This is a genomic window from Mechercharimyces mesophilus (assembly GCF_059818345.1).
Map to the genome: position 1 here is coordinate 1 of NZ_JCBAPH010000004.1, position 57,671 is coordinate 57,671.

The following is a 57,671-nucleotide window of genomic DNA, read 5'->3' on the forward strand; positions in this document are numbered from 1 at the left end:
CGCAAATTTTTAGCGAAGGGTTATTTATATGATGCGGCTGAAAGAGCATTAGAGATAGGATATCACACATAATTCTCACATGGGTTTCCTTGAGATTAGAGAAAAGGGTTTAATTTTTGCAAACATAAACTTATTTCTACCAATCAAAATTAATTGTTTTACCTTTTTTGCGCGTTGACTAAAAAGCTGTATCGCAGTCATAGTAACGGATACAGCCGATATTATCGCTGAAAAGTCCAGATTTGTTCTTTTATAGTCGTTATGAAACGAAGAAAACGGGAGGGCCATCGCAAACAAAGTGAGTTGACGAAGAGGAGACGGATACACTTGTTCTATTTACGATTTTGATTCAGGGAGTTTTGTTCCGCACCAAGGGCAGAAAGAAATAATTACGTATGTAGGACCGCCGTCATGAATGATAATGCCGTATTAATCGGAATTTAGATCGTAATAAATCAAGTTATCTGGACAATCGAAAGGACTTTCGTGTTGGTCACAAACGTAATTAGCATGATAAGTCATTCAATGTGATTTACTCATGTATACCTCCTAGATTAAATTTCTACTACTACTACTATATTGAAGTACACCTTAATGATATAGGTTTAAAGATAGCGCAGTTTATAGCGCATAGATATCGAAATGAACAACGCGATAAACATCTATTACTAATAAATGATATTTATTTACAGTTCCTATACCCATATACTTATTCGCTAATAAGTAGTTAAGAGAAAGAAAAAGCACGACAGGAGGGGGTGCCAGGGACGCAGTAATAACGCTAATCATGGCGCAATAAATAACGTTATTACTGTCAAGTCCTTACCTGTCCTTGACTGCGAGTAAATAAGACCGAAAGGAAAACGGATAAGGAGGAGTATCCATTGGTAATTTTATTGCGAAGTCCATTACGCCAAGAATACTGTGACGTCCCTATTAACGCCACAGGCGTATTCAATCCGTTTATTCGCGCTGATACGTCTACTGCGTTATCCAGCGAAGACCTACAACGCACGATAAACGAGAACTTGGCGCTAAAACGATTGGAACATCGCCATTTAAAAGCAATCGAATTACTGGCGCAACCGAACCGCGGTAGTAAAGATCCGAAGCAAGCACGTTCCATGAAGCATGTTGCGGAAATCGTAGGAGTAACGCGGAAGACGATATATGACTGGTTAAAGGATGACTTGTTTCAATGGGAATTAAAACGGGAGATGCGTCGTTTAGTTGGTAACAACATTCCTGACGTGATTAAGTCGATGGTGGAACGAGCGAAAGAGGGAAGCGCAAAGCATGCGGAATTACTGTTAAAGACGTATGGCGACATGTTAACGGATGATGTGCGGATAGATGCGACAGTGAATAGTGCTAAGACGGTAGACCTTGACGAGATTAAAGCGAGGGCAGATTCGTTTAAGAAACGTAAACAGGAAGAAGATGATGGTGAGGAAGCGGAGTAGTGGTGAATTTTAAACGGGGAGGGCATCAAAATGATGGCGGGGTATAGCGTAATTAATGACAGGAGGGTTTCGTTTTAATAGCAGAGCACTTCGTTTTATTACGGGTGTCACTTTCGTTTGACGGGGATTACGTATAATAAGGTAGGTATCGTATTGATTGCGAGTGGGTGAAGGTGATTACGAGCTACGAGGTATCGTATACACCCGCTGTACGCCTTTTATGGACGTCCCCCTCGAAATTTTCCGTATTTCCCCTTTCTCCATACCGTATATTTACATTTGATATACGCGATTTCATTCATTACGGAGGAGCTACCTATTATAGGGATATGGGGGTATATTGCGTAAGACATACGGTATGGAGAGGAGGCGTAGTACCATACGTACCAACGGTTTCAGACGTTATGCACTACGTATGTGTACGCATGCTTCACAGTGAATACTGATGGTTACGTTCATATACCTCTTATAGGTATACGTGAGTGTAGTCGTAATAAGCGATAGACATTTCGCTTATTGTAACAAAATATGTTTTTGTTGCATTCGATATGAGTCGATATGAATAACGATACGTTGATGCAGGGAGACGAAAGGGTGACGATTCGCATACGCTATGAACCCCCCCAGGCGGGGGTAGCGAAGGGGTGGCGTCTGGCGTAAGTAGAATCCGCGTAATAAAAATAATGTTCGAGGGAATCGTTGGCATGCGGAAGAGTGACGAAGGGGTTAGGGTAAAGTGTCCTTCTTCGGTTCATCGCGTGTGTTGGCGATATATGAGATGCTCAACGCAATCAAAGCGGTTGTAATTATGTAGCCGAGAATATATTCGAATGCGGGAATAATCGTAATGATATTGTTGATATCTATGTTTTTAGTATCAGGGTAATTGAATAAAGGCTTCAATCCAATGGATATTATAGCCCAAACTGTTGTCCAATTTATTTCTGCGTTGTCTAGACTTTTGTATTGTTCGCAAGAAAAAATATGCAATTGTTGATGCTCATAATAGTATATTGATCCGAAAATGAATCCAATATTCACCAATAAACTGAAGAGTATGCCTAGAAAATACATCATCTTGATATCAGTAGGATGGGTACTTGTTAATGCATTCCTGAGGAAAAGGTATGTCAGTAAAAGGATGAATACAAGAGTAAAAGCTTTGAATCCTATAGATGCATCCATTGCTGTCGACACGAAAGTGGTTGAGTAAACGAATAGTATTAAAAAGGCAATAAGCGGGTTGTATTTCCTTACGTAAATCAATGTGCATACTAAATTCATTAGTAAGAAAAACGCGATTATCGAGTCGATAAATCTATTTCCTGCGAAGATTATTAGTCCGTTGAATCCGGTAAAAGAAATAACCACGCATAATAGGTAGAGAGGACTAATATCCGTGAACAAATTAAAGTAGGTTGTTCTTTTATTATTTCTGATTATAGATAGCGTATCTATAATTCTTTTAAAGGTGAGCATTCGGATAAATTTGTTGCGTTGTTCTTTTGATACGAGGTTAGTAATATCACTGTAAACATCTATAAGATACCTTTTCAGTGATCTATATATTCTCACGATCAGTATAGCAAATGAAATAATAAATACTACGAGAAAGAGTAGCGAAAAAAACATAAGTTCACCTCATCAGTTGGTATATTCCTAATATTAAACCAAATCCAACCTTATGTCATGCGAAATCAACACGAAAAAGAGACGGCATTCACCCGTCTCTAATCCGTATTCATATTGCCAACCAAACACTAACCTAACATTATCCTACGCCTACCTCACGAAGCCTTACGTTTGCGCCAGAAGAAGACGAATCCGATAATCGCTAATCCGATAACAACCGCAATCCCACCGTAAAGCATCATCATCGGTTTGTCAGATGTGGTTTTTGGCAGTCTTCCGCCTTTTCTTGTTTTCAACGGTATCCGTTTTCTCTTCAGTTTGTTTATCGTCATTGTTGTCGTTGCTTGGAGTTTCGTTATTGTCTTTCGGCTCTTCCTTGCCCGGTGTTTTGTTGTCGTCTTCCTTAGGTTCTTCATTTTTCGGGTTACCCTTTACGGGGGCTTCGAATTCGCAAGAAGGTTCATCGGCCCACAAACCGATTTCGGCTTGCATGGTTGTTTCTGCGTCCTCGTATTTTATGTAAACGTAGGCGAGAAGACTATTATACCTGTCGTGATGATCTTGGTCTAATTCCAATTCGATTACTTTACCTTCGAGCATCATTTTTGTTAATTCGGATGCTTCGGGTCCACAGTCGCTTTGATACGCTCACCGGAAGGTAGTTCTGGTTGAGGATCTGGCTCAGGTTCTGGATCGAGTTGGTTACCGTTAAACGATCCTGGTACATGCAAATCATCGAATCCAGGAAGGGACTCACATGCTAGACCATCGTTATCATATCCGTCTAAACGATGCGGATCAGAGTCCGGACCGCCCTGATCCTCGAAGAAACGTTGTGCTTCTTCCCATGTTGCAAAGTCGCTACAGTCCATACCGGGTGTTGCGTAGGCTGGCGCTGGTACTACGGTAAAAGACGAGTGCAAGTGCAAATAACAGAGGCAGGTACTTTCGCATGTAAGCATCCCCTTGTTATAAAATTTCTCTCATATTGTATATAATTATAATTGATTCGAATTTTGTGCCCACTTCTTGTTTAACTGATTGTAGTTACGACAATCATTAGTAGAATAATCTGATTTATACCTGACTTTACTGTATACTTATTATATTACTATCAAATAATTCTACGAAGTGGTGGAAGGGGAATGAGCAATGAATACAGTGCTGAACACAGTACTTGCAGAGATGATGCTTGAAGAATTGAACAAGTTAGGCCTAGATATAAATGAACTTAGTGAGGTTGAGTTTCAGGAGATCTATGACGAGGCTTTTTCTAAAAAAATTCAACGAGCTACAGAGAATATGTTAAGAGATCTAAAATCAAGATCCGCTGATATGCTAGAGGAACATAAACTGTTAGCAAGGGAGTTTGAATCGCGTCTTTATAGAAAATGGACGAAGCCTTTGAATTATCTTCATATGTTAATAGTAATATCAGTTGAAAGTGGGGACAAGTTTTGCAAAGAGAATCTAGATAATAATAATAAAAATAGTTTTTTGACAGAGGCATTAGTTAAAAATCACGCAAGAGCTTGTCAAACAGCATACGAGATTTTGTGTCTTCTAAAAGGAGGATTTCCTGAGGGGGCATTATCTCGATGGCGTACTCTGCATGAGGTTGCAGTGTTATCGTTCTTTTTGGTGAAACATGGAGAAAAGACGGCAGAAAAATATATGGAATATAAGTATATAGAGGCATATAGAGAGATGGAAGAATACCAAAAATACGCGGATAGTTTAGGACATGAGAGGTTTGATGAGAAAGAATTTAAATATTATAGAGATAAAAGAGATGAATTGATCTCCAAGTATGGTAGGGATTTTGCTAGATCTTATGGCTGGTGCTGCGGGATCTTGTCAAAAGAAAAACGCAATTTTAGAGGAATAGAAGAGGATATTGATTTAGATCATTTACGCCCCTATTACAAGTTAGCGTGTAATTACATTCATTCGGGTTCCAAGGCTCATCAATCATTGGGGGTAATTGAGAATTATGAGATGACGCTAGCTGGTGCTTCAAACTACGGTTTAGATTTACCGGGAATAAGCACTGCTATATCTTTACTTCAAGTAACTGCCAATCTATTGGGGCATAAAATATCCTATGAGAACGTAATTGTTATGAAGGTATTCTCGAAACTGGTAGACGACACAGAAGAGTTATTTAATGAGGTGCGGAAAATTATTGAAACTGAAGAAGAGCAAAAGGGATCTTAGATGTAAAGGAGGCGTCAAATGAATAACGAAACAGAACCTACTGCACCGCATCACTCCGAAATCGAAACAAAATGCCTACGTTTGGTAGGCGCTAAGGGAAGAGAGTTGTGTAGTCAGTACCGTAAGGCAATCGAGAAGTATAACGAAGAAAGAGGCTTCGGTAAGGAATTTGAACCTTATGGAGAAGGCGCGGAGGCGGTATGAGAGGCATATGAGGGATATCGTCAACAGTCGCCATGTTGATATTAATTTTGGAACGACAGGGAAAGGATTGCTTTAATTCGAAAAGGGGATCGATACGAATGCTAATGTTATCAGAAAGAGCCAGCCACCGGTGTTCGAGCGGTGACTGGCTGTTTTCTTAACGGAGTGATTCAATCTCTTTGCTCCTATATGGCCTTTTCTTCCTCTTGCTCTGAGAAAAAATGACGCAAAGCGTTATAAACTTGCCCTTTTTCACGAATAACATAGTGCAGGAATTTCGGGTTTTCCATGTGTTTATATGCATTCATTAGAGTGGAATGCCGGTTATACTGATTTACTTCTCCATAACCAAAAATATTGGACACCTTCATTATCTTTTCTACTAATTCCACGCATTTTTCATTATCCGAGGTAAGATTGTCTCCATCCGAGAAATGAACAGGGTACAAGTTATAACGCGAGGGTGAATACCGTTGTTGAATTAAATCCCAAGCGAGGCGGTAAGCCGAAGAGCAAATCGTTCCTCCGCTTTCTCCCTTTGTGAAGAAATCATCCTCACTCACTTCTTTTGCTTCTGTATGATGGGCGATGAAGGCAATTTCCACCTTCTCATATTTGGTTCGCAAAAAGCGTGTCATCCAGAAGAAGAAGCTACGCGCGATATACTTTTCATAAACCCCCATTGATCCACTCGTATCCATCATCGCCAATACTGCGGCGTTGGAATGAGGCTTTACAATCTCTTCCCATGTTTTAAAACGCAGGTCATCGACAGAGATTCTTCCTTTTTTTCTCTCTCCCTTTAAGGCATTCCGCTTAATTGCTGATAAGAGTGTGCGTTTCTTATCAATGTTCCCCATCATGCCTTTCTTGCGTACATCATTGAATCGTATATCCGTAATCTCCATCTTAGCTTCTTCTTTCTTCTTCAAGCGAGGCAATGCTAATTCAGCAAACAAAATCTCTTCGAGTTCATCCATGGATACTTCTGCTTCAAAATAGTCCTGTCCCGGTTGGTCACCCGCACTCTGTCCTTTGCCAGGCCTTTTTTGCGCAGGGGCCTCGCGGGCGATGACATCGCCCACTTGAGAATCCCCATCACCCTGGCCAACGTGCTTGCTTTTATTATAATTGTAACGAATGCGATACTCTTCCATCGAACGTACCGGGATCTTGATTACCCGGTTACCGTTCGACAAGATGATACTCTCATCACTGATCAAATCGGGTAGATTCTTTTTTACCGCTTCTCGTACCTTTTCTTGGTGACGCATTTGATCTTGATGACCTTTACGGTGCAAGGACCAATCTTCCCGGGACAGGATAAACATTTGCTCCGACATTTCCATCTCCTCCCGTCCCTCATGCTTATCGATTTAATAGACTACCCACATACCTCAGCAATTCGTTGGCGCAGACGGGACAGTAGTCATACTCATCAATCAGGCGAGCTGTCACCTCATTTACTTTCTTCAGCTGATTCTCGTCTGGAGTTTTTGTAGAAGTGGTGATTTTGACTACATCTTTGAGATCTGCGAACAATTTCTTCTGAATCGCTTCCCGCAGACGTTCGTGACTATTGTAGTCGAAGCGTTTTCCTTTGCGCGCGTAGGCAGAAATGCGAATCAAGATCTCTTCACGGAAGGCTTTCTTGGCATTCTCTGAAATTCCGATCTGTTCTTCAATCGAGCGCATCAACTTCTCATCAGGATCGAGCTCTTCTCCTGTGATGGGGTCGCGTAGTTTGTTGCGATTACAGTAAGACTCCACATTGTCCAAATAATTATCGAGTAAAGTTTTGGCTGATTCTTCATAGGAGTAGACAAATGCTTTCTGCACTTCTTTCTTCGCCAGATCATCATATTCTTTACGGGCAATGGAAATGAAGTTCAGGTAGCGTTCTCGCTGTTCATTTGTAATGGAAGGGTGCTGATCCAATCCATCTTTTAAAGCACGTAAGACATCCAGTGCATTGATACAGGTTGCATCACTACGGATGAGGGCACTGGAGATGCGATTGATCACGTAACGTGGATCAATGCCCGACATCCCTTCGTCCAAGTGTTCGTTTTGCAACTCTTCCAGATCGGCACCTTTGAACTCTTCCACACTTTCCCCATCATAGAGGCGCATTTTTTTCACCAAATCCATGCCTTGTTTCTTCGACTCTTTCAACCGAGTCAGAATGGAGAAAATCGAAGACGCTTTCAATGCATGGGGGGCAATGTGTACATGGTGCAGATCGCTTTCTTGGATGAGTTTGTGATAGATTTTCTCTTCATCTGAGACACGCAAATTGTAGGGAATTGGAAGAACGATCATCCGAGATTGCAATGCCTCATTCTTTTTGTTACTGATAAACGCTTTATACTCCGTTTCATTCGTATGAGCAACGATGAGTTCATCTGCACTAATAAGAGCGAATCTTCCAGCTTTGAAATTCCCTTCTTGCGTAAGGGAGAGCAGGTTCCACAAAAACTTCTCATCACACTTAAGCATCTCCTGAAACTCCATAATCCCACGGTTGGCTTTGTTCAACTCTCCATCGAAGCGATAGGCACGTGGATCTGATTCTGAGCCAAATTCCGTTATGGTCGAAAAGTCAATGCTTCCCGTCAAATCAGCAATATCTTGTGACTTGGGGTCGGATGGACTGAAGGTACCAATTCCCACTCGATTATCTTCAGATAGGAAGATACGTTCCACTGGTACATCTTCGACTCGACCGCCAAACTCCTCTTTTATACGAAGGCGACAAGAGGGGCAGAGATTCCCTTCGATGCGGACTCCCAATGCTTCCTCTGCTTCTTTGCGTAAGTGAGAGGGAATCAGATGAAGTGGCTCTTCGTGCATCGGGCAACCTTTTATCGCATAGACTGCTCCCTCTTCAGTGCGTGAATATTGTTCCATTCCCTCTTTGAGTAAATCTACTATTGTCGATTTACCGCCACTCACAGGGCCCATCAAGAGCAAAATTCGCTTGCGTACGTCTAGTCGTCGAGCCGCAGAATGAAAGTATTCCTCCACCAAACGCTCAATCGATTTTTCTAAGCCATAAATCTCTTTGCTAAAAAAGGCATACTGCTTATTTCCATTCTCATTCGTCTCCACGCCTTTGTCTGCGATCATCTGATATACGCGGGCATGAGCCGTCTTGACAATCTCAGGTTTCTCTTTTACAATCTGCAAGTATTCTGAAAAATTACCTTCCCAACGGAGTCTCTCTTCTTGCTCCCGCTGCTCTGCGATGCGTTTCAGGATGTCCATTCACACTCTCTCCTTTACGAACAGCTTCCTCCTGCTGCTTCTCTCGATGCCTTTCTTCTTAGAATCATCCACGCCCATCGAAAAGTTTGTCAGGTAGTAAAGGAAATTTATATATATTTATGCGCGTAGGCGGACAATGTTGCGACTAAATAAGGGAAGAAAAATTGGCCTTGCCACTTCAAAAGGGGAAAAGAGAGCGATAGAAAACACTTCCTGACATTTTTCTGTAACACTCGGTGGTGAAAAATGGGACTACCCTCTAATCCCGAGGCAAAAAATACCGGCATTCGTACATAGGAATCGGCTTTCTCTGTGCAAACACAAATTTCTTCCTTCGCGCTCTTTATTTCTCGCCTTGTGCACAGAGCGGAGATCAGCTTAGATGGTTTCATCATCCTGGGGAGGAGGTGGGCATCATTGCTTCATCCTATGATGGATTGACTAACCTGGTATAGGCAGTTAAATGAATAGAAGGAGATGCAGTAAATGATCTCCATGATCGGTTGTGGCAGAATGACTATGACTGATCCAACATGAGGATACAGATATGGAGTCGGTAGCAGAGAAGTAAGTGGCGATTAGGAAGCCTGTGCATCGACGGGAGCTAGAGGAGATCTTGAGGAACGGTCGGATTTTATGGATGGGTAAGCATTTTTGTCTTGTGCCCTGGACGGTGAAGACCGAAAAAGCCCGCATATGATGCATAGAAGGCGTGGCAGAGTCATATCGGATCAGGCGGACAAAGTTGAGAGAACGGAGAACGGCTTTTACGTGTGCATGAGTCGTGCCAATACGTCTTGCGCATAAGATCTACGCTTTCCTCTGAAGCACGCTTCTATTTCATTTTAAGCACTGATCGTAAAGTGACCTACACGAGTTATGGCTCCCGTTTAGCTTCTCGGAACGAGTACGATGTATCTTATTTGTGCAATGCTTCACTGACCTGTGAATGTATTGAAAGGGCGATAGTTGAAGTTTGGAATGTACTCTGTCCGTAGATAAGAGTTCCCATGCCATTCTGCTTAGCTTGAGTCAGGTTTAAGTATGATAGAATAATATGGTCACATCTGAATAAAGAATGTATTCTTTCTATTGATGATCTTTGCTATTTTTTGATTTCCAATTTGGTCAACATAGGAGGGCAAAACAAAATGAACAGGATTCTCATCACAGGTGCTGCAGGTAAAATCGGTCAAGATGTAGTACGTTTTCTTAGCAAAAAAGAAGGCTATAAATTAAGGCTCGCAGATATCAATTCCTCTGTTTTGCAGAAGTACCGAAACGTTTACGAAACGATTTACACAGATGTATCTGACCCGGATGCTTGTCAGGAAGCGTGTAAAGATATGGATACCGTTATTCATCTGGCTGGAAACCCTTCACCTGATGCTGATTTTTATGATTCCTTGCTAGAAGGTACGATTAAAGGGAGCTACAATATTTTCAGGGCATCTAAAGATCAGGGGGTAACACGTGTCATTGCTGCATCAAGTGCGCAGACGATCGAGAATTATCCTCTGGACTATCAAATACACGCTCATACTGCTGTTAGACCCAAGAATATGTATGGTGCCACGAAATGTTTCGTAGAAGCGATCGCATCCTACTTTGCTTATTCAGAAGGTCTGCAAAGTATCGCCATCCGGATAGGTGCCTACGATGACTACAAACCAGAGGGAAATCCGCTTACTGCAAGAGACATGAGTGCTTACATAAGTCCCGATGATTTTATGGACTTACTATGGAATTCGATGAATATGGACGATTTGCCCCCTTTCTGCATACTACATGGGATCTCCAATAACCGTTTCAAGCGACTGAATATAGAAGAAACAAAAAGATTAGTAGGATACAATCCACACTCCGATGCATTTAAGTTGAGTGGGTTCCGTTTTTCTGACAAATAAAATTCGGATGTTCTAACAGAATAAAGTCCCTTTGCAGTGTTCCTATGCTACAATGTATTACTGTATGTCAATTTAGTATAGGGGCGAAGAGATTGCGAAGAAGCTTGCTATTATTCATATGTATTTCTATATCTATCCTTGTTTCTGGCACCATACAAACCGATATTAATCCAAAAGAAATTGAGGCGAAAGAAGAGAAAGTGATAAAACCAATTTCGGAAGTTGTTCGTGCTACAGAGATTAGAGAAACAAAGGCATATTTCCGGAATTTGAAGAGTCAGGAGATAGAAGAGAAAGCGAGATTGTATTGCTACCCAGATGAATGCATTGTGATTGGCGATCAATATTTACAAAAGATTAATCAAAAGTACGGTACTTTCATCGGAGCAGAAGATAGCATTTATCTTGAAAATGTTGATTGGAAGGATTTATATGAGTACGATGTCAGAGGGAATAAGTTGAAAGAAACCATTCCTGGAGAAGATCCAAAGGGCATTGATGAGAAATCCAAAGAGATATGGGGGCATATTCTGTCCGTTATTCCACCAAACCATAGAGATGATATAGGTTCTTTTGTTCTATTTAAGGACAAAGAAACCTTCGGATATGTCGAGGTTGGCGGGGAGGGCTTTGGATTTGATGGGGAATGGTGGAGATTTGGAATTAACCATAAGATGTTAAAAAGTAAAAAAGGACTCACTGAGACTGTCATTCATGAATTGGGACACCTGCTAACATTAAGGGAGAGGCAATTCCAATTTGTAAGTTTTAAGGAAGACTGCGAGACTTATTATGCGTATGAGGGTTGCACTGCTTGGAACTCTTACATTGACCGATTCTATCAAGAATTTTGGACTGAAATAGAAAGTGACTGGGCCTCCCTCGATTTAGAAAACAATGATAGCCAATATTGGAATTTTTATTATGGTCATCAAGCGATGTTTGTCACTGATTATGCGATTACTAATCCAGGAGAGGATATTGCCGAGTCATTTACACACTTTGTTTTCAAAAAAAAGCCCAGTAACCCCAACACGATAGCAAATCAGAAGATAGCCTTTTTCTATGACTACCCAGAACTTGTGGAGTTAAGAGCAGTTCTGTTGATGCGAATTTACGAGGAGTTTGAGAAAAAGTAAGGACGTCCTAACCAAGCAAATCTTAGTGTCACTGAGATTTGCTTAGTGGTGGGTCCAACGCAAGGGAAATCCGTTAAGCAACGTTGCTAATTCTTCTGAGCATTTCTACAATGATGGTGGAGAAGATACAAATGGAGCAGCGAAGTTCATCCCGATCGGATGGAGGTTGCTCCATTTGTATGTGTATGGATGAATAATGGAGAATGAAGAAATGTATGATTCTTGACGATAGCTGATTGGGAGACTTCGAAGAGGTTACGAACGTATGCCCCTGGTTTCCTGTCCCTGGAATGCTGTGCGCAATGACAAGAAGGTTAGACGTTATCGTGTGTTGTCGAATCTCGTGAGAGAACATTCTAAAATGGAGATATAAAAAGAGACTGGAACTTTGTGGTGACCAGTCTCTTTTTATCCTTGGTTTTATTCGCTTTGTTGATCATCCAATGAATGTACGACAATTCCTAATAGACCAGGTCCAGCGTGTACCATGAGAGCAGGGCTGACGGTTTCGACGTAGAGATCTTGCACATTTCCATGTGCCAAGATCTTCTCTTTTATGGCGAGAGCTTCTTTCTCTGCACGTGTGTGCATGATGGCGATGTGGGCACGGGTGGTTTCTAATTGTTTCAATACCGGATTTAGCAACTTATTGAGAGCTTGTTTTTTACCGCGAGCGACGGTGTGTGGAAAGAGTTTTCCGTCTCGGTCAAACGTAATGATCGGCTTAATGTTTAAGAGGGACCCTAGAGAACTAGCTACTTTACCGATTCGGCCTCCGGCTCGCAAGTATTCCAGTGTATCTAGTACGAAATATCCTTTGATTTTTTGTTTGGTTTCTTCTATTATATTCAAAATTTCAGGGACACTCGTCTTTTCTCGGATGAGACGAGCCGCTTCCAGGACGAGAAACCCTAGGAGAAACGAAACTCCTTTGGAGTCGATTACTTCAATTTTCATTCCTTCGAACTCTTGGGCAACAAGATGAAAGGTATTATAGGTGCCACTGACCGCTGCAGCGACAGTAAAAGTGAGACAATGGGTGACACCACTTTGTTGGAGACGTTGGTAGGTAGCATAAATGTCTTCTGGTGTGGGCATCGATGTTTTGGGAATTTCTTCTTCTAAGTGGTTGGCCACTTCTTCCGAAGTGATGTCGATTCCATCACGATACTCATCATTTTCATAATTGATACGTAGCGGAACAACTTCAATCCCCCATTTTTGTACGAGTTCCTGTGGCAGATCACAGGAACTATCTGTGACAATAGCTAGTTTGTTCATTGAGGAGATCCCTTCTTTCTGTTACCAAATTTTATTAATAATAGATATGAAAGCGATAACAAAATGGAGATTTTATTATATAATACTTGAAGGCAATGGGTCTAGTGCCGATCCATGAACTAGACAGGGTTCTTTCTCTTCATCTACCCTTTATCACGAATCATTTCCTGAGGGGGCCGATGGATGTTTCTTTTATAGCTCGATCTCATGAAGAATACCGTACACGCTTTGTTGATGATTAGCAGAGCGAGGGTTTTTTTCACGCTTATTTTACGAAATATTATGATATTAGATCTTATTCGATAAGGACGGTATGAAATGCAACCGACGTATTTGTTTTTGCTGTGAAAAAGCGTGCTTTTCGCTCCACTAGTGGGAACAAAGAGCACGCTTCTGTTAATTCGTTACGTCCATGTTTATTGGTCTTCGTCACCTTTTTCAAAAGTACTGATGGCGACACCGAGAAGTTTGGGACCGGAATGAACCAAGAGTGTTGGGCTTACGGAGCCCATATAAATCTCACGTACGTTTTCAAACTCGCTAAATTTGCTCTTTAGCTTCTCAGCTTCTTCTTCCGCCCGATTGTGAAAGATCGCGATGGTTGCGCGGGTAGACTCCATTTGCTTCATAATGGGCTGGAGCATTTTACGAAGAGCTTGTTTTTGACCTCTTGCAATCGTATGAGGAACAAATTTCCCTTCCTCATTGGGGGTGATGATAGGCTTGATGTTGAGTAGCGAGCCAATTGAGCTGGTGACTGTACCAATGCGCCCGCCTTTCTTTAGATACTCTAGTGAGTCTAAGACGAAATAACCTTTCACCTTCTTCTTCACTTCATCGATCTTATCTACGATTTCTTGGAAATCGAGCTGCTGTTGAATGAGGCGAGCAATTTCCAATATGATGAGACCCAGCTCCCACGACAGTGAACTGGAATCAATGACTTTGATGTTCATATCATAACCCTCAGCGGCAAGGCGAAAAGTGTTGAACGTTCCACTCATTGCGGCAGAGATAGGAACGACAATACAGTGCGTAAATCCATTATCTTGTAGACGTTGAAAGGTAGCATGGATATCTTCTGGTGAAGGCATCGAAGTGGTCGGAATCTCTTTATCTAATTGGTCAGCTACCTCAGCCGACGTAATATCCACTCCATCGCGATATTCTCCATGGGAGAAGTTAATACGCAGAGGTATAATTTCGATATTCCATTTTTCTACTAAATCTTTAGGTAAATCACAGGAGCTGTCTGTGATCAAGGCGATACGAGCCACCCTATTCCCTCCTTGGATAAAACAATGTATTTGTGACGTAATGGTTGGGTGGTCGGGAGCGAGAGTAGGTCACCTTGTTTAATGGATGACAGACTCTTTTATCACGAACAGACATAGGTTGGGTTTCCTTCACACCCATATAACGTCAAGGAAAGCAGGGTACCTTGTTTTCATACAAGCAGTACCCTCCAATGTTCTATTAGTATAATCATAAGTGATTCGTTGTTTCAAGAAAGATTCTCAGTAGCAGGTAGTTGCCTATTGGATTGTCACTCTTTTCATCCTGATTGGCTGTGAAGAAGTGAAGATCCGGATGAATAGACAGGAAAGGGAGATGCACTTGAAAAGTGTAAATTAGGAGAAGTTTTCGTTTGGAGTTAGCGGTATAATCATATTACAGAGGAGTTCCAAGTATCTTATCTGTGATCACCATAGGTGTGGAGTCGTTCTAAACTAATGTAAAGAGGGCATGCAATGAGTATCTTCAAAGATTTAGCTTGGTTTTTCAAAAAAGAGAAAAAGATGTATTTCTTCGGAGTAGTGATTCTTTTTGTAGTCGCTTTGTTAGAGTTGTTTCCTCCTTATGTGATTGGTCGGGTAGTGGACGAGATTGCTGCGCAGAAAGTAACGGCATCATTCTTTTGGAAGTGGATGCTTCTCTTGGCTGGTGCTGGCGTATTGATGTACGTCCTCCGTTATCTCTGGCGGATTCTTATCTTTGGAGCCTCATTTCGGTTAGGAAAGATGTTACGTCAACAGTTATTGGCTCATTATGCGCGGATGTCCCCTGCTTTTTATAATAAACACCGTACGGGGGATCTCATGGCTCATGCGACCAACGATGTGCAGGCTGTACGGGTGACAGCAGGTGAAGGCGTGTTGATGTTCATGGACTCGCTGACCATGGGGGGACTTGTGGTTATAGCGATGGCGGTTTGGATAGATTGGCGCTTAACTTTGGTCTCCTTACTTCCGATGACGGTGATGGCGTTAGCCATAAGCCGCTTTGGGAAGATGACCCACAAACGTTTTCTAAAGGCACAAGCCGCTTTTTCGGACTTAAATGATAAAGTTCAGGAAAATACTTCTGGAGTACGTGTCATCAAAGCTTTTGGCAGTGAGGAAGCAGAGAAAACATCGTTTCGAGCTTTGTCAGAGAGAGTGGTTGCCAAAAATATGGCCGTGGCCCGGGTAGAAGCCTTGTTTACTCCTACGATTTCCATGATGGCGGGTTTGTCCATGTTTTTGGCGATTTCGTTTGGGTCGTATTTGGTTGTACAAGGGAGTATCACTCTTGGCAAGCTCTTTCAATTTTCTGGGTACTTAAGTTTACTGATCTGGCCGATGTTGGCTTTCGGGTTTTTAGTGAACATTTTGCAACGTGGGCGAGCCTCGTACGACCGAATTCGCTCTCTATTAGAGATCGAGGAGGATATTCAGGAGAGCAATCAAGCCGTAGATTTTCCTCCAACGGGAGAGATTCATCTGAATATCGAGAGCTATACGTATCCCCAAGCCGAAGAGCCAGCGTTATCCCAAGTGGACGTGACTGTGAGAGCAGGAGAGACATTGGGGATCGTGGGGAGAACGGGCAGTGGAAAAACGACACTTTTCCGCTTGTTGTTACGTGAGTTTGAATGTGATGAGGGCATAATCGAAATCGGGGGACGTTCGATTACAACCTACCGTTTGTTTGCATTGCGCTCCGCCTTCGGTTACGTTCCTCAGGATCATTTTCTTTTCTCTGCTACCATCGCCGATAATATCGCTTATGGAAAGCCAGGGGCGACGAAGAAAGAGATCGAAGAGGTTGCCCGTGTGGCACAGATTCATGAGGACATTCTCCTGTTTGAGCATGGTTACGAGACGATGGTGGGTGAAAGGGGAGTGACGCTGTCTGGTGGACAAAAACAACGGTTAGCCATTGCCCGGGCACTTTTGATTAATCCGGAAATTCTTATTCTGGATGATTCCTTATCGGCAGTGGATGCCAAGACGGAAGAAAATATTCTTCAGCAACTACGAATGTTTCGTCGCGGGAAGACCACGTTGATTGCAGCCCATCGATTAAGTGGAATTGAACATGCCCAGCAGATTATTGTACTGGACGGAGGGACAATTGTGGAAAGGGGCACACATCAGGAGCTACTAGCCCTGGATAGATGGTATAAGCGCATGTACAAACAGCAGCAATTGGAGTCGATGATTCAAGAAGGAGGGGAAGGATATGGCGATAAAGCGCATCCTGGCCTATCTTAATCCCCATCGCCGTTCACTGATGATTGCTTTCCTGCTTTTATTTTTTGCGACGGGAGCGGAAGTGACTGGTCCCATTCTGGTACAGGTTTTTATCGATGAGTACCTTACTCCGGGTTACTTTCCTTGGCTTCCCGTTGTTACACTGGCAGGCGGGTATCTATTTTTACGGATCATTTCCACCAGTATGCAATATTTTCAACAACTCCGCTTTTTCCAGATTGCTTTTTCCGTGATTCAACAGCTACGAATCGATGTGTTTAATCATGTGCAACACTTGGGTCTCTCTTATTTCGATCGCATACCTGGAGGGGCGTTGGTCTCGCGGATCACCAATGATACAGAGGCAATTAAGGAGCTTTTTGTCAGTGTGTTGTCCACGTTTGTGCAGAATATCGTTTTAATTATAGGGATTTTTGCTGCACTGTTCTTGCTTGATGCACGACTGGCCCTTTATTGCTTACTGTTGCTTCCTTTGATTTATGGATTGATGGCCACTTATCGGCGGTTAAGTTATCACGTTTATCGCGTGGTGAGACAAAAGCTAAGTGATTTAAACGCGATGTTAAGTGAGTCCATTCAAGGCATGAATATGATTCAAGCAATGCGACAGGAGGAACGCTTACAAAGGGAGTTTGAGGAAGTAAATGACCAACACTATGAAGCGAATATGAAAAATACACGCCTCAATGGTTTGCTCTTACGTCCGGCTGTTGATTCGCTTTATCTCTTAGCGGTCATTTTTACCCTGACCTACTTTGGAGTATGGCTGGAGGCGAGTAGTGTACAAATCGGGGTGATGTATGCGTTTGTCAGTTTACTGGATCGCATGTTTGAACCAGTCAATCGCATGATGATGCAACTTCCCTTTTTGCAACAATCGCTCGTTTCTGCCTCACGTGTGTTTCAGTTGTTGGATGAGGAGGAGAAAGCCCCACAGCAAGAGGGGGAAGCGAGTCCATCGATTGGAGAAGGGCGTATTGTATTTGATCGGGTTTCCTTTTCGTATGATGGGAAGCATGAGGTATTAAAAGAAATTTCCTTTACGGCAGAACCGGGTGAGACTGTGGCCATTGTGGGTCACACAGGAAGTGGGAAAACATCGATCATTAATCTATTGATGCGGTTTTATCTTGTGGAGAAAGGGAAAATTACGATAGACGGAGTGAATCTTTCTTCTTTCCCTGATCGGGAATTGCGTACCAAGATGGGGTTGGTGCTACAAGATCCTTTTTTGTTTGTCGGCACAGTGGAGGAAAATCTGCGTCTTGCACGTACGGAAATCACCGATGAACAGATCAAGGAAGCGGCCCAATTTGTTCAAGCAGAGCCGATCATTCAGAAACTACCTAATGGTTATCAAGCGTGGGTGGGGGAACGAGGAGCTTCGTTTTCCAGTGGAGAGCGGCAACTACTCTCCTTTGCTCGTACCATGGCTTCCTCCCCGAGCATTTTGATCTTGGATGAAGCCACAGCCAGTGTGGATACGGAAACCGAAGAGAAAATACAGACGGCACTAAATAAAATGCGTGCGGGTCGAACGACCATTGCGATTGCCCATCGCTTATCTACCATTAAAGATGCTGACCAAATCCTTGTGTTGCATCAAGGTGAGATCGTGGAAAGAGGGGCGCACCAAGAGCTACTCTCACATAAAGGGTTGTACTATAACATGTACCAATTGCAACAGGGGTTAGCGGAAAAGGCAGTAGAGTGAAAAAACCCTTCCTCGGTTGCTTTTCATTCAGGGAATGTGGATCAATTTATTGAGATCGACTATGTACTCTTTATAGTTTTGAAGTAGTAGGAGGAAACCACCATGAGTCAATATAAAAAACCAGATCAAGCCGAATTAAAAAAGAAATTAACACCGATGCAGTACAAAGTAACGCAGGAGAATGGAACCGAATCTCCATTTACAGGGGAGTATTGGAACAATGAACGTGAGGGGATCTATGTGGACATTGTCTCTGGAGAGCCTCTCTTTAGCAGCAAGGATCAATATGACGCTGGCTGTGGTTGGCCTAGCTTTACGAAGCCGATTACGAAGAAAGAGATCAAAGAAAAGGAAGATTTAAGTCATGGGATGGTGCGAACAGAGGTAAGAAGCGAGAAAGCAGATTCCCACTTAGGACATGTCTTTCCCGATGGACCGGGGCCAGAAGGGCTCAGGTATTGTATTAATGCGGCAGCACTTCGCTTTATACCGCGGGAAGATTTGCAGAAAGAAGGGTATGGAGAGTACGTAGGATTGTTTGAGGAAGAGTGAACGATCAGTTGAGATTGGTATAGGAGAGGCCTGAAGAAGCGATGTGAAATTGGTCTGTAGCTTCTTCAGGCCTCTGTATGAAGAACATGGTTCATCTTTATCTCTTCTCTCCCATCAAAATTTCACCAGCATGCTGTAGACGATCATCAATGGCGTTGATTTTATCTCGTGTTTCAAAAATCGCCTGCTTCATTGCGGGTAAGTCGGCGAGGATGGCTTTGATATCAACCAACTGATGATTCATCACATCCAGGCGTTGGTCATGTTTATCCAGACGTTGTTCAACATTCTCAAAGCGTAGGTCAATGGCATCGAAGCGTTGATCGTGCTTGTCCAGACGCTGATCAATGGCATCAAAGCGTTGATCGTGCTTGTCCAGACGCTGATCAATGGCATCGAAGCGTTGATCGTGCTTGTCCAGACGCTGATCAATGGCATCGAAGCGTTGATCGTGCTTGTCCAGACGCTGATCAATGGCATCGAATCGTTGATCATGCTTGTCCAGACGCTGATCAATGGCATCGAATCGTTGATCGTGCTTGTCGAGTCGCAGGTCAATCTTATCCAAGCGATGGATGATTTTTAGTAACAGTTCTTCACTCATGAATCTCCCTCCTCTCACGGTTTTTGCTCTTTATTCTCTCTATCTATTGTATCCCGCTTGCGAAAAATAGGGAAGTTTTCCGCAAAGATTTAGGGATGGTCTTCTCTTTTTCTATAAGGATTTATAGAAAGTGAAAATAGGATGTGGTATGATACAGACGGTTGGAATTCCTTTTTCTTGACTCGCAATAGCAAACGGTAATTTACCCCAAATTTGAAGAGGCGATCACGGATTTTAAAGAGCATAACACAACGATTGCAACGGATTTCTTCATTTGGAGGGCTTTCTGGTCTCAATTCTGTACGATTAATTTTATCGTTTACCTTTTGTGGGTTAAGGAAAAATAACTGATAAATGGAGTAGTTGGGGGTATCACGATGGCAACCGAGAAAAATGGAACAGGAACACCTTGGGAACAATTTTTTGGTCCGAATCTCGGCTACATAATCGAGCAATACGAGCAATATGCCGTAGATCCAGACTCGGTTGATGCGGATTTAAAAGAGTTGTTCCAGCAATGGGGTCCCCCTTCGGTTTCGCAGGACAGTCGTTCTGTCGCTGTGCCTTCCGCTCAATCAACCGTTGATTTGAGCAAGGTTGTACAAGCGGAGAAGATGGCACAAAACATCCGTACTTACGGACACTTGGCTGCTAAGATTGACCCGCTGGAAAATCGGAATGAGGGTAATTACCAAGTATTAGAGCCGGAGATGTATGGATTGACGGAACAAGACTTGAGTCAAATTCCTGCACATGTGATTTGGCCGGAGGCGCCAGCGCATGTTCATACCGGGTTGGATGTGATTCAAAGACTGAAGGAAGTCTATTCTCAGTCGCTCGCGTATGAATTTAATCACGTATATAACTTAGAAGAGCACCAATGGCTAACCAGTGTGGTAGAGTCAGGCGAGATTACACGTAAGCTATCCAAAGAAAAGCGTCTATCCGTATTGGAACGATTGTTACAAGTAGAAGGGTTTGAGCAGTTCTTGCACAAGACCTTTGTGGGTCAGAAGCGCTTTTCTGTAGAAGGGGTGGATATGCTCGTCCCTTCACTGGAAGAAGTGATTTATCAAAGCGTTCATTTCGGTGTACGCGATGTCATGATCGGGATGGCGCATCGCGGTCGTTTAAATGTGCTCGCTCATATATTGGGCAAGCCGTATGAAGCCATTTTTTCTGAGTTTCACCATGCGCCCAACAAAGAATTGGTTCCATCAGAAGGGTCGATGGGAATCAACTATGGTTGGACAGGAGATGTGAAATATCATTTGGGAGCCAACCGTGAGATAGATCATTCGAGTGATACGGTACAGGCGCGTGTCTCTCTTGCGAACAACCCCAGTCACTTGGAATTTGTTAATCCAGTGGTGGAAGGGTTTACCCGAGCTGCACAAGAAGACCGGAGTGAGCGCGGATATGCGAAGCAAGACGTCACCAAAGCATTGGCTATTCTCATTCATGGCGATGCAGCGTTCCCAGGAGAAGGAATCGTGGCAGAGACGCTTAATATGAGTCAGTTGGATGGGTACCAGACAGGGGGTACCATTCATATTATTGCCAACAACCGCATCGGATTTACAACGGAGAGTTCGGATGCACGCTCAACGAAGTATGCTAGTGATCTGGCGAAGGGATTTGAGATCCCGATTGTACACGTCAATGCAGATGATCCGGATGCTTGTTTAGCGGCGATGCACCTTGCTTGTGAATACCGGGTCCGTTTTAATAAGGATTTCGTCATCGACCTGATCGGTTATCGACGATACGGACATAATGAGATGGATGATCCTTCTGCGACACAACCGCAGATCTACACAAAGATTAATCAACATCCCACAGTCCGTCATCGGTATGCTGAGAAGTTAGAGGCGGAAGGGCTCATCACACCAGATACGATCAAACAGAAAGAACAAGAAACACAGAACAGACTTTCAGAAGCGTATCAAGCGATGAAAGAAGGCAAGACCGAAAAAGAGGAATGGAGTCCCAATAAGCTGAAGCCGCTATCGCGACGCTTACCCAAAGTGGAAACGGGCGTGAAAAAAGAAGCGCTTCAGTCCCTTAATGAGGAACTCCTGCAGTCGCCTGAGAACTTTAAAGTTTACCCTAAGGTGGAACGAGTTCTTAAGCGCAGAGCGGATGCGTTAACCAAAGAAGGCAAGGTAGACTGGGCATTAGCGGAGACATTAGCATTTGCCTCCGTTTTGGAAGATGGTACACCAATTCGACTGACGGGTCAGGATTGTGAACGGGCCACTTTTGCCCATCGTCATTTGGTCTTGCATGATGCTAACAATGGGGATACGTATTCTCCTCTTCATCAGATTCCACAAGCGAATGGGTCATTTACGATCTTTAATAGTCCATTATCCGAGGCTTCTGTATTGGGCTTTGAGTATGGTTACAATGTACTGGAGCCGAACACGCTGGTGTTGTGGGAAGCTCAATATGGGGACTTTGCAAATGCCGGACAGGTGATCTTTGATCAATTTATTTCCGCAGGGCGTGCAAAATGGGGAGAATCCTCCAGCTTGGTTATGCTCCTTCCTCACGGATATGAAGGACAAGGTCCGGAACACTCCAGTGCTCGCTTGGAAAGGTATTTGCAATCCGCAGCGGAAAACAACTGGATTGTTGCTAACATGACGAAATCGTCACAGTACTTCCATATTCTTCGTAGACAAGCGGCGATTACGGGCACAGATGAAGCACGACCGTTGGTGATTATGTCACCGAAGAGCCTTATCCGTAACAAACGGGTAATCTCTGATTTAGCTGATTTTGAAACGGGATCTTTCAAACCGGTGCTGGAACAACCCGGTCTAGGAGAAAAACGGAGTAAAGTGAAGCGACTCGTCCTATGCAGTGGGAAGATTGCTGTCGATCTGGAGACAGAGCTGGAATCGATGGACGAAAAACCGGAGTGGCTACACATTGCACGTTTAGAACAACTTTATCCCTTCCCGGCTGAAGAATTGCAAGGGATATTGGAGCGCTTTAAGCAGTTAAAAGAGATTGTGTGGGTACAAGAGGAACCCGCCAATATGGGCGCCTGGTCGTACGTAGAACCACGGATTCGCGATATTGCGCCTCGAACGGAGATTAAGTACGTGGGTCGTCCAGAGCGCTCCAGTACGGCTGAAGGCTTCCCAGATATGCATAATGCAGAACAACAACGGATCTTTTCATCCGTCTTTCATCTAAACTAATGCTGTCGACAAACATTTGAAGAAGGGGGTAAGGAAAGTGATTGAAATTAAAGTACCAGAATTAGCAGAGTCAATCACGGAGGGTACGATCGCCACCTGGACGAAAAAAGAAGGCGACTCCGTCGCAGAAGGCGATGTCTTATTGGAACTGGAAACGGACAAGGTAAACCTTGAAGTGAATGCCGAGAATAGCGGTGTATTAAAAAATATCCAGAAGCAAGAGGGCGATACGGTCGAAGTAGGAGAAGTGATTGCTTACCTTGCAGAAGGTGGAGAAGCAGCAGCTCCTGCAAAAGAGTCAAAAGAGGAACCAGCGAAGTCCGCGCCTCAAGAAGCGGAAGAGGATACCACTTCAAATCAAGAAGCACCCTCCGATTCCAGTGATCTGGATCATGCAGTAAGTGGCTCTCCTTCTGCACGCAAACAAGCGCGCAAGCGAGGCCTGGATTTAAGTGATGCACCATCCAACGAAAAAGTGACCAAAGAGGATGTTAAGGGATACACCGAGGAAAAAACGCCATCTCCAGCGAAGAAGGCTGCACCGGCACAAACAGATGGGAACAAAGAGTCCGCTACAAATAATGATCGTCCGATTGAACGACAACGCATGTCCCGTCGTCGTCAGACGATTGCCAAGCGTTTGGTGGAAGCGCAACAAACGGCAGCCATGCTGACCACCTTTAATGAAATCGATATGACAGCGGTGATGGAGCTACGTAAACGCCGCAAGGAATCTTTCAAAGATCAGCACGATGTGAACCTCGGCTTCATGTCTTTCTTCACGAAAGCCGTTGTGGGTGCACTCAAAGCGTATCCTCTGGTCAATTCTGAAATTCAAGGGGATGAGCTCCTCCTGAAGAAGTTCTACGATATCGGAATTGCTGTTTCTACGGAGGAAGGCTTGGTCGTTCCCGTTGTACGGAATGCAGACCGTCTCAGCTTTGCAGGAATTGAGAAAGAAATTGTCAACTTGGCGCAAAAAGCTCGTTCCAACTCACTAACATTGAAGGAACTAACAGGAGGCACCTTCACCATTACCAATGGCGGGATCTTCGGTTCACTTCTATCAACACCGATTCTCAATTCGCCACAGGTAGGCATTTTGGGTATGCATAAAATCCAGATGCGTCCGGTAACTGTGGGCGACACGATGGAAAACCGTCCGATGATGTACATCGCACTCTCTTATGACCATCGCATTATCGATGGAAAAGAAGCAGTTAGCTTCTTGGTGAAAATTAAAGAAATGTTGGAGGATCCAGAGGTGCTATTGCTAGAAGGCTAATCTTTATAGCCCTTTGTGGAACTCTTGCATTATGAATGTAGGAAAAGCCGTCTCTCCTAGATAGGAAAGGCGGCTTTTACTTTTACCTTTTTATGTCATCCTCTATTTCTTAGGATATTGTTTTTGTTTGTCAAGATATTTGGCGAAAGAAGGATTTTGTTTGGCTTGCCATGCTTGTTTTTTGCGTAACTGTTTCAGATAAGCTTTATATTCTGCAAGTTTTTTATTGGATGAAGATGGGTCATTGCATCCACAACTCAGATGGATCACCCCCTTGCTAACTATTGTATGTGAATGAGAGGTTTGAGGATTGTATGTTCCATTCCAATATTTTTACTACTCTATTTTTGTTAAGATAGATGTAGTTTACGCAAAATGATTCTTCCCCAATGGGTGGAATAGGAGCAAAGAAAGTGGTGACGGATGATGGCAAAGATGATTCCAGAGAAAATCAAGAAAGGGGCGACCGCTGGCGAACGCCTTCTTTTTCAGACATTCAAAGCCTATTTACCAGAAGAAACCATCGTCTATTATGAACCGGATATTCAAGGGAAGCGACCTGATTTTGTTGTGATGAGTCCAGATATGGGGCTGTTGGTCCTAGAAGTGAAGGATTATCGCTTACGGACATTACAGGACATCAACCCGAATGAGTGGCGCATTGTGACGCGTGAGGGAAGAGAGCAGGTTGTCAAACATCCGATTTTGAGTGCACGTGACTACGCTTTTCAGATAGAAAAACGCCTAAGAAAAGATTTGCAGTTACTACAAAGCGAGGGACGTTATGCCGGCAATCTCAAATTTCCTTATGGTTATGGTGCGGTTTTTGCCGGATTGAAAAGAGCCGACTTTGAAAAGCATGAAGCACTTCAGGAAGTGATCGACCACGATCTCATCCTTACTCGAGAAGAAATCGATCCTACATATGATCAGTTTTCTATGATTCTTCTAAAGAAAAAATTAGAAAATATGTTTACCGTCCCATTTCCTTGTCCAACACTGCATCCTGTGGATATGCAACGTATTCGCTTTCACCTCTTTCCAGAAGTTCGCATTCGGGCAGAGACCTCCAAAGTAAACACCCATGATCAAATCTTATTATCCCTCGACAAATTGGAGACGATGGATGTTCATCAAGAGAGTTTGGCGAAGCAGGTAGGCGAAGGACATCGCTTGATTCGGGGAGTGGCTGGCAGTGGAAAGACCTTGATTTTGGCGGGTAGAGCATCCCTATTGGCTAAGACAAACCCCGATTGGAAGGTCCTTGTTCTTTGCTTTAACATATCCCTTGCCAATTACATACGACAGATGTTAGTACAAAAGATGAATGAGCCGACTTCCCTTTTTGATTTTGTGGGAGATGACTCAAAGGAGAGTCCTTTGGGCGATTCACTTCATGTCTATTATTTTCATGAGTGGCTAAAAAAAGAGTTGAAGATCGGTGAAGAGCAGATTTTACCAGAGATCGAAAAGTTAGAGCAGTCAACGAGTCAGCTTCCTCGTTACGATGCGATCTTAATCGATGAGGGACAGGATTTCCCAGCAGAGTGGTTAAAGCTGATTGCCGGTCTTTTAAAGCCAGAAACAGGCTCCCTTCTGATGGTGGAAGATCGTGTGCAGACGATCTATGGAAAGAAGCGTAGTCTGCGTCGGGAGATGGGATTGGATTTTCGTGGACGCTCACGTATTCTCTCTATCAATTATCGGAATACGGCCCCCATTGTGCAATTCTCTTGGAATTTCTATCAAGAGTTTAAAGGAATCGATAGCGAAGCGGAATCAGGTAACGAAGAGGTGGAGATTATTCCTCCACAAACCACGTCCCGTCAAGGGCCAGCTCCACTTATTTCCTCTTTCTCTTCTTTTCAAGAGGAAGTGGAATGGGTAGCGGAGAGCATTCACCGTTTGCGGAAGGAGAGCCAAGTACCGTTTTCGCAAATGCTCATTCTCTATCGGGTTAAACAGTATTCCAGTCTGGACGTGATCAAAGTATTGTTGTCTACGCTGAAGCAGAAGGGTATCCCAACCACATGGATCACGAGGGATGCCAAGAGCAAACGTCAATTTGATCCGCAAGAGCCGACAGTGAAAGTGAGTACGATTGAGAGTAGCAAAGGACTCGACTATGAAGCCGTCTTTGTCGTGGGTGCTCATCACCTCCCTCTGAAATGGGAAAAAGATAAAGAGAAAGAAGTCTCTCTCTTTTATATTGCCTTGACCAGAGCGAAAACCCATTTGATGATTAGTTATTCAGGTCAATCAAGCTTCACCGCTTACTTGGATGGATTTAAAGCAAGTGATATGAGGAAATTCCCGGTGGGGAGAGGGGGAGGGAGATGAGTAGTAGAAAGGAAGCTAATAAAGGGATCTTCATCCGAGGAGAGGGAACCCCTATCTTGATGATCCATGGTTTTTCCATGGATCATGTGATGATGAAGTCCTGTATGGAGCCACTTTTTACAGAGGGCGATGGTTGGAAGAGGATTTATGTAGACTTACCAGGGATGGGGCAGTCAGTAGCTCCTTCGTGGATGCAAAGCTCAGATGATGTCGTGACATGGCTATTGTCTGTCGTCGAAGAGAAGATTGGGAGCCAGCCTTTTCTCGTTGTAGGGGAATCTTATGGAGGTTATCTTGCTCGTGGCGTGTTAGCGAAACGTAAGGAACAAGTAGCTGGGATGGCACTCATTTGTCCCGCAGTCTATGCACGCAAGAGAGAGCGTACCCTCCCCCAGCGACAAGTGCTTCACAAGGATGAGGAGATGCTTAACCAGTTGTCAAAGGAAGAAAGAAACGCTTTTGAAACCTATTCCGTTGTGCAGGACAGGGATTCTTGGGAGCGCTTTCGTGATGAAATTTGGGAGCCTTCACACCAATCAGATGCTGCGTTCTTAAAGCGACTCAAAAGAAATTATCCTTTCTCCTTTGCGTTGGAGGAAGGTTCTCCTTTTGTGAATCCCGTCTTGATTCTAACGGGCAAACAGGATGCTATTACTGGCTATGAAGATGCATGGTCCCTGACTGAATACTATACACGAGCGAGTTACGTAGTATTGGATCGCACGGGACACCTTTTGCAAATGGAACGACCAGAAGTTTTTACTACCTTGATGAAGGAGTGGTTAACAAGGGTGGGAGTGCAAGATGTGGAACGTAGCGTAGGCGATGACTGAGAGAGGTGAGGTTCGGAACTGCTCTTCATGTTACCTCTTATTTTGTCGAAGCATCCCTTGTTATTCATCCTTAGGGGGACAGACACCCAGAACGAAAGGGCCACTCGACACGTATGGTGCATTAGGACCAATAGAAGGGATGAAGCACCATGAACGAAAAAGATTTGGCTCTCTTTCGGACTTGGCTATGTGACTTTTGGTATCAACCGTATGATGAGGTGCAAAGTATCTCGCGTGGCGCTTGGGAAGAGCACAAGTGGAATGTGAAAGAGGGTTTTAATCGCGAACCGGAGAAGGAAGATAGCGGTGTGAAGGAATCAACCCTGGGAATGATTGAGCCTTTTATCCAATATGGGCTGTCTGAAGCGAAGAAGTCTCCTTTGGATAAAGTCATGCGCGAAGTTGCGGCGATCGCATACTTATTGGGAAAGGGCTATGATCCCAATACGGCTTATGGAATCGTGGAGTCATGGAGGGTAAATCGAACCCGCTATGAGCGGGATTTTTCACGTAGGTATCCCTCCCCTTCTCCAATTCAGAATCCATTACCAGAGAGCCCACACAGAGAGAGCGGAAATGAGAGTCAGAACCAGTTGGATAGTGGGAATTGGGAGAGCAAGGAACACCATCGCAATGAGAACGTATACAACCAGAATAGGGAACGTACCCCATCAGAATGGCCAAGGTATCATGATGATTGGTATGAAAGGGATAGTAGTAGAGGTTATAGTAATGGCGACAACAGACGAGGGTATGGTTGGGAACACGATCGCTGGGGACAACCGTATGGGAACCATTGGAGGGGTGGAGGCTATCAAGCTGACGAAGCGGATGAAGATGGACGTCGTACCCATCATAGGCAGGAAGGATCGTATGCACCCAACCACCTGTACTTTTGGAAGTGATCACTTAGTTGAATCCTCTTCTGTTGGCGTGATAGATTGCTCGACTTCATCAGCTATGCTTAAATAGGAGTACGATGAAGGAAAGAGAACAACCTGAGGAGAGGATTCTCTAATGCCATTAACCAAGCCCAGAAAAAATTTAGTGATGTTTGATTCAGACCGACCTTTTCTTCTGCACCTCTGGCAACAATCGATGAGAGACGGCATTATTGATATAGCAGCCGCCCTTGCTTTTTACTATTTGTTTTCCATTTTTCCTTTATTAATTTTTTTGATCTCATTGCTCTCTTACTTCTCCTTTGAGGTAGAACAGGTTTTAAGTACTTTGCCTTATATGGCACCAGAGCAAGTGAGTGATGCTATTAAAGAAACGATGGCATCGATCCAAACAAGTGGTAGTTTTATTTCATTTAGCTTCTTACTGACGATATGGATTGCTTCGAAAGCCGTTAATGGAATGATTCGTGGATTGAATCAAGCGTATAACGTAATTGAGACGCGTAATTTTATCTATGTACGCTTTTTATCCATTGGCTTAACCATTGCCATGGTGTTTCTGATTGCCTTTACCCTTGCGTTGCCCGTTTTTGGTCGTGTACTCTTGCCTTTCATTCAAGATATTGTCCCTAATCCGGAACATTGGGGATTAATGTATAACCTCCTACGCTGGGGAGTGGGAGTAACGACGATGATGGTTGTGCTGTTTTGCATCTATTGGATTGCCCCCAATGAAAACCTCCCCTTCCGTAAAATTATTTGGGGAACCCTGTTTGCTACGATGGGGTGGCAGTTAATCTCGATTGGATTTTCCTTCTATCTTCAATACTTTGGTAATTACTCTGCTACCTATGGTAGTCTTGGTGGGGTAATGGTACTACTGATGTGGTTTTTCTTAATGGCACTCATGATCCTGGTGGGAGGTGAGATTAACGCCACCTTGTATCAGCGCAAGTTGGGTTTGCATCGGATGGAGAAAAAGAGTGCTTAGGTTCGATTAGCGCAAAAAGGGCAGAGAATAGTAGTGTAAACCAGACAAAGAGAAGTGAGTGGCAAAGTCATTTTCCATCAAAGTATATAAGGTATAAAGAGAGATAGGATAGACGAATATAGGTAGACAACAAGTCAAGGAGATACGGTAGATGAAGGAACAAGTGATTGTCGTAGGAGGAGGACCAGCGGGACTGATGGCAGCGGCAGCTGCAAGTCAGCATGGAGCCCGTGTCCTACTCATCGAAAAAGGAGAAAAACTAGGCAGGAAACTGGCGATTTCAGGAGGGGGTCGCTGCAATGTGACCAACCGCAAGCCACTTGATGAACTGATTCGCTATATACCAGGGAACGGACGATTTTTGCATAGTGCCTTTTCCAACTTTAATAATGAAGATATTATCTCTTTTTTTGAAGAGCTAGGAGTTGCGCTAAAGGAAGAAGATGAAGGGCGGATGTTTCCCATTAGTGACAAAGCACAGTCGGTCGTAGATGCCCTCATTGAAAAACTGAAGAAGGCAGGTGTGCAATTTCAGTTAAATACGCCTGTCAAACAGTTATTATATGCTGCAGATCAGCGAGTGATTGGAATCGAGCGACAAGATGGAAAGAAAATAATGGCGGAAGCTGTCATTGTGGCAGTAGGTGGAAAGTCGGTGCCCAAGACGGGTTCGACCGGTGATGGATACGCATGGGCGCAGGCTGCAGGCCATACCATTACCGAGTTATATCCGACAGAGGTTCCTTTAACTTCGGACGAGCCCTTTATTCAAGAGAAACAACTGCAAGGTCTTTCTTTACGGGGTGTTGAGCTGAGCGTTTGGAATCCAAAAGGGAAAAAGCTGGTCACCCATCGTGGGGACATGATCTTTACCCATTTTGGCTTGTCGGGTCCTATCGCGCTGCGTTGCAGTCAATTTGTTGTAAAAGCACAGAAAAAGTTTGATTTGGAGAAAGTGCGGCTTACATTAGACTGGGTTCCGAACTTATCGCTAGAAAGAGTGCAACAGGAGTGGTGGTCACGTCTTTCTAAAGAACCCAAGAAAGCGATTCGCAATGTACTAAAGCCATTATTGCCCGAACGCGGTCTTCAAATATTGTTGGAGAGAGCGGAGTTGGATGGTGGATTGGTATTTGATAATCTGTCAAAAAAGAAGTGGAGTACTTTTTGTCAGCTGGTTAAATCTTTTCCCATCGACATTAATGGAACACTGCCCCTGGACAAAGCATTTATTACGGGAGGCGGAATCCATTTGAAAGAAGTTCATCCGGGGACCCTTCAATCTAAATTTATGCAGGGGCTTTATTTTTGTGGTGAAATTTTGGATATCCATGGATATACAGGTGGATACAATATCACGGCGGCTTTTGCTACAGGATTTTCTGCAGGAAAGCATGCGGCCGATAACTTATCTTCCTCGGTTTCTCCTTGAGAGATTCTGAGTCGTGGATCATGGAGCGAAGGGAGATGCGCCCATCAACCACGCTATGAAAGAACCAGATGCTCCCATGCTAGCTGGTGGCGTGTGGGGGTGGGCCTTGAGTCAAAGACAAGGATCAAAGAATGATACAGCTATGAATGTAACGATCGACTGCTAGAACGTCTGAACGGAAGAGCAGTATATACCAATAGAGGAGCCGGGAAAATGTGTATTATTCTATTCGCTTATAAAGTTCATCCTCGCTATCCTCTTATCGTGGCGGCTAACCGTGATGAGTTTATTGATCGTCCTACAGAGAAAGCTCATTTCTGGCCAGATGCTCCAATTTTAGCTGGGCGCGATGGGGTGAGTAAAGGAACATGGATGGGAGTGAACCGCCGAGGCAAATTTGCGGCTGTGACCAACTTTCGTGATCCGCAACAGGAGGGAGGAAAACGCTCGCGTGGAGAGCTGGTTTCGGATTTTTTGAGAAGCGATTTATCCCCGCAAGAGTATTTAGCAGAAGTGGCGTTACGCAAAGAGAAGTATCAAGGATATAACTTGTTAGTGGGAGATCGTGAATCACTCTGGCATTTTAATAACCGAGAAGGAGTCATACAAGAAGTGGAGAAGGGAATCCACGGGGTTAGCAATGCCTTTCTCAATACACCCTGGCCTAAAGTAGAGAAGGGGAAAAGGGAGCTAGAGTCATGCATTCAAACCATGGATGAGACAGCACCTGACGTCGAACCTTTCTTTCACGTATTACGCTCGGCAGAACCGGCTCCGAAAGAGAGTCTACCAGATACAGGAGTAGGAGCAGAGATAGAAGAAAAGCTTTCCCCGCTCTTCATTCAAATTCCTGGCTATGGGACACGCTCCTCATCGCTGATATGGCTGGAAGAGGAGCGCGTGAGTCTGCTGGAACGTACCTTTGTTGAGGGAGAGGTTCAGGCAGAAGTGAGCGAGTGGATGTGGCTTACGTCATCCATGGAGTAAAAGTTAATGATGACAATCGACTATATGGCCATTGTCATCCGAAAGGAGCGGTTTATACTCGAATGGACTGGTTTAAAAATGGTATGGATAAGCTCTGGAACATGGGTTTTTGGATAGATATCGCTTGGTTTCTGTTGTTTCTCGTGATTATTCTTGGCATACGTAGTTCTCTTAGTGCGATGATTGATCGAATGGAGAGTGAAAAGCAAGATTCTCATCCACTTTTAAAACCTTTTTTTCAGTCAATGGTTAATGGTGTTACAACATATGGAACTCTCATCTTTGCACTGGTTTATTTTGCAGATTCAAAATGGGTCTTTGCTGAAATGTTTTCTTTGAGTGGTGTTGAAATTTCCTTGTTTCTGTTGATGATCGTTGCACTGATTATCCTCTTTACGCACCGAGTAGCAAAAATGATTATCCATTATTTATTGCCTTCTATTTATCAACGGTATCATTTGGATCGAGGAATTCGCTTCTCCTTTGATCGTGTCTTTTATTATATAGCTATGGTGGCGGCGGCCTTCGTCAGTTTGACTACTTTGGGAATCGATTTAAGTGCGCTTACGGTTTTTGCTGGTTTTTTGGGTGTAGGTCTGGGCTTTGGTATGCAAAACATCATGTCCAACTTTATTTCGGGTTTGATCTTGTTGTTTGAACGGCCCATTAAAGTGGGAGATCGCGTGAAGATACAAGATGTAGTTGGAGATGTAGAAAAGATCAATATGCGAGCGACGATTATTAAAACATTGGACAATGAACGCATTATTATGCCTAACTCTTATTTCTTAGAAGAGCAAGTGGTTAATCGCTCGTACGACGATCCACGTTTACGAGTCGTTATTCCGGTTGGGGTAGCATATGGGTCAAATGTACCCTTGGTTAAGAAAATATTGGAGCAATCGGTTGAGGAAGAAAAGAAGAAGAATGCGGTGGTTTTAACGAACCCGGCTCCTTTTGTGAATTTCATTGGCTTTGGAGCCTCGTCGCTTGATTTCGAGTTGTTTGTATGGATTAATGACCCGACTTACTTGGTTCAAGTCCGAAGTGACTTCTATTTTCGTATCCATCGCCTTCTGGTTGAGCACAACATTGAAATTCCCTTTCCTCAGCGCGATTTGCATATTCGTAGTATGGACAAGAAGATTCAGCACTTGATAGCAACGGAACGGAGCTCTTCGGAGAAGAAATGATCAGGAGCGAGACTAGACTGCACGACTTTCTCACGCTTTTGGTTTGAGTACTTAAGATCCTTACGACCCTCATCCTTATTGGTAGATGAGGGTTTTTTAATATGGAGTTGAACCTGGCAATCGATGGGGAGAACCTCAAATCTATCACCTGACAGGGTCTGATATAATAGAAATATTCCTTTCAGAGCATATTTTTGTGTATCATTTACATAGAGGAAGTGATCGTTATGACGCTTGGTGGCCGATGGACAGCTCATACAGTGGCCCGGGTCGCTCTTTCCTTTGTATGGATTTGGGAAGGGTTAGTCCCTAAAATACTTTTTCCATCTACGGAAGAGATTCAGTTGGTGAACCAGACGGGACTTGCATGGTGGGAAGCATCTACTTTTCTCCCCTTTCTCGGTGGATGTGAAATCGTTCTTGGGTGTTGGATTTTGTCTGGATATCGAATACGCTGGGCTGCTAGGGTTTCTTTGGGAATGTTACTCTTCTTTTCCTTGGTTCTGCCTTGGTTTGAGCCTTCTTTATTGACCCATCCTTTTGGAGCCATTACGAAAAATGCCGGCTTGATTGCCTGTTCATGGATCATAGGGAGACAGCTTAGGGAGGAAGAGAAATGATGCGTCGTTGGTTGTTATTTATCTTGATTGCTGTAGGAGGCTCCGCCATTTATGGAGGGAGTTTAAGTCTGGTATTCCCTTTGTGGAAAATAGATACAGGAGCACAGTGGTTGATCTATTCAGCAGGAGGAGGATGGCTTGTATTTCTAGGAGGGAGTTGGGTGCTTCAACGTCAGAAGCTTTCTTTCCCTTTTCTATTGGATGCTAGTTTGGCGACGATGTCCTATGGTATTGCTGTATTAATGTTTGCTTCATTAAGCAATCTGCTTATCATGGTGTTTGCGCTAACTGGGGGGTGGATCATGTGGTGGAATATAGGCATGATTCTTCTTTCCAATGTGGTTATGGCGAGGCAAGTGATGAAGCGCTTCGCTCTGAAAAGAGTACCGCCAAAAGTATCCTTTTCCCTCTGGATGGTTTTACTCAATGGATCAGGTGCACTCTTCTTTTACTGCTTTAAGGAGGTTTTACTATGAAGAAAAATCCGCTCACCATGCTGGGAACGTTAGAGGAATGTTATTTGTTGATGTATCGTTGCCCACCTGAGTTTATTCGCCCTCATGTACCCGACTGCTTTCACTTATTAACCTATGGAGGAGAAGCGATCATTGGAATCGTCGTCTCGCGACTGAAAGGAATGCGACCGGCCCCTTTTCCTGGATGGATGGGAGTAGGGTATCATCATATTGCTTACCGGGTGTATGTCACATGGAAAGAAGGAGCGGGGCTCTATTTCCTCCGCAGTGATGCCAATAGCCGTATGATGAGCTTGGCAGGAAATTGGATGACGGACTTTCACTTTCATCACGCGAATATGAAGTGGCAGGAATCTGGAGATCAGAAGAGGATGCTCATTACACATTCTTCTGATGGAAAGGGGGAGGCGGATCTTTCGCTTCGCCTGAATCAAGAGGGAAAGAGACCGGAAAACTCCCTGTTTTCCTCTACAGAAGAGGCGATGGAGATGTTGCGCTATGAGCCATATGGGCTGTCGTACCAACCGCTTAAGAGAAGAGTCAATCGCGTTCAGGTAACGCGTGATGAAAGGAAATGGAAAGAGCGAGCGATTAAGGTGGAGCGTGACGAATGGAGCTATCTGGATGCATTGACGGAAGGAAAGGCACAGCTGGAACTGGCGATTGCGGTGGACCGTATTCCTTATCGTTGGGAAAAAGGAGAAGAGTTCGCTTTATAATCATAGAAATTGAGAAAGAGACAAAAAGCGGTCCACGAAGGATCGCTTTTTTATTGGAACAAACGTATAAGTTAAAGAAATAGAATATGGACGACCTGTTCGCGGATACCATTCCTGCACCTAGTGCGTACTTTAGAAATAATGAAAGGGTGTGAGGATATGGATAGAAAACAAAGACGGATGACGGAACAACCTCTTGATCGTAGTGGGGCGAAGGAACTAAGCGGAGAAAATAAGTTGATTTTTGCACCGGCAGATTCCCAAGAGAATGCGCTTTTTCTTGGGAAGGGGGAAGGATATACCCTCTTTATGTATCGTCACAAAGTTGTGTTTACAAGAGACGATCCATTTCAAGAAGAGAGTATCTCCCTATTCCTTGAACAGGTGAAGTTTGACCAAGTACGAGGGCGTCGGCCGGTGAGGGTAATGAAGAAAGGAAACGATGGAGAGAGAAGGGTTTGGGCGTATCAAGAATTGGTTTATGAAAACATTTGGCCCTCGGTTGACCTCGTCTTCTACGGAAAAGAGAAACGGCTAAAATATGATCTCATTCTTCATCCAGGTGCTGATTTGCAAAACGTGTGGTTCTCATTTGAAGGAATGGAGCAGCTTTTTATAGATCAAAATGGTGATTTGAACCTGCAGACGAAAAAGGGGACATGGAGTGATCAAAAACCTGTCAGCTACCAGTTTACCGATGGAAAACTAGTAACCATTCCGACCAACTATGTGCAAAGGAAAAACCGCATCGGCTTTGAACTGGAAGGGGATTATGATGCAACCCTTCCTTTAGTGATTGATCCTGTCGTATTTTATTCGACCTTTCTTGGCGGAAGCGGAGAGGACGAGGGGGCTTCTGTTGCCGTTAACTCCTCGGGCGAGGCTTATGTAACGGGTGAAACCATGTCGACGAACTTCCCCATCACAGCAGGTGCATTTCAATCAACCTTTCAAGGAACGCGCGATGTTTTTGTCACGAAATATAATTCCTCTGGAACAACGCTCCTTTACTCCACCTATCTTGGAGGAAGTGGGGACGATGAAGGAGAAGGGATTGCGGTTGATCTTACAGGAAATGCCTATATTACTGGGATGACAACCTCTTCTAATTACCCGATAACGATGGGGGTTCTCCAAACGAGCTTGCAAGGAGCGGTAGATGCAATGGTCACTAAGTTGAACCCGACTGGAACCTCACTACTCTACTCTACTTTTCTCGGAGGGAGTGGAAGCGATGAAGGGCAAGGGGTTGTTGTGGATGATTTGGATCAGGCGTATGTGACTGGATTTACTAATTCAACCAATTTCCCTGTTACCTCTGGTTCCTTTCAATCGGTATTAAGTGGAACGTTGGATGCATTTGTCGCCAAACTGAATGCACAGGCAAGTTCCCTTGTCTACGCTACCTACCTTGGGGGAACTTCCTCTCAAGAAGCCGAAGCCATTGCCATTGATTCGGATAATAATGCGTATGTAACTGGCTTTACCGATTCAGTTGACTTTCCGACAACGTTCTTTGCTTTTCAAGGTTCTTATCAGGGAGGTCCGTCGGATGCCTTTGTGACCAAACTAAATCCGGACGGAACAGGATTAATCTATTCGACCTACCTTGGTGGAAGCGGAGAAGAGCAGGGAGAAGGCATTGGAGTGGATGTTGCAGGGAATGCGTATATTGGCGGATTTACCAATTCAACGAATTTCCCTACGACTGGAGGTGCATTTCAAGGAAGTAAGGGGGCAGGGAAGGACGCATTTGTCACCAAGTTAAATGGAGCAGGATCAGCTCTTAGTTACTCGACATTTATGGGCGGTTCTGGTGATGATGAAGCGGAGGACCTTGCTGTCGACCAATTTGGCAATGCTTCCATTACAGGCAGTACGCAATCAACGGATTATCCCCTCACATCCGATGCGTTCCAAGTACGTTTACGTGGACCATCCGATGCGTTTATTACCCAACTTAGTTTTGCCGGCACGGGAATCTCCTTTTCCTCCTATCTAGGTGGATCCGGCAATGATCAAGGAGAAGGAATTGCGGTCGATTCTTCTACCAATATCTATGTAACTGGGCAGACGCAGTCAACCGATTTTCCAACGACGTCTGCAGCTCAGCAAACCCTTTATGGTGGAGTGGAGGATGCCTTTGCAATCAAGTTGGGGCCACTTGCCATTCCGGGTCCAACAGGACCAACGGGTCCGACAGGTCCACGAGGTCCGCGAGGTCCCCGTGGTGCAAGAGGTCCCCGCGGCATGGGTGGAGAAATTGGCGGCTAAGGGATAGCGTACAGAGACGTTATCTGATCGATGGAGTCGGGTGAAGCATAGGAGAGGATTGTTGGTAAGGATAGAAGCAGATCAATTCAATCGTTGGTAGGTGGGAAGAGGGTACTCCTCGTTATATGACCTTGTGTACTGTTGCGGTAATGGTTATAAAAATGGGGTCCCTCTCCTGTCGCTAGCGATGGTAAAAGACGAATGGTGAACAGGATAATGAAAACTTCCTAAAACGATGGCGCTAAACGTGAAAGGAGTCTGGTGGTGCACGATAAAACGACCACGTGCTTTTTAGTCTAGGCAAAGAAAAGAGGAAAGGAGTTGAAAGTGAAGGTGAAAAGAGCATCGAAGGAGCAATGGATCACCAAGCAGAAACAGTGGAATGAGTCCCACTCTTATACGACCTTGTTTCAAGATGTGGAGGTTTGTTTTCGATCGAGAGAAATCCTTATGGGAAGTTCGTTGATAAGCAGAAAAGACAGCAAAGAAAAGTTCTCACTCTTGCGCTGGTACATGAAGAATACAAACCCACATGTGAACTGGCACCGCTATCAACAAAGCGATGAAAAGCTCCCGTTTCTGGTGTATAGCGAGATACTCCCGAAGATGGATATGGCCTTTTATCGACAAGAAAATCAGCTAAAGTATGATCTTATCGTTTGGCCAGGAGGTCAACTAGAACAGGTTCAATTCGTATATGAGGGGGCGAGGGAGGTTTCTATCGATGCGGATGGGAATCTCTTCGTCTATTCTCCCTCACTGGTTATAAAAGAAGAGAAGCCGGTTAGTTATCAATGGATAAATGGAATGAAGGTGGAGGTAGAAACTTCTTTCATACTGGATGAACAAGGACATATCGGCTATGAGGTAAGTGGGTATGACCGCCAACGCCCACTTGTCATCGATCCGGTTGTCTTCTACTCGACCCTTCTTGGGGGAAGTGGATTTGATGGTTCAGATTTACAAAGTGGTGGCATGGGAATTGCGGTGGACGATGAGGGAGCGGCCTATGTGACAGGGGTTACTGTCTCTAATGACTTCCCCGTTACATCAGGGGCATTTCAATCGATGAATCCAGGAGTGTGTAGTGGTTTTGTGAGCAAATTTAATGCTACGGGGAGCTCTCTTGTCTATTCCACTTATTTGGGAGGGGATTGTGAGGCGACGGGGCGTGGAATTGCAGTAAATCAGATGAAGCAAGCATTTGTTACAGGAATTACAGACTCTTTCAATTTTCCTGTGACCTCAGGGGCATTTCAAACCAAGATTGGCGGTTTTACAAGTGCCTTTGTGACCCGATTAAATACGACGGGAACCTCTCTTCTCTATTCTACTTTTTTAGGAGGAGAGTTTCCAGATTCTGCTGAAAGTGTAGCTGTAGATCAAGAGAATCAAGCATATGTTACGGGAATAGCCACATCCCCCAACTTCCCCGTTACCTCGGGAGCTTTTCAGACCCAAATTCCGGGAAGCGGAGGAGCCGCATATATCTCCAAACTAAATCCAACGGGCACTTCGCTGGTTTACTCTACTTTCTTGTCGGGGACGGGAGACGATGGGGGAGAAGCCATTACTGTTAATCGTGATGGGAATGCTTATGTAGTCGGATTCACACGCTCTACTGATTTCCCTGTGACTTCCGGTGCCTTCCAGACGCAAGCAAAAGATCAGGCGGTCTTTGTAACGGAGATGAATCAAGCAGGTTCTAATCTTGTGTTTTCCACTCTTCTTGGGGGAAGCGGGGCTGAAGATGCGAGTGCCGTTGCATTGGGTGGAGGAGAACAGGTCTATGTGATTGGATCGACTTCCTCTACCAATTTTCCTACGACCAATGGTGCCTTTCAAACTCTGTTACAAGGAATAAATGACGCATATGTTTCCAAATTTAACAAGAGCGGAACGAGACTGATCTATTCAACCTACCTCGGGGGCAGTGGAGACGACTTGGGATCTAGTGTGGCGGTTGATCGCTTTGACCAAGCATGGGTGACTGGCACGACTCGCTCCATGAACTTCCCCATAACATCGGATGCGTTCCAAGATCGATTGCGTGGGTCCGCAGATCCGTTTATCACGCAACTTCATTTTTCGGGTACGGGTCTTGCCTTTTCCAGCTATTTTGGAGGATGTGAAAACGACTTCGGAATCGATATTGCCGTTGATGCAAAACAGCAGACTTATGTCGTTGGTTTTACTCTATCCACAGATTTTCCAACAACACCTGGGGCATTCCAGACAGAGATGACCAGTCAGTTTGCGGATGCTTTTGTATTAAAAATAGGGACTTTTTCTCCCGGACCAACCGGGCCAACTGGACCGACTGGAGCGATGGGTCCGCGCGGTCCACGAGGAGCACGAGGGCCACGCGGAAGAAGTAGTTTCAATGAAGAAGGATGACACATTACGGAACAAAGGAGCCGATGCTATGCGCGTCATGATGGAAATCTGACCCTCCGGTGATAACCAGTTCATGTTTCTTTGCCAAGCGTCGAAAATGTCGACTATCCTCCGTGCGGTGGTTGCGATGCCAAACTTCGATTCCATCAAATCCTTCACGCAGAAGCTCATCTACGAGTGACAGGCTCTGAATATATACGGGATGCGCCAAGACAGCCAGCCCACCGGTATCGTGAATATATTGAATACCTTGAGGGACGGAGAGCTCTTTCTTTTCTACATCGGCTGGGTTTCCATCTCCCAGGTAATGGTCAAAGGCTACCTGCATGGAAGAAACATATCCCTTTGCCACCATCGCCTGAGCAATATGAGGACGTGCGATTAAGCCATCTCCGCAGTAAACTTTCACTTCTTCTAAGGAAAGGGGCATCTCTAAGGAAGCCAGCTTCTCTAGGATATGTTCCGCCCTTTTCTCTCTAAAATCACGAAACGTTGCTAAGCGTTGGTGTAGTTCCTTGGGATGCTCTATGCTATAGCCTAAAATATCAATGTTGCGTCCGCGCCAGCGAGTGGAGATCTCAACCCCGGGGATGACGGTGATCCCCAGCTTATTTCCGGCGGCGATCGCTTCATCCACACCGGCTAATGTATCGTGGTCTGTGATAGCGATGGTGGACAATCCGGCGGCTTTCGCTTTTTGAACCACTTCCGTCGGGGAGTAATGGCCATCGGAAGCCGTGGTGTGTAGGTGTAAATCAAAGCTTCCGAGGGGTAGGTTATGGATAATATTCATGGTAGGGCACACTCCTTTTCACGAGGAATACGATCTTCCTTCTATTTTATCGAATAAGTCCAGAAAAAGTGACGCCTCAACTTTGTCTGTTAAGTTCTTTCTATTTTCAATCCACTGTCCTTGATCAGATTCCTCGAGATCTCATCTCATACTGAAACTAGCTGAATATATTTAGAATCCTCGCCCTCTCTTACCAGCGAAAATGAGCAACTTCGCCTTTTCCTGTCTGTGCCTCAATCGAGAGAGTGGGAGGTTGGAAGGAACGAGGCTGATAACTTTCCCCCTGTTCATTGGTAAAAAAGCGAAAAGGGATGCTCGATTTCCCCCGTGGAAAAATATCGGTCTGGTAGGTGAAGTCATCGCTTAGGGTGATGGTTACCTCTCGCCAAACATCTGCATCCCCATTGGTAATCATGAGGTGTTGGTTGGTTGCACTCACACTCGCTTGCAGTGTAGGGGAGTCCGAAGAAGAGCAGGCACTTAGCAAGCAAACCACGAGCAAATAAGCAAACGTTATCCCAATTTGACGAAGTTTCAAGAAGAACTCCCTCCTTCCGACAGTAAAGAAAGATCGAATAATAGGTTGGGTGCTTTGGGATGGCTACGGTGAACCTCGACTGCCAAGACGTTTTCCCCTTTTTGTAGTCTCGTTGCCCCGTTCGGTATGCGGATCTCCTGATAAAGAGTGGCTTCATTGGGATGGGCTAGCGATTGCGATGAGAGCCAACCGGTGCGAATACCATTGCGGTAAATCTCCTGCCCATTGAGATAGACGACAATGCCATCTTCATAGGTGAGATGAAGGAGGAGATCCTCAAAGGTGGTGGGATCACTGGAGAGTGTAAATGTATGCCGAAAATAGGTCGTTGGCGATTCTCTATCCGGAGTGAGAGAAGTGTTGATCAGCGATTGGAAATTCTCGTGGGTGGTGTAACCAAAAACCCCGCGTCCTTCTATCCAATCTTTATCGTTAAATGAATGACTGCGCCAGTCATTTGCAGGTAAGGATACTTGTTCAGGTGGGGGCTTCTCTCCAGAAGGGTCCATTCCTGCAGGTATCGTGGATTGGATTTTGTCCCCTCCATGGTAGCGCCATTGTGATTGAAGGGAGATGAGGTTTTCGCGTGGCTTTGCCTCCTGATGAAGTGGAGAGGGGACGAGTAAACCCTCGTCCAGCGTGGTACCTGCTGGAGTGACCGTGCGCAATTGCAGCCCCGTTTTCGTATTTTCTAATAGCAGGAAGGCTCCTTGCGGAATCTTCCACTCTTTCCATTGTGGATGGGAAGAGGAAGAAAGCCCACGTGGTGGTGTGGATACGGCATGTGAGGCGAGATAAGCCTTCTCCTCAGTTAATATGAGATGAAGATTGGCCTCATATAGTGTGGTCCAAATCTCTTCTTGATCGGGAAGGCGATGAAGAAGAGCGATGTGTGTCTGCTCTGAATCGGAAGGGATAGATTGGTTTAGCCAGGTTACTTGCTTCTCTTGCTCTTGCTGGAGCTGAGAAGCATTGAGAAAAAAATAGTGAGATTGCCCGTATTCAATTGCGTAAGCCGTTTTCCCCATGTCTGGTAAAGAAGCATCGGGTAAATAGGAGAAAAGATTGGAGAAGTCTTGGATTTTCATCGATGGATCATAGATCGGATAAAAATAGGAGGCAGGTTGCTTGGATGGAGAAAGGTGCTTTCCTGGAATCGAAGCATAAAAATCGAATGCGTTCGCCTCTCTCAATCTGTCGAGATCCCACTCTTTTTCTTGATTAGGAAGATAAGCAAAGCGAGAGAGGGGAGCGGAAGAAGAGGTTGCATCCAGTAGCCCTTCCGTTGGAATGGTTGACCAAAAGAAAGAAGATCCCATGAGCAGGAGGGCCATGAGGGTGAGAGTGAGTAGTCGATAGTTGCGCAACCAATTTTTCATAATAGCATCCTTCCTTTTCATGAAAACTGCATATGAAATAACCGTCTTCTCTTTCATTTAAGGGAGCGATTTTTTTACTTTTACCTCATTATCAAGAGGTGATTGATGATCAAGATTTAGCCTGGCATGAGCGGCAACCAGCCCAGAATGGCATGATAAAAAGGGGGCCAGCTGAAGATAAACAAAGTAAAAAGCAATAGGGAGAAAGTGGTCCCTGCTTTCTTAGGAGAAATCTCTTTTTTTCGCAATAAGAAATGCAAGAGAAACCAACTGGAGAGCCAAGCGATGAGCCCGATCGTTTCTTTTCCCGCAAAGGGGCCAATTCCTTGCCAACCAGGCATCCAAGAGCCGAGTCGGTACAAGATCTGATTGGCCTGAAGGGGATCGTTAACACTCCACCAGTGGCTAGCAATGAGCATGGCGAGTCCAATCCAGACGGAAGCGAGTACTGCTGTAATCTCTCCTGTAGCTCGTGTAGATGGTTCAGTGGATGGCTCATTCATAGGTTGTCTTCCTTTCCTAGGGAGGGTTTTATTATGGGTATCACTATCGCATTTTGACTAACCCAATACCGAGAATGAAACTGATCAAGAGGCTGATCCACAAAAATGTGATGAGGATAGCGACAATCGTGGCAATATCGGGACGAGTGGGAAGGGACTCTTTGTATCGGCCCACGATCCATAAGGAAGCGACGGACAGAGGGAGAGGGAAAAGCGAGACGAATTCCTTGTACTCCATCACGATTAAATGCATGGAAGGTTGATGATAGAGGAGCCATTCTTGCAATCCATCGGGTCCGCGATAAGCGATATAAAGCCAATTGCCAAAGATGATCGAGAGCAATATGAGACTGGTTAACCATCCAAGGTAGCGAAATAGGATGGTGGGAGTGGCCTTGTTTTTTCGTAGGAGCGGAAAGGCCAGGTGTGCAACACGAGAAGCGAAAAACAAGGTGAGAGTGGCGGCGACCCCATGTAAGATGGATGCCCAGTAATTGGGGTGCGGAAGAAATAGATTGAAAAAAGGGATGAGCAGAAAGAGAAGAGCGGCAACGCCTGCTTGCGTAGCCGCTACATCTTTACTTTTGATCCAACTCTTGATCACAGATATCAACTGCCTTTGTTCAAAGTCTGTATCGAAAAGTGCAGAGAAAGCGAGCAAAGATTATTCGAAAGTAACGTTGATTTGTGGGCGTTTGCTAGGATCGTTACTTTCACTGGAGCTAAAATCGGAACCATTCATATTTCCCCTGTCTGCGATCAGAATGCCATGGTTTTCTTCGGGATGATCAATCCAGTTTTGCACGAGGGCGATTCCTTTTTCATTCAGTTGAATGGTTTGATATCCTTCAAAGCAGGGTTGGATGGTTCCTACCTTTTCCCCTCGATCCTCATTTCCTTGAGCACCTGCTTTGTCCCAAGATTGTCCACTTGCATATTCCGTCCACGTGGCAGAAGCTTCATCCCAGTCTTGTCTCACGGCATAAAGTGAATACGAATCCCAGCTCATATCTTTGACATGCAAGGTGATGCTAGCCGACTTTACTTCCTTACCTGCCGGAAGTTCTGAAAGATCCCATTTGAGAAGAGAGGATAAGTCTTTTGTGCTTAAGTAGGGGGAGTCACCGTCCACATAAAGGGTACTACCTTCCCCATCGTTTTTCCTCTTTTTATTTTCATTTAGATAGGTATCCTCTGTTCCCTCGTAATCAGCATGAGGAGCGACACCGTCTTGGAAGGATTGCGCCTGATGGGAGCTAGAAAATTCATCGATGATGTTTCCTCGATCGTCATAAACGGTATACGTGACTTGGGTATTGGTCACTTCCACCATCATATAATGATAAGTAGCGAGTGGACCGACATTGACGTTTTTTCCATCCCGCACGGTGCTGGTGAGAGGAGCACCTGCTCCGCCCAGCGTAATTTGATAGATATCATTCTCAAACGTGTGACCATTGCTATTAAATGTCTCATCAATCAAGCGGCGATTGTAGTTATGCTCATGTCCGACAAAGACGGCTTCCACTCCGTATTCATCAAAGAGGTCCCACAAGGCATCCCGTTCACTCGCATCTTCATCAAGCGAAGCGCCATAGTGTGATCCTATCGGATAAGCGGGTACATGAAATTGTACAAAGGTATGTGTTTGTGGGTTGTTTTGCAGTAGTTCCTCGAGCCAGTTTCGTTGCTGTTCGTCTATCACATACTCGCCTTTATTGTTCTTGCGGTCAGAATTTAGGTTGATGATACGGGTGTTTCCATAGTCAAAGTAGTAAGCGGAACGCTGGTAACCTTCTAATTGCTCATTGGGGAGGTGCGTAAATACCTGACTAAATTTCGTTTCATCATCTTCGTGATTGCCAAGGCTCGGATAAATCATGTTGATGGGATAGTAGTCATCAACGAGATCACTCCATGCTTTAAGTTCACTTTTCACATCGGACCCACCGGATACTTGGTCACCGGTAAACAGAATGAAAGAAGGTTGGTCAGGCTGTTCTTTTACTTCCTGCATTAAGGAGCGGAGGCGACGTTCGTTCATGCCGTCCAAAACACCACGACTGTCCCCCATCACCACAAAGCGAAAGGCGTTTTCGGCGGCAGTAACTTCTTTCGTTTTGGAAGGGAGTGTAATCATACTGTAGGAAAAAATAAGGGCGAGGGCTAATGAAAGGGAAGCCCATTTGATGCCATGCTGAGAAAAATTCATCTAAAAACCTCCTGGAAAGATAAGAATATATAGATGATCAGTCATTATTGCTCTCCTGTTTTGCCCATGTTCAATTGAATTGCACTGGGTCGGAAAAGTTAAGAAGTTTGTCTCCGCTTTCTAGTATAGGAGGCTTCTTTTAGGGCTGTGTTGTATTGTTTTAAGAAATTGTAAAAGTAGAATGGATATATTGAGGGATACGAGTGTTTGAGGCTTTTTCCTGCTAAAAGAACTACTTTTACGGATAAGGGGAGTTCACTCTATCTTATTTTTTTATTATGTGGGATAGAACGTTGTGAAGCTAACGTGTTGAAGCAGAAAGGATTATTTCATTACGAGCAATAGGCTGGAAGATGTGTGAATAATATGGATTGTAGGAGAGAGTTGATGTGGGATGATTATTAAGAAGACATCAGGTATCCTATAGAGGAAGAGAGAAGAAGGATGGAGGATCGATTATGACAAAAAAAGAGAATCGAAAAGTGTGGGACGAAGGGGTTCACACCAACTTTAAGAATGAGATGACGTATGGAGAGTATTTAAAACTTGATCAAATCTTATCTAGTCAGCGCACGTTATCGGGTCATCATGATGAAATGTTATTTATTATTATCCATCAAGCGAGTGAACTGTGGATGAAATTGATTATCCATGAGCTATCAGCGGCAAAAGCTTGCATCCAACAGGGGGATTTGGAGCCATCATTCAAGATGCTAGCCAGGGTATCCAAGTCCCAGCTACAATTGATTCAATCGTGGGATGTGTTATCTACATTGACACCAGCGGATTATATGCAATTTCGCGGGGATTTGGGTAAATCATCTGGTTTCCAATCCTTTCAAAATCGCGAGATTGAATTTCTACTCGGGAAAAAGGATGAGCGCATATTAGCGGTATATGAACACGATCGTCCCCATTACGAAAGGTTAGAGCAGCTATTACACGAGCCCAGCATCTATGATGTATCTATCCAAGCGTTAGCTAAGCGTGGGATTCCAGTGGATGAGACAGCGACCAATCGGGAGTGGAAGGAAGCTTATACTCCGAATCCAAGCGTAGAAGATGCTTGGCTGACTGTATACCGGGATGTAGAGAAATATTGGGACCTATACGAGTTAGCGGAGAAACTTGTTGACTTAGAGGACCGTTTTCAACAATGGCGGTTTCGCCATATGAAGACAGTGGAACGAGTGATAGGGATGAAAATGGGAACAGGTGGTTCCTCTGGCGTCTCTTACTTAAAGAAAGTGATTGACCAGTGTATGTTTCCAGAGCTGTGGGAGTTACGCACAAAGATTTGAATGAAAGAAGAGAGCAAAGGGTGGGATAGAGATGAGCCAAAATCCATTTGATTCGCGACGGGAATACGCAGAAGAGTTGGATCGTCAAGATGATTTGGCTGGCTTCAAAGAAGAATTTTATCAAGCGAAGGATGCTCTCTACTTCGACGGCAATTCCTTGGGACTCATGTCGAAGCGGGCTGAAAGGGCGTTGTTAGAAGTAATGGAAGACTGGCGGGAGTATGGGATTGATGGGTGGTTGAAAGGGAAGCGCCCTTGGTTTGAGATGTCGGAGAACCTAGGTGCTCGTGTGGCACCGCTCATCGGTGCGCTGCCAGAAGAGGTCATTGTAACAGGATCAACCACGATCAATATCCACCAGTTGGTCGCTACTTTTTATCGCCCAGAAGGAAATCGAACCAAAATATTGGCCGACGCGCTTACCTTTCCTTCGGACATCTATGCGCTGCAAAGCATTCTGAAACTCCATGGCTATGATCCAGGAGAGCATCTCCTACAGGTAGAGAGCGCAAACGGGCACTGTCTGGTGGAAGAGGATATCATTTCGATGATGTCGGAAGAAGTGGCTTTGATTTTATTGCCTACTGTCCTTTACCGTAGTGGCCAACTTCTTGACATCCAACGATTAGCGTCCGAAGCGAAAAAACGAGGCATTCTCATCGGCTTTGATGCTTGCCACTCTATCGGTGCGATACCGCATGCCTTTAACGGCTGGGAAGTGGATTTTGCCGTTTGGTGTCATTATAAATACGTAAATAGCGGACCCGGCAGTGTGGCAGGTCTGTTTGTTCATGAGCAACACTTGGGAGAGTGGCCGGCACTGGCTGGATGGTTTAGCTCGAACAAAAATAAGCAATTTGATATGGAGTATGAACTCCATCCAGCGGATACAGCAGGAGCTTTCCAGGTTGGTACGCCTCATGTGTTAAGTATGGCTCCTCTCCATGGGTCATTGGAGTTGTTTGAAGAGGCGGGCATTGAAGCCATTCGCAAAAAATCACTGCAACTGACACGCTACTTAATGGATCTGATAGAAGAGCAACTGAGTGAGGAAGGATTTTCTTTTGGAAACCCTCAGGAAGATCATTGCCGTGGAGGGCATGTCGCCTTGATTCACGAAGAGGCTGTGCGAATTTGTAAGGCACTGAAAGATCATAGAATCATTCCGGATTACCGTGAACCCAATGTGATTCGTCTGGCTCCGATTGCTTTGTACACGTCCTTTACAGATGTGTGGGAGATGGTGCAGGTGCTTAAAAAAATCATGCAGGAGAAGCTGTATGAGCAATACGAGAAGAAACGAGAAGTGGTGGCTTAGCATGCAATGGAAAGATATTTCACAACCCTTAGGGAAAGGAGTCCCCGTGTGGCCAGGGGACGTTCCTTTCACTTATCGACTGACGTGGACGAAAGAAGAGACAGGCTCAGTCAATGTGGGTCAACTGCAAATGAGCACACATACAGGTACACATATCGATGCTCCTTATCATTTCGATGAAGAGGGAGAGCGAGTAATCGATCTAGACGTCTCCCTTTACATAGGTCCTGCACGCGTGATCCATCTGCCTGGACGCTCGTCAATCGGCATAAAAGATCTTAGTCTCTACGACTTACGTGGTGTGAGTCGTCTCTTGATCCGGACAGACTCGTGGTCTGATCTTTCTCAATTTCCTCAGAACATCACCTATATGGAGCCAGAGATTGCCCTTTATTTAGCGGAACAGGGTGTGCGCCTACTTGGACTGGATATTCCTTCAGTCGATCCGTTAGATAGCAAAAGCTTGGATGCGCACCATGCATTACACCAACAGGGGATTCATATATTGGAAGGTGCAGTTTTAAAGGAGATCGACCCAGGTCTCTATGAGTTAGTCGCCCTGCCTTTGCCTCTGCAAAAAGCGGATGGTAGCCCTGTACGTGCTGTTTTGCGTGCACTGGGCAACGGAGCTGAAGAGGGAAAAGGGTAGAATGAAGGCGGAACAGGGCAAGAGTGAAGAGATAAGAATGAGGACAAAAAGAAGATATTCAGCCTCTAACCTCTTGCTCTTGTCTTCATTTTTCCCTATGTATTTGCCAAGAACGGTTATAGATAGAAACGTTCTTGGCCATAAAGACGTATAATGATAACACAAGATGCTGTCCCGTCTCTTCTTGATAATTATCTGGGGAAGGGGAGTTCCACCGTGATGCCAGATCAAATGAACGAACTGGAGCGCGCGATCGATGAGATTACCGAAATTGCGCGTGGATTTCATTTAGATTTTTACCCGATGAGATATGAAATCTGCCCGGCGGATATTATTTATACGTTTGGAGCCTATGGTATGCCGACAAGGTTCTCTCACTGGAGTTTTGGAAAATCTTTCCATAAAATGAAGCTGCAATACGACTTAAACCTCAGCAGGATCTATGAGCTTGTGATTAATTCCAATCCTTGCTATGCATTTTTACTAGAGGGGAATAGCCTCATTCAGAATAAGCTGATTGTCGCCCATGTCTTGGCTCATTGTGATTTCTTTAAAAACAACATTCATTTTTCCAATACCTCGCGTGATATGGTCGAAAGTATGGCCGCGAGTGCGGAGCGGGTTCGCTCTTATGAGTTGAAGTATGGCAAGAACGAAGTGGAGCAGTTTCTCGATCATGCACTGGCGATTCAAGAACATATTGATCCCAGTTTGGTACCCTCTCGCGAAGAAGACGATGAAGAGAAAAAAAAGCATACTACTGATGGACAGAGAAGCGCTTATGATGATTTGTGGAGATTGGATGAAAGGGGTAGGCAGGAAGAGACCACACGGACGAAGCGCACCAAGTCCATGGATCCGCAGAAAGATCTACTTCTGTACATTATGCATCACAGCCAAATCCTCGAGGGATGGCAACAAGATATTTTGACCATGATTCGTGAGGAGATGCTCTATTTCTGGCCACAGATGGAAACGAAGATTATGAATGAGGGCTGGGCTTCCTATTGGCATATTCGTATTTTGCGAGAAATGAACCTGAGTGAAGAAGAGACAGTCGAGTTTGCGAAGCTAAACGCTTCTGTGATTCAGCCATCTACGACTTCGATCAATCCCTACTATCTAGGATTAAAGATGCTGGAGGACATTGAAAAAAGATGGAATGAACCGAGTGAAGAGGAGCAAGCGAAGTTTGGACGGAAATGGGGAGGAGGAAGAGAAAAGATATTCGAAGTGAGGGAGATGGATTCGGATACTTCTTTTATTCGGAATTATCTTACTAAAAATCTAGTCAATGAACTCGACTTATATGTTTTCGGACGAAGAGGAAATGATTGGACAATAGAGGATAAGAATTGGGAGGCCGTAAGGGACCAATTGGTAGCCAGTCGTATTAACGGGAGTCATCCTTATTTGGTGGTACAAGAGGGAGACTATATGCAAAATCGGGAGCTATATTTGAAGCACCAGTACGAAGGAATTGAGTTGGATGTAAAGTATTTAGAAAAGACGTTGCCCCATGTGTTTGCTCTCTGGGGACGGACAGTACATGTGGAGACGGTTATTGAAGGCCGGTCCGTTCTATTTAGTTACAATGGGAACAAGTGCAATCGCCGTTTTCTGTGAGCAATAAGAAAAGAACGAGGCATGCATAAAAATAGCCGGGACCACACCCCGGCTATTTTTGATAGGTAGTGGTATGATCCGCCAGCCGCAAATTTTGCAAAATAAAAAAGAAGACAGAATTCGATAATCTTTTTGTTTGAAAAATATCTACTATTTTGATAAATTTATAGTGCAAGTGACTATTCTATTTTTAAAAAAGGTGGAGATGCAAATGCAGAAAGTATGGCTCGTCTTGATGGCTTTTGCCCTGGTCATGACCCTTTCAACTCCTGCTGTTGCTACCGCAAATAACGCGATCACTCCGCAATTCGACTCCATTTATGTAACGAAGTATGACTACTTCTCAAAAACGATCTACCCCAATGAGTGGAATGTGCCTAATTCGAGGTTGTACTCTGAATACCGCTATCCAAATTTTTATAATGGGTATCTATACAAAAACTTTTGTATAGATGTAGGGAATAGTTGGTCTTGTAACTACTCTGGATACTTGTACAGCTTCTAATTTGGTAGCCAACCAGTACGAAGGAATTGAGTTGGATGTAAAGTATTTAGAAAAGACGCTGCCCCATGTGTTTGCTCTCTGGGGACGGACAGTACATGTGGAGACGGTTATTGAAGGCCGGTCCGTTTTGTTTAGTTACAATGGGAACAAGTGCAATCGCCGTTTTCTGTGAGCAATAAGCAAAGAAAAAGGCGTGCAGAAAAATAGCCGGGACCACACCCCGGCTATTTTTAATGTTGATTTATGGATGTTTCCACTTGGCATCGGCATGAAAGGAAGAGGGAATATTGACCATTTTGTTGGGTTCTTTTTGTGATTTGCGAATTTGTTGCAGTGGAAGAGAAGCTCCCATCGCAATCCAGAAGATTTGACCGGAGGTAGAATGGGCTTCCTCGCCAGAATGTTGTATTTGGACCACGAATTTATCCTTGAATCGTTTGACTAGATGAACCTGCGTAGAGGTATTGTCAGTCATGCAGACGACTACATACTTGTTTTGGTTGTAGGGCTGATCCAGTGGAATTTCTAGTGGTAACTTCTCCATCTGTGGTGCAAGGTGAAACTCTTGTGTACCGCATTGGGCAGAAGAGGGGGATTCGAAGATGATATTGGGATGGAAGTTTAGTTTTTCGATACCGATGGATTGATCCTCAATATGTTTGCCGGTGATGGCTTCCTCCATGAGATGCTGAGAAGAGATGGATTGATCCTTAATATGAGTACTGGAGACCGCGTCTTTTTGGAGGTGATGGGCATGGATGGCTTCCGATGCGAGGTGCTGTTCTTGAATGATTCCCTCCATCAGATGATCGGAAGTCAGAGAATGCTGGATGAGATGCTTACCATTAACGGCGCCTTCTTGGAGATGATGGGCTGCTATCGTTCCTTCGGCAACATGGTTGAACTGGATCGCTTGGTCGGTGAGATGCTGAGAAGAGATGGATTGATCTTTAATATGAGTACTGGAGACGGCATCTTCTTGGAGATGCTGGGCATGGATGGCTTCCGGAGCGAGATGCTGTTCCTTAATGATTCCATCCATCAGGTGATTGGAAGTAAGGGAATACTGGGTTAGATGTCTGCCATTAACGGCGTTTTCTTGGAGATGATGGGCCGCAATCGCCCCTTCGGCAACATGGTTGAGCTGGATCGCTTGTTCGGTGAGGTGCTGAGAGGAGATGGATTGATCCTTAATATGAGTACTGGAGACCGCGTCTTTTTGGAGGTGATAGGCATGGATGGCTTCTGAAGCGAGGTGTTGTTCTTGGATGATTCCCTCCATCAGGTGGTTGGAGGTCAGAGAATGCTGGATGAGATGCTTGCCATTAACAGCGCCTTCTTGGAGATGGTGTGCTGTGATGGCCCCTTCGGCAACGTGCTTGGACAGAACCGCTTGGTCGGCAAGGTGTTGAGCAGAGATGGAATGATCTTTGACATGAGTACTGGAGATGGCACCTGCTTGGAGATGCTGAGCATGGATGGCTTCCGGAGCGAGATGCTGTTCCTTGATGATTCCCTCCATCAGATGGTCGGAAGTAAGGGAATACTGGGCGAGATGTCTGCCATTAACGGCGTCTTCTTGGAGATGATGAGCTGCAATCGCCCCTTCGGCAACATGATTGAACTGGATCGCTTGTTCGGTGAGATGCTGAGAGGAGATGGATTGATCTTTGATATGAGTACTGGAGACAGTGTCTTTTTGGAGGTGCGGGGCCGCAATCGCCCCTTCGGCGATATGATTGAACTGGATTGCTTGGTCGGTAAGATGCTGAGAGGAGATGGATTGATCCTTGATATGGGTACTGGAGACCGCGTCTTCTTGTAGATGATGAGCCGCAATCGCTCCTTCGGCGACATGGGTGGTCTGGACCGCTTGATCGGTAAGGTGCTGAGAGGAGATGGAATGATCTTTGACATGAGCACTGGAGATGGTGTTAGGTTGAAGATGCTGGGCATGGATGGCTTCCGGAGCGAGGTGCTGCTCTTGGATGATCCCTTCCATCAGGTGATCGGAAGTAAGGGAGTGTTGGGTGAGATGTTTGCCTTCGACAGCATCATCTTGTAGATGCTGGGCCGCTATCGCCCCTTCGGCGATATGGGTGGTCTGGACCGCTTGATCGGTAAGGTGTTGCGAGAAGATGGATTGATCCACGATATGTTTACTGGAAATCGCCTCTTCTTTGATAAGAGCACCATGAATACTTTTTGGTTGAAAATGTTCCGCTTTTATAATGGCAGGGGAAAGATGATTGGATTGAATACTGGCTGATGCGAGATGCATGCCATTGATTACGTGACTGACAAGATGCCTGGAGGTGATGGAATGATCCATGAGGTGTTCTCCAAGTATGACTCCCTTCTTCAGGTGACCGGTCTCAATCGTCTCTGCAGCAAGGTGGGCACTGTTCACGGATCTTTCTTGTAAGTGTTGAGAGCTGATGGAGTGGTGGGCAATGTGATGACTGTGAACCGTTTCATCTTGAAGGTGCTGTTTCTCAATTGCCTGGTCAGCGAGATGCTCTGTAGTGATTGCATTTGGCGAAATATGTGACGAAGAGATCGCTTGATCAGCTAGGTGATCCGATTGAACCGAACCTTGTTTCAGATGATCTTTGTCGATAGACGAAGGAGTGAGGTGCTCATCCGTAATGGAATGGCTGGCGAGATGGTCGGCTGTTATCGCTTGGTTTGTCAGGTGCTCACCATGAATGGATTTCATGGATAGATGCTTGGCTTCGATTGAGCCTGGTGCGATATGCTCACCGGAAACAGAATGATTCGTGAGATGCTTGGCATCGATGGATTGCTCTATAATGTGTTGCTGTCCAATCGTGTTGTTTTGGAGGTGGTGCGTATGGATGGCTTCTTCCGCAATATGATGACTTTGAACGGATTGATTATCCAATTGTTGTGAAGAGATCACATTCTCCTCAAGTTGTTGACGTTTGATGGTGATATCTTCAAAGTGATTTGCTGTGATGGCCCCTTTGGCAATATGTTTGGATTGGATGGCTTCTTCGGCGAGATGTTCGGCTACTACGGTTTCTGGTTGTAAATGACGTGTAGAGATGGCGTGATTGGTGATGTGTTCATTTTGGATGGTATTCGATTGTAGGTGAGTAGAGTGGATAGACTGAGGTTGGATATGGTCGTCATTGATGATATTACTGGCGAGATGGTGTGGGGAAATGGCCCCTTCCACGATATGTTCACGCTCCACCGCACCTGTTTTTAGGTGGATCGGTCCGATGGATTGCTCGGTAAGATGATTTTCCGTAATGGAGTGGTGAGATAACTGTTCAGTGGAAACGGCATGATCTGCCAAGTGATCTCGCCCGATTAACCCCTTTTTGAGGTGGCTCGTTTCAATGGACTGTGGAGTCAAGTGCTGGCTCTGAATGACTTCGTCTACTAGCAGATCGGAGGTAATGCAATTCTTGGTTAAATGTTCGTTGGCAATCGATTGGTTGGAAAGGTGTTCCCTCCCAATGGAAGAAGGAGCAAGATGACTAGAAGTAACCGCTTTTTCAGTGAGATGGTCTGCTGTGATGCAGTGATCGGCGAGGTGGTTTCGCGTGATGGCTTTTTCTTGAATGTGCTCGGATTCAATGGCTTTTTCAGTGAGGTGCTCACTGGCGATGGCTTTGCGTTCCACTTGCTCGGACTGGATCGATCTTTCGGCGATGTGCTCCTTCTGGATCGCTCTTGGTTGCACATGATCGGAACCGATCGAACGTTGGACAAGTTGCTGACTTCCGATGGTTGCTGGACGGACTAACATGATCTTGGGATTTAGATGTTCTGTCTGAATCGATCCTTTTTCGATATGGTGACTCTTTATCGTGTCATCTCCCACATGCTCCGAACTAACCGCATGTGGAGCGAGTTGATCAGACGTTACGCTGTTTTTTTCCAGATGCTTGGCTTGAATGGTATTTGGCTTGATGTGCTCTGACTGAATGATATCTTTGTGAAGATGTGCACCAGAGACGGATGGTTGGGCAAGGTGTTGGCTTTGAATGGACTGAGGGACGAGGTGTGTACTCTGAATGGTTGCGGGTTGAAGGTGGCTTCCTTCCAGTGTATCAAAGGCGATGTGATACCCCTCAACCGTATCAAACTGGAGGTTATCCCCCGTAATGGTTTGTTCGGCGATATGCTCACCAGTGATGGCGCCTTTTGCTACGGCTTCCCGTTGTACAGCTTCTTTCTTTAGATGTCCGTAATGAATGGACTGTGGAGCAATATGCTCTGATTGAATGGAATGGGTAGTCAGATGTTTACTTAAAATGGATTCTTTGTCTAAGTGGCGGGTGGTAATGCTTTTATCACTGAGGTGTTCACTTTGCACAGCATTTGGTTTTAAATGCTTCCCTTCCACCGTATCGTTAGACAGATGGTGTGACTGAACAGCTTCAGAACTGAGGTGCTCCTCTTTGATCACTTTGTTACCGAAGTGGGAAGAAGCAAGAGAACCAGGGGTGATATGATCCCCATGAATACTTTTCTTACTTAAGTGATTTTCGTTAATGGATTCAGAAACCAAATGCTGAGTGTCGATGGAATGGGGGCTGATTTTTTCACCAGAGATGGATTCATTGGTAAGATGGTCTGTTGTGATTGCTTGAGATGCGATGTGCTTTGATTGCACAGCAGATAAAGCAATCTTCTTTCCCGTAACGGCTTGCTGATCAAGGTGATCACTGGTGACAGAGGATGCAGCGAGGTGATTTCTTTGTACCGTGTTTTGAGCGATATGCTTGGCAAGGATCGCCTTGGGAGCGATTTTTTTAGCAGTGACTGCTTCATCGGCTAACTGCTCTTCCTGGATTGCGTTGGGTGTAATGTGTTGAGGTTGGATGGATTTAGGATGAATATGCTTAGAAGCAATCGCATTGGACAGAATATGTTCACTTTGAATGGCTCCTTTTTTAAAGTGAACCCCTTCGATCGACTGAGAGGAGATATGTTTGGCTTGGATGGCTTCTGGAGCAATTTTGTCTTGTGTGATTGCTTGGGGAGAGAGATTGTCACTGCGAATGGAGAGATGACGGATATGGTGGTGATCAATCGAATCTCTTTCTAGATGCTTGGATTGAATGGAATAAGGAGCGATTTTTTTTCCTGTGACTGCTTCATTTGCTAGACCGGAAGTGTTGACGACCCCTTCCATAAGATGTTCTGTTGAGACAGAGGCTGGGGCAATGTAAGGAGAAGTCAGCCTTTTGACGATACTTTCAGCAAGATGTCTTCCCCCGATACTTCGACTTTGAATGTGTTCTCCGTGAATTTCTCCGTGCGCAATGTGCTCCCCGAAGATCACCTTTTTTGGTAAGTGAAACGGTTCCTCTTCGCTATCTGTCATGTATTTTTGACTGGATGCTCTCCTGGTGGTAGGCGGTTTCTGATTCTGTTGTCGTGTGTTTTTTTCATGAACCGATGCGCTCTTTTTTTGCTTGGTTGTGTGATTTTCATCTGCCAATCCAACAAAGTTTTGAATATACGAATGATTTTCATCGTTGTGGTTAGAAGCAGAAGAGCGATTAGAGTGGTTTAAAATGGACGAGATCATGGAAATTTCATCTGAATCATGATGGTCAACGTTCTCATGACGATTTCCTTCATTGTCATGGTATTTTTGGATGAGAGAAAGATGATCGGTTTCTGTTGTTGAAGCTCTTCCTGTTGATTTAGTGGGAGAGGGACTTGCTTTTGTTTTTCCTTTCTTTGTATCAGATAGCCAAATGGTGGCTTGTTGCCCCGGCTCGGGGTCGCCTTGTTGATGTACGATTTGCTTTAATACTTGTTCGTCTTCTCTACTGAGATTATTTTTACTCTTGGGGGATCGATTTTGGGTTTTCTTCTTATAATGAGCCAAAATTGCTCATCCCCTTCCTTTTTCTGTGTCTATATATAGGTATATTCATTAGGGGCAAAAGTGTAGACTCATTCTGCAAAAAGGAACAACCCTTTTTGCAGAAAAGAGGCATGTCATCCCTGTCATAAAAAAATCCTCACTCATGTAGAGAGTGAGGTTTGTTCAACATAATGATCAAGCTCTTCTTCACTCCAATCGCCACCACCTAACCAGAGGGTAGGTTTACCGGTTGGCCCTTTGATGAGACGGAAAGCCACCATTCCGGCGTTGAAGCATGTTTTGAGGCTGGGGGTGTTGTCACAGGCCACCCTTCCATAAATTCTTCCCAGTTCCTCTTTGGTTTGTAGGAGGAGCGTCTCAGCAATTTCATGGTTGCGATAGGAAGGGTGGACGACTAAGAGTGACTCCTCCAAACCATAGTATCCGAGAACGATACTACCCAACAGCTTCTTCTTGGATAAAGCAATTGCTATGTGGGTCCCCTGCTCACCTGCGTCCTGTTGAATGGATTGAAGCCAGTGGAGAGCGCGATGGGTGATCCGATTTTCTCCATATTTCTTGAAAAAGGAGATGAGATAGGGGCACATCCGGCTAAATTGCGTGGGAGTTAAAATTTGAAACTCCATTTTACCGTGCCTCCTCTTGTTCGTGATAACCACTGAGATAAAGAGAATATTGAAGAATTCGTTGCAAAGAGAGTTCACGAATTTGCGGTTCATCAAACTTCATTGGTTTTGCATTGGCTTCAAAGAACCAAATTTTCTCGCTTTGATCCACCCCCATATCCATCGACATTTCACCCAGTGTCTGCTTGGTGTGAGATTCAATATAGGGAGCGATCTTTAACCCAGCTTCCTCGGCTCTTCTGTAGATGAGTGGATGACGTGTACCAAATACTTCGCTTAATACAGCGGTCACATCTTCAATGGAGCCTCCTTGAGGAACATGAGTAGAGATAGCCGTTTTTCCAGCTAACCGGACACCGATACCGGTGACTAACCACTTGCCCACTTCGTTTTTTTGTAAAAGGAGGCGAAGGTCGAACGGACGATTTTTATACAGAGCCAGAGAAATTCCTTGTTGAAGAATGTATTCGCGTGATTGAATGATGCGATTGAGTGTGGGCATAAGCGAGTTGGCATCCAATTGATACGTTTTGCGTCCTGATTTTGTCTGATAGACAACATCAAACGTGTGTTGATGTTGTCGTCGGGTAATGCGAATCATCCCGTTACCGGCTTTGCCATCGACGGGTTTTAAATAGAGAACAGGGTGTTTCTCTAGCATTTGTTGCAGACGGTTGATGTGTCCGAAGGGATAGGTTTCTGGCAAGAACGTTTTGAGTGAGCTAGAGTGACGAAGATATTTGAATAACGTCCATTTGTTGAAGAAAGAGGGGTTGAAAACAGGGATGGTTAATTTCTTGAATGTTTTTAAGGCTTGTTGTTCTTGCTCCCGTTGCTCAAAAGAGCGGTAAGGAATGCGATTGTAAATAACATCGGGCAAAGGGAGGGTGGCTGATAACCAGCGATTGGTTTTTGATCGTGTATCCAAAAGGAGACCACGTACGGTGTCTCGTTCTGTGCGAATACCTGTTGGGGTTAAGACGAATACGGTGATTCCCATCTTTCTTCCCATGCGAATTAAGTCGGCAAAATTAGATGAGTTTCCACGAAACGGCATTTTAGGGTCGTCGGATGTGAGAATTCCAACAAATGGACCGACGCGATAATGATGAGGGGATGCCTGGATAATCCGTGTGGGCAAAGCTTTCGAGAGAGTGGGAGGGACC

Annotated in this window: 43 protein-coding genes and 2 pseudogenes (1 of these 45 running past the window's edge); 28 read left to right on the top strand and 17 right to left on the bottom strand. The window is 44.7% G+C overall.

Features of this window, described 5'->3' with window-relative positions; genetic code table 11:
• Positions 1 to 336: 336 nt before the first annotated feature.
• Positions 337 to 522 (bottom strand): annotated as a pseudogene (locus AC6RGY_RS11410) (DUF6980 family protein).
• A gap of 362 nt (positions 523 to 884) precedes the next feature.
• Between AC6RGY_RS11410 and AC6RGY_RS11415 the strand changes: the two are divergent.
• Positions 885 to 1,463: a phBC6A51 family helix-turn-helix protein gene (locus tag AC6RGY_RS11415; protein ID WP_499863139.1), complete on the top strand. Its 579-nt coding sequence runs from the start codon at positions 885 to 887 to the stop codon at positions 1,461 to 1,463.
• Between the two features lie 1,884 nt (positions 1,464 to 3,347).
• Here the strand turns inward: AC6RGY_RS11415 and AC6RGY_RS11420 are convergent.
• On the bottom strand, positions 3,348 to 3,587 hold the full coding sequence (locus AC6RGY_RS11420) for a hypothetical protein (protein ID WP_499863141.1): 240 nt from the start codon (positions 3,585 to 3,587) through the stop codon (positions 3,348 to 3,350).
• Positions 3,588 to 3,703: 116 nt separating this feature from the next.
• On the bottom strand, positions 3,704 to 4,057 hold the full coding sequence (locus AC6RGY_RS11425; RefSeq protein ID WP_499863143.1) for a hypothetical protein: 354 nt from the start codon (positions 4,055 to 4,057) through the stop codon (positions 3,704 to 3,706).
• A gap of 190 nt (positions 4,058 to 4,247) precedes the next feature.
• On the opposite strand from AC6RGY_RS11425, the gene AC6RGY_RS11430 reads away from it, so the two are divergent.
• Complete coding sequence (locus AC6RGY_RS11430; RefSeq protein ID WP_499863146.1) at positions 4,248 to 5,312, top strand: DUF5677 domain-containing protein; 1,065 nt, start codon at positions 4,248 to 4,250, stop codon at positions 5,310 to 5,312.
• An 18-nt stretch (positions 5,313 to 5,330) separates the two neighbouring features.
• Positions 5,331 to 5,516, top strand: a complete 186-nt coding sequence (locus AC6RGY_RS11435) for a hypothetical protein (RefSeq protein WP_499863148.1) — start codon at positions 5,331 to 5,333, stop codon at positions 5,514 to 5,516.
• Positions 5,517 to 5,701: 185 nt separating this feature from the next.
• Here AC6RGY_RS11435 and yhbH read toward each other — a convergent pair whose 3' ends face one another.
• Complete coding sequence (gene yhbH / locus AC6RGY_RS11440; RefSeq protein ID WP_499863150.1) at positions 5,702 to 6,859, bottom strand: sporulation protein YhbH; 1,158 nt, start codon at positions 6,857 to 6,859, stop codon at positions 5,702 to 5,704.
• A gap of 25 nt (positions 6,860 to 6,884) precedes the next feature.
• The gene (locus AC6RGY_RS11445; protein ID WP_499863152.1) at positions 6,885 to 8,783 is read right to left on the bottom strand and encodes a PrkA family serine protein kinase; all 1,899 of its coding nucleotides are present in this window, start codon (positions 8,781 to 8,783) and stop codon (positions 6,885 to 6,887) included.
• 1,151 nt (positions 8,784 to 9,934) lie between these two features.
• Here AC6RGY_RS11445 and AC6RGY_RS11450 point away from each other — a divergent pair.
• Both AC6RGY_RS11450 and AC6RGY_RS11455 read left to right on the top strand, forming a co-directional pair.
• A complete protein-coding gene (locus AC6RGY_RS11450; protein WP_499863154.1) occupies positions 9,935 to 10,690 on the top strand; it encodes an NAD-dependent epimerase/dehydratase family protein in 756 nt (251 codons plus the stop codon).
• Between the two features lie 92 nt (positions 10,691 to 10,782).
• A complete protein-coding gene (locus tag AC6RGY_RS11455; protein ID WP_499863156.1) occupies positions 10,783 to 11,829 on the top strand; it encodes a hypothetical protein in 1,047 nt (348 codons plus the stop codon).
• Between the two features lie 420 nt (positions 11,830 to 12,249).
• Here the strand turns inward: AC6RGY_RS11455 and AC6RGY_RS11460 are convergent, their stop codons facing one another.
• A complete protein-coding gene (locus AC6RGY_RS11460) occupies positions 12,250 to 13,110 on the bottom strand; it encodes a DegV family protein (RefSeq protein ID WP_499863158.1) in 861 nt (286 codons plus the stop codon).
• Positions 13,111 to 13,526: 416 nt separating this feature from the next.
• Positions 13,527 to 14,387, bottom strand: coding sequence for a DegV family protein (locus tag AC6RGY_RS11465; protein ID WP_499863160.1), 861 nt, complete (start codon positions 14,385 to 14,387; stop codon positions 13,527 to 13,529).
• Between the two features lie 474 nt (positions 14,388 to 14,861).
• Between AC6RGY_RS11465 and AC6RGY_RS11470 the strand changes: the two genes are divergently transcribed.
• From AC6RGY_RS11470 to msrB, 3 genes are all read left to right on the top strand, one after another.
• On the top strand, positions 14,862 to 16,646 hold the full coding sequence (locus AC6RGY_RS11470) for an ABC transporter ATP-binding protein (protein ID WP_499863161.1): 1,785 nt from the start codon (positions 14,862 to 14,864) through the stop codon (positions 16,644 to 16,646).
• Positions 16,615 to 18,360, top strand: coding sequence for an ABC transporter ATP-binding protein (locus AC6RGY_RS11475; RefSeq protein WP_499863162.1), 1,746 nt, complete (start codon positions 16,615 to 16,617; stop codon positions 18,358 to 18,360). Before AC6RGY_RS11470 ends, AC6RGY_RS11475 begins: the two co-directional genes overlap by 32 nt.
• A 102-nt stretch (positions 18,361 to 18,462) precedes the next feature.
• Positions 18,463 to 18,912, top strand: a complete 450-nt coding sequence (gene msrB / locus AC6RGY_RS11480; RefSeq protein WP_499863163.1) for a peptide-methionine (R)-S-oxide reductase MsrB — start codon at positions 18,463 to 18,465, stop codon at positions 18,910 to 18,912.
• Between the two features lie 97 nt (positions 18,913 to 19,009).
• Here the strand turns inward: msrB and AC6RGY_RS11485 are convergent, their stop codons facing one another.
• Positions 19,010 to 19,534, bottom strand: coding sequence for a hypothetical protein (locus AC6RGY_RS11485; RefSeq protein ID WP_499863164.1), 525 nt, complete (start codon positions 19,532 to 19,534; stop codon positions 19,010 to 19,012).
• Positions 19,535 to 19,893: 359 nt separating this feature from the next.
• Here AC6RGY_RS11485 and AC6RGY_RS11490 point away from each other — a divergent pair, with 359 nt between their 5' ends.
• From AC6RGY_RS11490 to AC6RGY_RS11555, 14 genes are all read left to right on the top strand, one after another.
• Positions 19,894 to 22,728, top strand: coding sequence for a 2-oxoglutarate dehydrogenase E1 component (locus AC6RGY_RS11490; RefSeq protein ID WP_499863165.1), 2,835 nt, complete (start codon positions 19,894 to 19,896; stop codon positions 22,726 to 22,728).
• A gap of 37 nt (positions 22,729 to 22,765) precedes the next feature.
• On the top strand, positions 22,766 to 24,013 hold the full coding sequence (odhB, locus tag AC6RGY_RS11495) for a 2-oxoglutarate dehydrogenase complex dihydrolipoyllysine-residue succinyltransferase (protein WP_499863166.1): 1,248 nt from the start codon (positions 22,766 to 22,768) through the stop codon (positions 24,011 to 24,013).
• Positions 24,014 to 24,439: 426 nt separating this feature from the next.
• Entirely contained in the window at positions 24,440 to 26,353 is a 1,914-nt protein-coding gene (locus AC6RGY_RS11500; RefSeq protein WP_499863167.1) for a 3'-5' exonuclease, read from the top strand.
• Positions 26,350 to 27,186: an alpha/beta fold hydrolase gene (locus tag AC6RGY_RS11505; protein ID WP_499863168.1), complete on the top strand. Its 837-nt coding sequence runs from the start codon at positions 26,350 to 26,352 to the stop codon at positions 27,184 to 27,186. Before AC6RGY_RS11500 ends, AC6RGY_RS11505 begins: the two co-directional genes overlap by 4 nt.
• Positions 27,187 to 27,335: 149 nt before the next feature.
• A complete protein-coding gene (locus AC6RGY_RS11510) occupies positions 27,336 to 28,091 on the top strand; it encodes a hypothetical protein (protein WP_499863169.1) in 756 nt (251 codons plus the stop codon).
• Between the two features lie 112 nt (positions 28,092 to 28,203).
• Entirely contained in the window at positions 28,204 to 29,079 is an 876-nt protein-coding gene (locus tag AC6RGY_RS11515) for a YihY/virulence factor BrkB family protein (protein ID WP_499863170.1), read from the top strand.
• Between the two features lie 151 nt (positions 29,080 to 29,230).
• Entirely contained in the window at positions 29,231 to 30,511 is a 1,281-nt protein-coding gene (locus AC6RGY_RS11520; RefSeq protein ID WP_499863171.1) for a BaiN/RdsA family NAD(P)/FAD-dependent oxidoreductase, read from the top strand.
• 213 nt (positions 30,512 to 30,724) lie between these two features.
• Entirely contained in the window at positions 30,725 to 31,498 is a 774-nt protein-coding gene (locus AC6RGY_RS11525) for an NRDE family protein (RefSeq protein WP_499863172.1), read from the top strand.
• Entirely contained in the window at positions 31,468 to 32,691 is a 1,224-nt protein-coding gene (locus AC6RGY_RS11530) for a mechanosensitive ion channel family protein (protein ID WP_499863173.1), read from the top strand. Before AC6RGY_RS11525 ends, AC6RGY_RS11530 begins: the two co-directional genes overlap by 31 nt.
• 227 nt (positions 32,692 to 32,918) lie before the next feature.
• A complete protein-coding gene (locus tag AC6RGY_RS11535; protein WP_499863174.1) occupies positions 32,919 to 33,311 on the top strand; it encodes a DoxX-like family protein in 393 nt (130 codons plus the stop codon).
• Complete coding sequence (locus AC6RGY_RS11540) at positions 33,308 to 33,787, top strand: hypothetical protein (RefSeq protein ID WP_499863175.1); 480 nt, start codon at positions 33,308 to 33,310, stop codon at positions 33,785 to 33,787. Before AC6RGY_RS11535 ends, AC6RGY_RS11540 begins: the two co-directional genes overlap by 4 nt.
• Complete coding sequence (locus AC6RGY_RS11545; RefSeq protein ID WP_499863176.1) at positions 33,784 to 34,506, top strand: DUF2071 domain-containing protein; 723 nt, start codon at positions 33,784 to 33,786, stop codon at positions 34,504 to 34,506. Before AC6RGY_RS11540 ends, AC6RGY_RS11545 begins: the two co-directional genes overlap by 4 nt.
• A gap of 159 nt (positions 34,507 to 34,665) precedes the next feature.
• Complete coding sequence (locus tag AC6RGY_RS11550) at positions 34,666 to 36,780, top strand: SBBP repeat-containing protein (protein WP_499863177.1); 2,115 nt, start codon at positions 34,666 to 34,668, stop codon at positions 36,778 to 36,780.
• Positions 36,781 to 37,113: 333 nt separating this feature from the next.
• A complete protein-coding gene (locus AC6RGY_RS11555) occupies positions 37,114 to 39,177 on the top strand; it encodes a DUF7948 domain-containing protein (protein WP_499863178.1) in 2,064 nt (687 codons plus the stop codon).
• A 4-nt stretch (positions 39,178 to 39,181) separates the two neighbouring features.
• Here AC6RGY_RS11555 and AC6RGY_RS11560 read toward each other — a convergent pair whose 3' ends face one another.
• From AC6RGY_RS11560 to AC6RGY_RS11585, 6 genes are all read right to left on the bottom strand, one after another.
• The gene (locus AC6RGY_RS11560) at positions 39,182 to 39,970 is read right to left on the bottom strand and encodes a PHP domain-containing protein (protein WP_499863179.1); all 789 of its coding nucleotides are present in this window, start codon (positions 39,968 to 39,970) and stop codon (positions 39,182 to 39,184) included.
• Between the two features lie 190 nt (positions 39,971 to 40,160).
• Positions 40,161 to 40,508 carry a hypothetical protein gene (locus AC6RGY_RS11565; RefSeq protein WP_499863180.1) on the bottom strand — a complete coding sequence of 116 codons (348 nt, stop codon included), beginning with the start codon at positions 40,506 to 40,508 and terminating at the stop codon, positions 40,161 to 40,163.
• A complete protein-coding gene (locus AC6RGY_RS11570; RefSeq protein WP_499863181.1) occupies positions 40,505 to 41,887 on the bottom strand; it encodes a hypothetical protein in 1,383 nt (460 codons plus the stop codon). Before AC6RGY_RS11570 ends, AC6RGY_RS11565 begins: the two co-directional genes overlap by 4 nt.
• Before the next feature lie 116 nt (positions 41,888 to 42,003).
• On the bottom strand, positions 42,004 to 42,390 hold the full coding sequence (locus AC6RGY_RS11575; RefSeq protein WP_499863182.1) for a hypothetical protein: 387 nt from the start codon (positions 42,388 to 42,390) through the stop codon (positions 42,004 to 42,006).
• A gap of 43 nt (positions 42,391 to 42,433) precedes the next feature.
• The gene (locus AC6RGY_RS11580; RefSeq protein WP_499863183.1) at positions 42,434 to 42,994 is read right to left on the bottom strand and encodes a hypothetical protein; all 561 of its coding nucleotides are present in this window, start codon (positions 42,992 to 42,994) and stop codon (positions 42,434 to 42,436) included.
• Between the two features lie 60 nt (positions 42,995 to 43,054).
• On the bottom strand, positions 43,055 to 44,602 hold the full coding sequence (locus AC6RGY_RS11585) for a DNRLRE domain-containing protein (protein WP_499863184.1): 1,548 nt from the start codon (positions 44,600 to 44,602) through the stop codon (positions 43,055 to 43,057).
• Between the two features lie 458 nt (positions 44,603 to 45,060).
• On the opposite strand from AC6RGY_RS11585, the gene kynA reads away from it, so the two are divergent.
• From kynA to AC6RGY_RS11615, 6 genes and pseudogenes are all read left to right on the top strand, one after another.
• Positions 45,061 to 45,903, top strand: a complete 843-nt coding sequence (gene kynA / locus AC6RGY_RS11590) for a tryptophan 2,3-dioxygenase (RefSeq protein WP_499863185.1) — start codon at positions 45,061 to 45,063, stop codon at positions 45,901 to 45,903.
• 31 nt (positions 45,904 to 45,934) lie between these two features.
• Positions 45,935 to 47,221 (top strand): kynureninase, encoded by a 1,287-nt coding sequence (kynU, locus tag AC6RGY_RS11595; protein WP_499863186.1) that lies wholly within the window; start codon positions 45,935 to 45,937, stop codon positions 47,219 to 47,221.
• Positions 47,184 to 47,870 carry an arylformamidase gene (gene kynB, locus AC6RGY_RS11600; protein ID WP_499863187.1) on the top strand — a complete coding sequence of 229 codons (687 nt, stop codon included), beginning with the start codon at positions 47,184 to 47,186 and terminating at the stop codon, positions 47,868 to 47,870. Before kynU ends, kynB begins: the two co-directional genes overlap by 38 nt.
• 219 nt (positions 47,871 to 48,089) lie before the next feature.
• Entirely contained in the window at positions 48,090 to 49,496 is a 1,407-nt protein-coding gene (locus tag AC6RGY_RS11605) for a SpoVR family protein (protein ID WP_499863188.1), read from the top strand.
• A gap of 211 nt (positions 49,497 to 49,707) precedes the next feature.
• The gene (locus AC6RGY_RS11610; protein ID WP_499863189.1) at positions 49,708 to 50,001 is read left to right on the top strand and encodes a hypothetical protein; all 294 of its coding nucleotides are present in this window, start codon (positions 49,708 to 49,710) and stop codon (positions 49,999 to 50,001) included.
• Positions 50,002 to 50,011: 10 nt separating this feature from the next.
• A pseudogene (locus AC6RGY_RS11615) lies at positions 50,012 to 50,173 on the top strand (stage V sporulation protein R); the annotation flags it as partial.
• A gap of 69 nt (positions 50,174 to 50,242) precedes the next feature.
• Here AC6RGY_RS11615 and AC6RGY_RS11620 read toward each other — a convergent pair.
• The 3 genes from AC6RGY_RS11620 to AC6RGY_RS11630 all read right to left on the bottom strand — a co-directional run.
• The gene (locus AC6RGY_RS11620) at positions 50,243 to 55,879 is read right to left on the bottom strand and encodes a WIAG-tail domain (RefSeq protein WP_499863190.1); all 5,637 of its coding nucleotides are present in this window, start codon (positions 55,877 to 55,879) and stop codon (positions 50,243 to 50,245) included.
• 140 nt (positions 55,880 to 56,019) lie between these two features.
• Positions 56,020 to 56,505: a GNAT family N-acetyltransferase gene (locus tag AC6RGY_RS11625; protein WP_499863191.1), complete on the bottom strand. Its 486-nt coding sequence runs from the start codon at positions 56,503 to 56,505 to the stop codon at positions 56,020 to 56,022.
• Between the two features lies 1 nt (position 56,506).
• A protein-coding gene (locus tag AC6RGY_RS11630) for a YheC/YheD family endospore coat-associated protein (RefSeq protein ID WP_499863192.1) crosses the window boundary here: on the bottom strand, positions 56,507 to 57,671 show its 3' portion. 146 nt of this gene lie beyond the right edge of the window; only the last 1,165 of its 1,311 coding nucleotides appear in the window; its start codon lies beyond the right edge, outside the window; the stop codon is at positions 56,507 to 56,509.

What these genes read in the sequence shown, in the direction of transcription:
- msrB (WP_499863163.1), top strand. Translation starts at nt 18,463, where the DNA reads ATGAGTCAATATAAAAAACCAGATCAAGCCGAATTAAAAAAGAAATTA.
- AC6RGY_RS11450 (WP_499863154.1), top strand. Translation starts at nt 9,935, where the DNA reads ATGAACAGGATTCTCATCACAGGTGCTGCAGGTAAAATCGGTCAAGAT.
- AC6RGY_RS11460 (WP_499863158.1), bottom strand. Translation starts at nt 13,110, where the DNA reads ATGAACAAACTAGCTATTGTCACAGATAGTTCCTGTGATCTGCCACAG.
- AC6RGY_RS11490 (WP_499863165.1), top strand. Translation starts at nt 19,894, where the DNA reads ATGGCAACCGAGAAAAATGGAACAGGAACACCTTGGGAACAATTTTTT.
- kynB (WP_499863187.1), top strand. Translation starts at nt 47,184, where the DNA reads ATGAGCAATACGAGAAGAAACGAGAAGTGGTGGCTTAGCATGCAATGG.
- AC6RGY_RS11585 (WP_499863184.1), bottom strand. Translation starts at nt 44,602, where the DNA reads ATGAATTTTTCTCAGCATGGCATCAAATGGGCTTCCCTTTCATTAGCC.
- AC6RGY_RS11500 (WP_499863167.1), top strand. Translation starts at nt 24,440, where the DNA reads ATGGCAAAGATGATTCCAGAGAAAATCAAGAAAGGGGCGACCGCTGGC.
- AC6RGY_RS11525 (WP_499863172.1), top strand. Translation starts at nt 30,725, where the DNA reads ATGTGTATTATTCTATTCGCTTATAAAGTTCATCCTCGCTATCCTCTT.
- AC6RGY_RS11605 (WP_499863188.1), top strand. Translation starts at nt 48,090, where the DNA reads ATGCCAGATCAAATGAACGAACTGGAGCGCGCGATCGATGAGATTACC.
- AC6RGY_RS11475 (WP_499863162.1), top strand. Translation starts at nt 16,615, where the DNA reads ATGGCGATAAAGCGCATCCTGGCCTATCTTAATCCCCATCGCCGTTCA.
- AC6RGY_RS11515 (WP_499863170.1), top strand. Translation starts at nt 28,204, where the DNA reads ATGCCATTAACCAAGCCCAGAAAAAATTTAGTGATGTTTGATTCAGAC.
- AC6RGY_RS11625 (WP_499863191.1), bottom strand. Translation starts at nt 56,505, where the DNA reads ATGGAGTTTCAAATTTTAACTCCCACGCAATTTAGCCGGATGTGCCCC.
- AC6RGY_RS11510 (WP_499863169.1), top strand. Translation starts at nt 27,336, where the DNA reads ATGAACGAAAAAGATTTGGCTCTCTTTCGGACTTGGCTATGTGACTTT.
- AC6RGY_RS11610 (WP_499863189.1), top strand. Translation starts at nt 49,708, where the DNA reads ATGCAGAAAGTATGGCTCGTCTTGATGGCTTTTGCCCTGGTCATGACC.
- AC6RGY_RS11505 (WP_499863168.1), top strand. Translation starts at nt 26,350, where the DNA reads ATGAGTAGTAGAAAGGAAGCTAATAAAGGGATCTTCATCCGAGGAGAG.
- AC6RGY_RS11435 (WP_499863148.1), top strand. Translation starts at nt 5,331, where the DNA reads ATGAATAACGAAACAGAACCTACTGCACCGCATCACTCCGAAATCGAA.
- AC6RGY_RS11540 (WP_499863175.1), top strand. Translation starts at nt 33,308, where the DNA reads ATGATGCGTCGTTGGTTGTTATTTATCTTGATTGCTGTAGGAGGCTCC.
- AC6RGY_RS11535 (WP_499863174.1), top strand. Translation starts at nt 32,919, where the DNA reads ATGACGCTTGGTGGCCGATGGACAGCTCATACAGTGGCCCGGGTCGCT.
- yhbH (WP_499863150.1), bottom strand. Translation starts at nt 6,859, where the DNA reads ATGTCGGAGCAAATGTTTATCCTGTCCCGGGAAGATTGGTCCTTGCAC.
- AC6RGY_RS11560 (WP_499863179.1), bottom strand. Translation starts at nt 39,970, where the DNA reads ATGAATATTATCCATAACCTACCCCTCGGAAGCTTTGATTTACACCTA.
- AC6RGY_RS11520 (WP_499863171.1), top strand. Translation starts at nt 29,231, where the DNA reads ATGAAGGAACAAGTGATTGTCGTAGGAGGAGGACCAGCGGGACTGATG.
- AC6RGY_RS11550 (WP_499863177.1), top strand. Translation starts at nt 34,666, where the DNA reads ATGGATAGAAAACAAAGACGGATGACGGAACAACCTCTTGATCGTAGT.
- AC6RGY_RS11545 (WP_499863176.1), top strand. Translation starts at nt 33,784, where the DNA reads ATGAAGAAAAATCCGCTCACCATGCTGGGAACGTTAGAGGAATGTTAT.
- AC6RGY_RS11575 (WP_499863182.1), bottom strand. Translation starts at nt 42,390, where the DNA reads ATGAATGAGCCATCCACTGAACCATCTACACGAGCTACAGGAGAGATT.
- AC6RGY_RS11445 (WP_499863152.1), bottom strand. Translation starts at nt 8,783, where the DNA reads ATGGACATCCTGAAACGCATCGCAGAGCAGCGGGAGCAAGAAGAGAGA.
- AC6RGY_RS11470 (WP_499863161.1), top strand. Translation starts at nt 14,862, where the DNA reads ATGAGTATCTTCAAAGATTTAGCTTGGTTTTTCAAAAAAGAGAAAAAG.
- AC6RGY_RS11420 (WP_499863141.1), bottom strand. Translation starts at nt 3,587, where the DNA reads ATGCAAGCCGAAATCGGTTTGTGGGCCGATGAACCTTCTTGCGAATTC.
- kynA (WP_499863185.1), top strand. Translation starts at nt 45,061, where the DNA reads ATGACAAAAAAAGAGAATCGAAAAGTGTGGGACGAAGGGGTTCACACC.
- AC6RGY_RS11425 (WP_499863143.1), bottom strand. Translation starts at nt 4,057, where the DNA reads ATGCTTACATGCGAAAGTACCTGCCTCTGTTATTTGCACTTGCACTCG.
- kynU (WP_499863186.1), top strand. Translation starts at nt 45,935, where the DNA reads ATGAGCCAAAATCCATTTGATTCGCGACGGGAATACGCAGAAGAGTTG.
- AC6RGY_RS11570 (WP_499863181.1), bottom strand. Translation starts at nt 41,887, where the DNA reads ATGAAAAATTGGTTGCGCAACTATCGACTACTCACTCTCACCCTCATG.
- AC6RGY_RS11430 (WP_499863146.1), top strand. Translation starts at nt 4,248, where the DNA reads ATGAATACAGTGCTGAACACAGTACTTGCAGAGATGATGCTTGAAGAA.